General features: G+C 67.0%; 58 protein-coding genes (2 of these 58 cut by a window edge). 51 read left to right on the top strand and 7 right to left on the bottom strand.

Features of this window, described 5'->3' with window-relative positions; genetic code table 11:
- The 7 genes in view from ACSLGO_RS09690 to ACSLGO_RS09660 are tightly spaced (at most 50 nt apart) and all read left to right on the top strand, a layout consistent with a single transcriptional unit that may run on beyond the window.
- On the top strand, positions 1–852 hold the 3' portion of the coding sequence (locus ACSLGO_RS09690; protein ID WP_436401000.1) for an ABC transporter substrate-binding protein. Its footprint begins 639 nt before the window's first position; the window shows 852 of its 1,491 coding nt (coding positions 640–1,491); the start codon falls outside the window, past its left edge; it ends in the stop codon at positions 850–852.
- Between the two features lie 50 nt (positions 853–902).
- On the top strand, positions 903–1,985 hold the full coding sequence (locus ACSLGO_RS09685; protein WP_436400999.1) for a class I SAM-dependent methyltransferase: 1,083 nt from the start codon (positions 903–905) through the stop codon (positions 1,983–1,985).
- Complete coding sequence (locus ACSLGO_RS09680) at positions 1,982–3,031, top strand: ABC transporter ATP-binding protein (protein WP_386917352.1); 1,050 nt, start codon at positions 1,982–1,984, stop codon at positions 3,029–3,031. The genes ACSLGO_RS09685 and ACSLGO_RS09680 overlap by 4 nt, the downstream gene beginning before the upstream one ends.
- Positions 3,028–4,104 carry an oligopeptide/dipeptide ABC transporter ATP-binding protein gene (locus ACSLGO_RS09675; RefSeq protein ID WP_419243393.1) on the top strand — a complete coding sequence of 359 codons (1,077 nt, stop codon included), beginning with the start codon at positions 3,028–3,030 and terminating at the stop codon, positions 4,102–4,104. Before ACSLGO_RS09680 ends, ACSLGO_RS09675 begins: the two co-directional genes overlap by 4 nt.
- Positions 4,104–4,385: a hypothetical protein gene (locus ACSLGO_RS09670; RefSeq protein WP_325786565.1), complete on the top strand. Its 282-nt coding sequence runs from the start codon at positions 4,104–4,106 to the stop codon at positions 4,383–4,385. The genes ACSLGO_RS09675 and ACSLGO_RS09670 overlap by 1 nt, the downstream gene beginning before the upstream one ends.
- Complete coding sequence (locus tag ACSLGO_RS09665) at positions 4,382–5,377, top strand: ABC transporter permease (RefSeq protein WP_436400998.1); 996 nt, start codon at positions 4,382–4,384, stop codon at positions 5,375–5,377. Before ACSLGO_RS09670 ends, ACSLGO_RS09665 begins: the two co-directional genes overlap by 4 nt.
- Positions 5,374–6,327: an ABC transporter permease gene (locus tag ACSLGO_RS09660; RefSeq protein WP_436400997.1), complete on the top strand. Its 954-nt coding sequence runs from the start codon at positions 5,374–5,376 to the stop codon at positions 6,325–6,327. Before ACSLGO_RS09665 ends, ACSLGO_RS09660 begins: the two co-directional genes overlap by 4 nt.
- 77 nt (positions 6,328–6,404) lie before the next feature.
- On the opposite strand, the gene ACSLGO_RS09655 is transcribed toward ACSLGO_RS09660, so the two are convergent.
- On the bottom strand, positions 6,405–7,181 hold the full coding sequence (locus ACSLGO_RS09655; RefSeq protein ID WP_436400996.1) for an IclR family transcriptional regulator: 777 nt from the start codon (positions 7,179–7,181) through the stop codon (positions 6,405–6,407).
- Between the two features lie 229 nt (positions 7,182–7,410).
- On the opposite strand from ACSLGO_RS09655, the gene ACSLGO_RS09650 reads away from it, so the two are divergent.
- From ACSLGO_RS09650 to ACSLGO_RS09550, 21 genes are all read left to right on the top strand, one after another.
- Positions 7,411–9,111: a nitrilase-related carbon-nitrogen hydrolase gene (locus ACSLGO_RS09650; protein WP_387005010.1), complete on the top strand. Its 1,701-nt coding sequence runs from the start codon at positions 7,411–7,413 to the stop codon at positions 9,109–9,111.
- Positions 9,108–11,210, top strand: coding sequence for an FAD-dependent monooxygenase (locus ACSLGO_RS09645; RefSeq protein WP_436400995.1), 2,103 nt, complete (start codon positions 9,108–9,110; stop codon positions 11,208–11,210). Before ACSLGO_RS09650 ends, ACSLGO_RS09645 begins: the two co-directional genes overlap by 4 nt.
- Before the next feature lie 8 nt (positions 11,211–11,218).
- Positions 11,219–11,965, top strand: coding sequence for a maleate cis-trans isomerase family protein (locus tag ACSLGO_RS09640; protein ID WP_386917345.1), 747 nt, complete (start codon positions 11,219–11,221; stop codon positions 11,963–11,965).
- A 12-nt stretch (positions 11,966–11,977) separates the two neighbouring features.
- Positions 11,978–12,274: a Dabb family protein gene (locus ACSLGO_RS09635; RefSeq protein WP_386917344.1), complete on the top strand. Its 297-nt coding sequence runs from the start codon at positions 11,978–11,980 to the stop codon at positions 12,272–12,274.
- The gene (locus ACSLGO_RS09630; RefSeq protein ID WP_436400994.1) at positions 12,271–12,942 is read left to right on the top strand and encodes an isochorismatase family protein; all 672 of its coding nucleotides are present in this window, start codon (positions 12,271–12,273) and stop codon (positions 12,940–12,942) included. The genes ACSLGO_RS09635 and ACSLGO_RS09630 overlap by 4 nt, the downstream gene beginning before the upstream one ends.
- Before the next feature lie 22 nt (positions 12,943–12,964).
- Positions 12,965–13,645, top strand: a complete 681-nt coding sequence (locus ACSLGO_RS09625; RefSeq protein WP_436400993.1) for an isochorismatase family protein — start codon at positions 12,965–12,967, stop codon at positions 13,643–13,645.
- Entirely contained in the window at positions 13,642–14,598 is a 957-nt protein-coding gene (locus ACSLGO_RS09620) for a polysaccharide deacetylase family protein (RefSeq protein WP_325786555.1), read from the top strand. The genes ACSLGO_RS09625 and ACSLGO_RS09620 overlap by 4 nt, the downstream gene beginning before the upstream one ends.
- A gap of 4 nt (positions 14,599–14,602) precedes the next feature.
- On the top strand, positions 14,603–15,535 hold the full coding sequence (locus ACSLGO_RS09615) for a hypothetical protein (protein WP_325786554.1): 933 nt from the start codon (positions 14,603–14,605) through the stop codon (positions 15,533–15,535).
- The gene (locus tag ACSLGO_RS09610; protein WP_419243388.1) at positions 15,532–16,914 is read left to right on the top strand and encodes an MFS transporter; all 1,383 of its coding nucleotides are present in this window, start codon (positions 15,532–15,534) and stop codon (positions 16,912–16,914) included. The genes ACSLGO_RS09615 and ACSLGO_RS09610 overlap by 4 nt, the downstream gene beginning before the upstream one ends.
- A gap of 98 nt (positions 16,915–17,012) precedes the next feature.
- Positions 17,013–17,831 (top strand): HpcH/HpaI aldolase/citrate lyase family protein, encoded by an 819-nt coding sequence (locus ACSLGO_RS09605; protein WP_325786552.1) that lies wholly within the window; start codon positions 17,013–17,015, stop codon positions 17,829–17,831.
- An 81-nt stretch (positions 17,832–17,912) separates the two neighbouring features.
- Positions 17,913–18,590 (top strand): NAD(P)-binding oxidoreductase, encoded by a 678-nt coding sequence (locus tag ACSLGO_RS09600; RefSeq protein ID WP_386886244.1) that lies wholly within the window; start codon positions 17,913–17,915, stop codon positions 18,588–18,590.
- A 108-nt stretch (positions 18,591–18,698) separates the two neighbouring features.
- Complete coding sequence (gene dxr, locus ACSLGO_RS09595; protein WP_091606255.1) at positions 18,699–19,931, top strand: 1-deoxy-D-xylulose-5-phosphate reductoisomerase; 1,233 nt, start codon at positions 18,699–18,701, stop codon at positions 19,929–19,931.
- Between the two features lie 10 nt (positions 19,932–19,941).
- Entirely contained in the window at positions 19,942–21,282 is a 1,341-nt protein-coding gene (locus tag ACSLGO_RS09590; protein ID WP_436400992.1) for a M50 family metallopeptidase, read from the top strand.
- A 64-nt stretch (positions 21,283–21,346) separates the two neighbouring features.
- Complete coding sequence (locus tag ACSLGO_RS09585) at positions 21,347–21,979, top strand: MarR family transcriptional regulator (RefSeq protein ID WP_091606250.1); 633 nt, start codon at positions 21,347–21,349, stop codon at positions 21,977–21,979.
- Positions 21,980–22,045: 66 nt separating this feature from the next.
- Complete coding sequence (locus tag ACSLGO_RS09580) at positions 22,046–22,498, top strand: hypothetical protein (protein WP_091606247.1); 453 nt, start codon at positions 22,046–22,048, stop codon at positions 22,496–22,498.
- Positions 22,499–22,518: 20 nt separating this feature from the next.
- Entirely contained in the window at positions 22,519–22,812 is a 294-nt protein-coding gene (locus ACSLGO_RS09575; protein WP_091606243.1) for a YciI family protein, read from the top strand.
- A gap of 124 nt (positions 22,813–22,936) precedes the next feature.
- The gene (gene ispG / locus ACSLGO_RS09570) at positions 22,937–24,103 is read left to right on the top strand and encodes a flavodoxin-dependent (E)-4-hydroxy-3-methylbut-2-enyl-diphosphate synthase (RefSeq protein WP_055240429.1); all 1,167 of its coding nucleotides are present in this window, start codon (positions 22,937–22,939) and stop codon (positions 24,101–24,103) included.
- 10 nt (positions 24,104–24,113) lie between these two features.
- A complete protein-coding gene (locus ACSLGO_RS09565; protein ID WP_277664464.1) occupies positions 24,114–24,965 on the top strand; it encodes a GNAT family N-acetyltransferase in 852 nt (283 codons plus the stop codon).
- A 77-nt stretch (positions 24,966–25,042) separates the two neighbouring features.
- The gene (locus ACSLGO_RS09560; RefSeq protein ID WP_436400991.1) at positions 25,043–25,921 is read left to right on the top strand and encodes a hypothetical protein; all 879 of its coding nucleotides are present in this window, start codon (positions 25,043–25,045) and stop codon (positions 25,919–25,921) included.
- A gap of 120 nt (positions 25,922–26,041) precedes the next feature.
- Positions 26,042–27,841: a proline--tRNA ligase gene (locus tag ACSLGO_RS09555; protein ID WP_263128703.1), complete on the top strand. Its 1,800-nt coding sequence runs from the start codon at positions 26,042–26,044 to the stop codon at positions 27,839–27,841.
- A gap of 7 nt (positions 27,842–27,848) precedes the next feature.
- On the top strand, positions 27,849–28,646 hold the full coding sequence (locus tag ACSLGO_RS09550) for a sulfite exporter TauE/SafE family protein (protein ID WP_091606221.1): 798 nt from the start codon (positions 27,849–27,851) through the stop codon (positions 28,644–28,646).
- Between the two features lie 10 nt (positions 28,647–28,656).
- Here ACSLGO_RS09550 and ACSLGO_RS09545 read toward each other — a convergent pair whose 3' ends face one another.
- Together ACSLGO_RS09545 and ACSLGO_RS09540 are read right to left on the bottom strand one after the other, a co-directional pair.
- Positions 28,657–29,637 carry an aminoglycoside phosphotransferase family protein gene (locus ACSLGO_RS09545; RefSeq protein WP_436400990.1) on the bottom strand — a complete coding sequence of 327 codons (981 nt, stop codon included), beginning with the start codon at positions 29,635–29,637 and terminating at the stop codon, positions 28,657–28,659.
- A gap of 116 nt (positions 29,638–29,753) precedes the next feature.
- Complete coding sequence (locus ACSLGO_RS09540) at positions 29,754–30,797, bottom strand: DUF4439 domain-containing protein (protein WP_436400989.1); 1,044 nt, start codon at positions 30,795–30,797, stop codon at positions 29,754–29,756.
- A gap of 106 nt (positions 30,798–30,903) precedes the next feature.
- On the opposite strand from ACSLGO_RS09540, the gene rimP reads away from it, so the two are divergent.
- The 5 genes from rimP to rbfA all read left to right on the top strand — a co-directional run bounded on the left by rimP (position 30,904) and on the right by rbfA (position 36,588).
- A complete protein-coding gene (rimP, locus tag ACSLGO_RS09535) occupies positions 30,904–31,530 on the top strand; it encodes a ribosome maturation factor RimP (protein ID WP_400504019.1) in 627 nt (208 codons plus the stop codon).
- Positions 31,531–32,502, top strand: a complete 972-nt coding sequence (nusA, locus tag ACSLGO_RS09530) for a transcription termination factor NusA (protein WP_091606202.1) — start codon at positions 31,531–31,533, stop codon at positions 32,500–32,502.
- Between the two features lie 22 nt (positions 32,503–32,524).
- Positions 32,525–32,950 (top strand): YlxR family protein, encoded by a 426-nt coding sequence (locus ACSLGO_RS09525; RefSeq protein ID WP_325786543.1) that lies wholly within the window; start codon positions 32,525–32,527, stop codon positions 32,948–32,950.
- A gap of 132 nt (positions 32,951–33,082) precedes the next feature.
- Positions 33,083–35,941, top strand: a complete 2,859-nt coding sequence (gene infB, locus ACSLGO_RS09520; protein WP_152275229.1) for a translation initiation factor IF-2 — start codon at positions 33,083–33,085, stop codon at positions 35,939–35,941.
- Between the two features lie 170 nt (positions 35,942–36,111).
- On the top strand, positions 36,112–36,588 hold the full coding sequence (gene rbfA, locus ACSLGO_RS09515) for a 30S ribosome-binding factor RbfA (RefSeq protein WP_436400988.1): 477 nt from the start codon (positions 36,112–36,114) through the stop codon (positions 36,586–36,588).
- Between the two features lie 72 nt (positions 36,589–36,660).
- Here the strand turns inward: rbfA and ACSLGO_RS09510 are convergent, their stop codons facing one another.
- On the bottom strand, positions 36,661–37,812 hold the full coding sequence (locus ACSLGO_RS09510) for a pyridoxal phosphate-dependent aminotransferase (RefSeq protein WP_263128706.1): 1,152 nt from the start codon (positions 37,810–37,812) through the stop codon (positions 36,661–36,663).
- Between the two features lie 110 nt (positions 37,813–37,922).
- On the opposite strand from ACSLGO_RS09510, the gene truB reads away from it, so the two are divergent.
- From truB to ACSLGO_RS09470, 8 genes are all read left to right on the top strand, one after another.
- Positions 37,923–38,837: a tRNA pseudouridine(55) synthase TruB gene (truB, locus tag ACSLGO_RS09505; protein ID WP_263128707.1), complete on the top strand. Its 915-nt coding sequence runs from the start codon at positions 37,923–37,925 to the stop codon at positions 38,835–38,837.
- The gene (locus ACSLGO_RS09500; protein ID WP_091606187.1) at positions 38,838–39,212 is read left to right on the top strand and encodes a hypothetical protein; all 375 of its coding nucleotides are present in this window, start codon (positions 38,838–38,840) and stop codon (positions 39,210–39,212) included. It begins immediately after the preceding gene.
- Positions 39,209–39,652, top strand: a complete 444-nt coding sequence (locus tag ACSLGO_RS09495; protein WP_277664461.1) for a hypothetical protein — start codon at positions 39,209–39,211, stop codon at positions 39,650–39,652. Before ACSLGO_RS09500 ends, ACSLGO_RS09495 begins: the two co-directional genes overlap by 4 nt.
- A gap of 94 nt (positions 39,653–39,746) precedes the next feature.
- Complete coding sequence (locus ACSLGO_RS09490) at positions 39,747–40,418, top strand: DUF4345 domain-containing protein (RefSeq protein ID WP_436400987.1); 672 nt, start codon at positions 39,747–39,749, stop codon at positions 40,416–40,418.
- Between the two features lie 97 nt (positions 40,419–40,515).
- Positions 40,516–41,505, top strand: a complete 990-nt coding sequence (locus ACSLGO_RS09485; protein WP_263128710.1) for a bifunctional riboflavin kinase/FAD synthetase — start codon at positions 40,516–40,518, stop codon at positions 41,503–41,505.
- A 133-nt stretch (positions 41,506–41,638) separates the two neighbouring features.
- Positions 41,639–41,908, top strand: a complete 270-nt coding sequence (gene rpsO / locus ACSLGO_RS09480) for a 30S ribosomal protein S15 (protein WP_055240444.1) — start codon at positions 41,639–41,641, stop codon at positions 41,906–41,908.
- 316 nt (positions 41,909–42,224) lie between these two features.
- Entirely contained in the window at positions 42,225–44,447 is a 2,223-nt protein-coding gene (locus tag ACSLGO_RS09475) for a polyribonucleotide nucleotidyltransferase (protein WP_091606175.1), read from the top strand.
- Positions 44,448–45,842 carry a M16 family metallopeptidase gene (locus ACSLGO_RS09470; protein ID WP_263128711.1) on the top strand — a complete coding sequence of 465 codons (1,395 nt, stop codon included), beginning with the start codon at positions 44,448–44,450 and terminating at the stop codon, positions 45,840–45,842.
- Between the two features lie 92 nt (positions 45,843–45,934).
- Here ACSLGO_RS09470 and ACSLGO_RS09465 read toward each other — a convergent pair whose 3' ends face one another.
- Together ACSLGO_RS09465 and moaA are read right to left on the bottom strand one after the other, a co-directional pair.
- Positions 45,935–46,195 carry a MoaD/ThiS family protein gene (locus ACSLGO_RS09465; RefSeq protein ID WP_091606170.1) on the bottom strand — a complete coding sequence of 87 codons (261 nt, stop codon included), beginning with the start codon at positions 46,193–46,195 and terminating at the stop codon, positions 45,935–45,937.
- Positions 46,196–47,296 (bottom strand): GTP 3',8-cyclase MoaA, encoded by a 1,101-nt coding sequence (moaA, locus tag ACSLGO_RS09460; RefSeq protein ID WP_436400986.1) that lies wholly within the window; start codon positions 47,294–47,296, stop codon positions 46,196–46,198.
- Between the two features lie 143 nt (positions 47,297–47,439).
- On the opposite strand from moaA, the gene ACSLGO_RS09455 reads away from it, so the two are divergent.
- From ACSLGO_RS09455 to ACSLGO_RS09420, 8 genes are read left to right on the top strand one after another with little or no spacing between them, the layout of a single operon-like run.
- Positions 47,440–48,960 carry a molybdopterin-dependent oxidoreductase gene (locus tag ACSLGO_RS09455; RefSeq protein ID WP_436400985.1) on the top strand — a complete coding sequence of 507 codons (1,521 nt, stop codon included), beginning with the start codon at positions 47,440–47,442 and terminating at the stop codon, positions 48,958–48,960.
- A gap of 27 nt (positions 48,961–48,987) precedes the next feature.
- The gene (locus ACSLGO_RS09450; protein ID WP_325786536.1) at positions 48,988–49,800 is read left to right on the top strand and encodes a tyrosine-protein phosphatase; all 813 of its coding nucleotides are present in this window, start codon (positions 48,988–48,990) and stop codon (positions 49,798–49,800) included.
- A 39-nt stretch (positions 49,801–49,839) separates the two neighbouring features.
- Positions 49,840–51,081, top strand: a complete 1,242-nt coding sequence (locus tag ACSLGO_RS09445) for a molybdopterin molybdotransferase MoeA (protein WP_419243379.1) — start codon at positions 49,840–49,842, stop codon at positions 51,079–51,081.
- A gap of 42 nt (positions 51,082–51,123) precedes the next feature.
- Positions 51,124–51,618: a cyclic pyranopterin monophosphate synthase MoaC gene (gene moaC / locus ACSLGO_RS09440; protein WP_091606159.1), complete on the top strand. Its 495-nt coding sequence runs from the start codon at positions 51,124–51,126 to the stop codon at positions 51,616–51,618.
- Entirely contained in the window at positions 51,615–52,115 is a 501-nt protein-coding gene (locus ACSLGO_RS09435; RefSeq protein ID WP_152275237.1) for a MogA/MoaB family molybdenum cofactor biosynthesis protein, read from the top strand. Before moaC ends, ACSLGO_RS09435 begins: the two co-directional genes overlap by 4 nt.
- Positions 52,105–52,545 (top strand): molybdenum cofactor biosynthesis protein MoaE, encoded by a 441-nt coding sequence (locus ACSLGO_RS09430; protein ID WP_436400984.1) that lies wholly within the window; start codon positions 52,105–52,107, stop codon positions 52,543–52,545. The genes ACSLGO_RS09435 and ACSLGO_RS09430 overlap by 11 nt, the downstream gene beginning before the upstream one ends.
- A 16-nt stretch (positions 52,546–52,561) precedes the next feature.
- Positions 52,562–53,320 (top strand): 4-hydroxy-tetrahydrodipicolinate reductase, encoded by a 759-nt coding sequence (dapB, locus tag ACSLGO_RS09425; RefSeq protein WP_263128717.1) that lies wholly within the window; start codon positions 52,562–52,564, stop codon positions 53,318–53,320.
- Positions 53,321–53,331: 11 nt separating this feature from the next.
- On the top strand, positions 53,332–53,814 hold the full coding sequence (locus ACSLGO_RS09420) for a hypothetical protein (protein WP_091606148.1): 483 nt from the start codon (positions 53,332–53,334) through the stop codon (positions 53,812–53,814).
- A gap of 103 nt (positions 53,815–53,917) precedes the next feature.
- Here the strand turns inward: ACSLGO_RS09420 and ACSLGO_RS09415 are convergent, their stop codons facing one another.
- Positions 53,918–55,090: a heparan-alpha-glucosaminide N-acetyltransferase domain-containing protein gene (locus tag ACSLGO_RS09415; RefSeq protein ID WP_436400983.1), complete on the bottom strand. Its 1,173-nt coding sequence runs from the start codon at positions 55,088–55,090 to the stop codon at positions 53,918–53,920.
- An 89-nt stretch (positions 55,091–55,179) separates the two neighbouring features.
- On the opposite strand from ACSLGO_RS09415, the gene dapA reads away from it, so the two are divergent.
- Together dapA and ACSLGO_RS09405 are read left to right on the top strand one after the other, a co-directional pair.
- Positions 55,180–56,100 (top strand): 4-hydroxy-tetrahydrodipicolinate synthase, encoded by a 921-nt coding sequence (dapA, locus tag ACSLGO_RS09410; RefSeq protein WP_091606145.1) that lies wholly within the window; start codon positions 55,180–55,182, stop codon positions 56,098–56,100.
- Between the two features lie 6 nt (positions 56,101–56,106).
- On the top strand, positions 56,107–56,411 hold the beginning of the coding sequence (locus ACSLGO_RS09405) for a ribonuclease J (RefSeq protein ID WP_152275242.1). The gene runs 1,387 nt beyond the window's last position; 305 of the gene's 1,692 nt are visible here — the first part of the coding sequence; it begins with the start codon at positions 56,107–56,109; the stop codon falls past the right edge of the window.

Genomic DNA, 56,411 nt, shown 5'->3' with positions numbered 1-56,411 from the left:
CCGGCAACGCCGAACGTCACGCTGCGCACCTTCTCCGATCAGACATCACTGCAGTCCGCGTTCGAAGCCGGAGAGGTGGACATTGCCCACCAGCTGGGCACCAACGCCATCCAGGTCCTGGGCGGGAACTACGACGTCTCCACCGAATGGGGCGGCAGCCTGAATTTCTTCCAGTTCAACGCGGACAAGGGTGCCTTTGCGAACCCTGAACTGCGCCGGGCAGCGAACCTGGCCATCGACGCCGAGGCCCTCACCGCGTCCATGACCGCCGGCGCCGGGGAACCAGAGGACGGACAACTGGCCCTCGAAGGCGTCACGGGTTACTCACCGGACATCACCCGTCCGGAGTTCGATCCTGAAGAAGCAAAGAAGATCGTCGAGGCTGAAGGTGCGACCGGCACTGAAATCACCATCACCGGACAATCCAGCCAGAACAAGAATCTGTACGAGGCGATGGGCCAGATGCTGGAGGCAGCCGGGTTCAAGGTCAACCTGAACCTGGTGGAAATCGCCGACTGGGTCGTCCAGGCCCGCGGCACCACCGACGCAGACATCCTCTACCGGGGCCTCTCCTTCAACGGCATCTATGACATTGACCGCGGCTTCACCACCATCTCCCGCATGAATTCATCCGAGGAATGGGCAGCCCTCTACGGGGCAACCCGCAATGAAATGGACAGCCAGAAGCGCGAAGAGCTGCTGATCAAGGCCAGCGAATATGTCAACGAGCAGAACCTGGCGCTGTGGACCTTCGCTGCTCCGGCCGTTGGCGCCGTGCAGGACGGCGTGGAGGGCGTGGACTTCTCCACCGGCCTGTCGCTGTACCTGACGGACATCACCAAGACCAGCTAGCGCGCGCCCGCCCCACACCGCAGAACCCCGTACGGAAGGACACCCCCCCCATGGCAGCTCCCTCAGCCACACTGACCGCCCAGGCCCAGGCCCAGATTCGGATTGACCAGCGCGGCCGGTCCGAGCTGGCCTTCCTCAGGCAGATGCGCGGGGCCCTGCTGCCGCTGCGCCAGGACGTCCGTGCCGCGCTTGAAACGGCCGGCGTCCTGGCAGGGGAGTCCGGGGCGGACATCACCGCGCTGCGGAACGCTGCAGCGCCCGTCCTGGCAGATCTTCCGGAACAGCGCGTTGTTGGGTCGGTGCTTCGCTGGTGCCGGGACCAGACCACCCCACGCGCCGTCGCAGCCTTTGAACGCTCCCGCGCAGACCTTGAAGCGCTGGCCTCGGTTCCGGCAGGGCTGGTCGAAGACCTGCTCGGCGATGAGGTGCCGCGCTACTGGGACTACGAGTTCCACGGCACGGCAGGAGGCTGGGACGGCCACGAACACATGGGGTTCATCCACTTTGAGCTGGTCTACAAGTACCTGTTGATGGCCGCCTACGGAAACAACATCTTCGCCCTGCGCAAACAGGTGGCAGAAGCCGCCCCGCGCAGCGGCTACCGGCGCATCCTGGACCTGGGCGCCGGCACCGGCCAGTACACGATGATGCTCGCCGAGGCCTACCCCGAGGCAGAGATCACGGCCCTGGATCCCTCCCGCACCTCACTGAACTACGCCAAGCGCCGCTCCCTGGACGCCGGACTGAACTGGCGCTGTGTACGCTCACTGGCGGAAAAGACCGGCCTGCCGGATGCCTCCTTTGACCTGGTCACCTCCTTCATCCTGCTCCACGAAGTCCCGCCGCACATCACCCGTGCCATCCTGGCCGAATCCTTGCGGCTGCTGGAACCCGGGGGTGAAATCCACTTCTCCGACGTAACTCCCTACCGCGCCTGCGAACCGTACAAGGCGTGGAATGACGACTGGGACGCCGAGCACGGCAACGAGCCGTGGTGGCGTACCGCAGCCACGGCACAGCTTGGCGAATGGGCGGAAGCGGCCGGTTTCGTGGACATCACTGAGGGAGCACTGACACCGGACGGCGTCTACCCCTGGATCCTCACCGCACGCAAGCCGCTGGAGAACGCATGAGCACCGCCGCTCCGGCCCTGCCTGAGGCGCAGGCGCCCCTGCCGGCAGCCGGGGACGGAAACGGCATCTCCCTGAAGGGCGTCAGCGTCCACCTGCCCACCGCTACCGGGGAACTGCAGATCCTGCGCAGCGTGGACATTGACGTCCCCGCCGGGAAGATCGTTGCCCTCGCCGGGGAATCCGGTTCCGGAAAATCGACGGCGATGCTCGCCATGGTCCGGCTGCTTCCCTGGGGTGCGCGCGTCGGCGGGGAACTGCTGGTAGGTCCCCACGAGATCACCCGCATGAGCCCGGCCCACATGCGTTCCTTCCGGGCCAGCTACGCCCGCGTCATCTTCCAGGACCCGTGGAGCGCCCTGCACGCCATGCACTCGATCGGCGGGCAGCTCGTTGAATCCGCATGTGCGGCAGATCCGGGCCTGTCCAAGGCCGCCGCCTGGGACCTGTCCGTGGCCATGCTCGCCCGCGTCGGCATCCCCGACCCGGAGGCGAGGATGCGCACTTACCCGCACCAGGTGTCCGGCGGGCAGCTGCAGCGCATTGTGATTGCCATGGCGCTCGTGGCCCGGCCCAGGGTGCTGCTCTGCGACGAACCAACCACCGCCCTTGACGTCACCACCCAGGAACAGATCCTCGAGCTCCTCCGCGAACTCAACCGCGAGATGGGGCTGACTATCGTGATCGCCACCCACGACCTGGACGTCATCGACGGTCTGGCCGACCACCTGGTGGTGATGTACGGCGGAACGGTGATGGAGCAGGGACCCATGAAGGAAGTCATGGGCAACCCCCAGCACCCCTACACCTGGTCACTGCTGCAGGCGCAGCCCAAACGCCAGGGCGGGGACCGGCTGCTCACCATCCCCGGACGCCCGCCGGCACTCGATGACCTTCCTCCCGGCTGTGCCTTCGCGCCGCGCTGCGCCTCCGCCGCTCCGGAATGCTCCGCGGCAGTGCCCGGACTGCTGGCCCTCACCGTTCCGGACCACCGCACCGCCTGCGTCCGCGTCCAGCAGGCGGTCTCCGCCCAGAAAGGCACCGAATGAACTCCGAAACGGCGCACGGCCCCGAAGCGGTCCTGCAGATCATGTCCCTGGAACAGCACTTCAAGGGCGCCAAAGGCAGCAAGGTGGTTGCCGTGGACGATGTCTCGCTGTCGGTGCTCCCGGGGCAGACGGTCGGCGTCGTGGGCGAATCCGGGTCCGGAAAAACCACCCTGGGCCGGGCCGCGCTGCGGCTCTACGAACCCACCGCCGGACGGATCTACTTTGAAGGTGAGGACGTGACCCGGCTCCGCGGCCGGCGCCTGACCCGGCACCTGCGCCGCCGCTCGGCGATGATCTTCCAGAACGCCGGCACAGCCCTGAACCCCTCACTGCGGCTGGGCGAATCCCTGGCTGAGCCCCTGGAGGTGCACCGGGTCGGCAACGCACGGACCCGCACCGCCAAGGTGGAAGAGGCACTTGAAAGCGTGGGGATCGATCCGGCCTGGTCCCTGCGCTATCCGCGCCAGCTCTCCGGCGGGCAGCGCCAGCGGGTAGGGGTGCTGCGGGCACTGATGCTGGAACCCAGCCTGATCGTGGCCGACGAACCCACCGCTGCGCTGGACGTTTCGGTCCAGGCACAGGTGGTGAACCTGCTCCGCGACATCCAGGCCGAGCGGGGGATCTCCTACCTCTTCATCAGCCACGACCTGGAGCTGGTGCGCTACATCAGCACCAAGGTGCTGGTGCTCTATCTGGGCAGGATCGTCGAGTACGGCACGGCGGAGCAGATCTTCGCGAATCCGCGCCACCCGTACACCGTCTCCCTTGTCTCCATGGGGCGGGCGCCCGAGCACCGCCTGGTGCCCAAGGGAGACATCCCCTCGCCGTCGCAGGTCCCGTCCGGCTGTGCCTTCAGCACCCGGTGTCCGCTGGCCACCGATCTGTGCCGCATCTCCCGGCCGGTGCTCACCAACGACGGCTCCGGACGCATGGTCGCCTGCCACCGGGCCGGTGAACTCACCGTCCCCGGCCAGGAAACCGCGGTCCCGGCCATTCCCCACCCGCTGGCCCACATCCCAGATTTCTCCCTGAACCGCCCCGCCGCGGTTCCGGTCCCCTCAGGAGGTAAGTAATGCCCGGTTTCGCCGTCGAAAATGCCAAGTACCTGGATCCCGCCCAGGACATGGATGCCCTGATGGGCATGATCCTGGAACTGGCCTCGGAGGTCTCCGTGCTGCGGGACCGCCAGGCAGTCACCGAAACCCTGCTCGCCGGGCACACCGGACTCCGCCGCGAGGACATTGATGCAGCCCTTCCAGGCCCGGAGCTGCAGGCCGAACTGGAAGAGGCGGGCAAAGCGTTTACGTCACGGCTGATTGCCGCGGCCCGCGGCGCGGGAGCGACGCTGCCGTGAGCGCCGCGACCCTGCCCCGCGCGGGCACCACTGTTTCCAGGGAAAGAACCGAAAAGGTTCGCGGCGTTGCGCTGTACCTGCTGAAGCGGGCCGGACTGCTCGCCTTTGTCCTCTGGGGCGTTGTGTCCTTCCTGTTCGTCCTGGCCCGCATGTCCGGAGACCCCGCCGTCCTGTTCTCTGAACCCGACGCCACCGAGGAACAGATCCAGCTCACCCGCGAGCGGTTCGGCCTGGACAAGCCGCTGCTCGAGCAGTATTTCTCCGCCCTTGCCGGTGCGCTCCGGCTGGACTTAGGCACTTCCTACACCTTTGGCCTGGACGCCGCAGCCCTGGTGGCCGAACGCATGGCGCTGACCCTGCAGGTGCTGCTGCCTGGCCTGGTGATCGGCGTCGCCGCGGCCTTCATCATCGGGATCTATGCGGCACTTAAGCGTTCCAAGGCGCGCTCGCGGGCGCTGATGTCCGCCGCTTTCCTGCTGGACGGCATCCCCTACTTCTTCCTCGCCCTGCTCCTGGTGCTCGTCTTCTCCCTGACCTGGCGGCTGCTTCCGGCCACCGGCAGCGGAACACCGGCGCACACGGTGCTACCCATTGCTGTACTGGCCCTGAGCTCCGTGGCTACCCTCTCCAGACTGGTCCGCGGCCAGTTCCTGGATGTCCTGGGGGAGGGGCACATACTGATGGCCCGGTCCAAGGGCATTTCCCCGGTCCGGGTCCTGTTCCGCCACGCCATGCCCACCGCGCTGCCGCCGCTGATTTCCTTCGTGGGGCTGCTCTTCTCGATCTCCTTCGGTTCGCTGTTGGTGCTCGAACCGATCTTTAACTACGGCGGGCTTGGAGCGCTGCTGGTCCGCAGCGTCACCAACCGTGACTTCCCCGTGGTGCAGGCCGGCGTGTTTGCGATTGCCGCGCTCATCACCGTCATCAACCTGGCCATCGACGCGATCGTGACGCTGATGGATCCCCGACTTCGAACGAAGGTCGCGAAATGACAGTACTGACACCGCCGCCGGCGATTGCGGCAACACCGGATTCACCCGGAGTCCGGCCCAGGTCCAAGGCGCCCTCCCGATTCCGTGAAGTCACCACTGCCGTGTTCTCCGGCTGGGCTGCGCGCCTCTCCGGTGCGGCCCTGCTGCTGCTGGCCTGCTGCGCGCTTTTTTCGGAGTTTCTGGCTCCGTTCGATCCCCGGGAACAGGACCTGCTGCGCATCAACCTGGCCCCGGCCTGGCTCGGAGGTCCCTCCGAGCATTTTTTGGGCACCGATGCCCTGGGCCGGGATATTGCTTCCCGCCTGCTCTATGGACTGCGTCTGTCCCTGGTCATCGGCCTGTCCGCCGCGACCATCGCCGCCTGCCTCGGCCTGCTGCTGGGTGTGCTCGCCGGCTACTACGAGAAGATGCTTGGCACGGTGCTGCTTCGGCTGGCCGACGTGCAGCTGGCCCTGCCGTTCGCGGCAGTGGGAATCGCGCTCTCCGCCGTCGTGGGATCCGGTGCGGTCATGTTGATTGTCTTCCTGGGCTACTGGGGGTGGACCACCTTCTCCCGGGTGATCGTCTCCACCGTCTCCCAGGTACGGAGGGTGGACTACGTCACCGCGGCCCGGACCTACGGGGCTTCGGCGCCGCGGATCATGTTCCGCCATGTACTGCCCTCGGTGATCAGTCCCGTAGTGGTGCTGTGGACCAACATGGCGGGCATCCTGACCCTGGCAGAATCCGGACTCTCGCTGCTGGGACTGGGCGTGCAGCCGCCGGAGTTCACCCTGGGCTCCATGTTGGCGGACGGACAGACCGACCTGCGCCTGGCCCCCTGGGCGGCCATCGCACCCGGGGCTGTGCTCATGGTCATCCTTCTGACATTCAACACATTCGGCGACTCGCTGCGCGATGCCCTGACCCCTGGCAGCCCCAAGTCCAAACACGATCCCGAGCTCAGCTGAGCAACCGGTCCTGCTGTAAAAAAAGGACACCTGCCCGCTCCATGGAGCGGGCAGGTGCCTTTTGCAGCGCGCCGGAACTAGCCTGCGACGGCGAGCGCGTCGGTAATCTGCCGTGCGGCGTCGGCGATGCGTTCCTGGATGCGGGCCCGGTCAGCGTCCTGGAGGCGGTAGACGGGCCCCGCAGTGCCCAAAGCCAGCACTTCTCCGCCGGGAGCGTGTACAGCTGCCGCGCAGCCCCAGATCTGCGGATCGATCTCTTCGAAACTCTCAGTGCGCCCCGTCCGCGCCAGTTCGTCCAGGGCCTCCGGCGTGAGGAGGGCACGGTGCGTGTCGGACGCTACCTGCGCATCGACGGAGGCCACGTAGCGCTCCCGTTCACCGCGGGGCATGTAGGCCAGCAGCGTGCGGGGGATCGAGCCGGAGTGCAGGGACATGGCCTGGCCCCGGCGGAACTGCAGCCGCACGGCCTGCTGGGACTCCACCCGCTCCACGCAGTATGCGTAGTCCCCGGCCCGGCGGGCAATCAGCACGGTCTCACCGACCTCGTCCCGCAGCCGCGTCATGACCGGAACGGCGATGTCCACAATGTCCGTACGGCTTGCGGTGTGCGCGGCGGCAAGGTCCAGGACGCGGGCAGTGACCCGGTAGGCGCTGTCGGTTGCGGATTCGAGGAAACCCTCCTCGCGCAGCAATCCCACATAGCGGTAGGCGGTCGACGTCGTCAGGCCCAGTTCCTGCGCCAGCTCGGCGACCGTCCAGGTGGGGCGGGAGCCGGTGAAGAGGCTAAGCACGCTGAGGGTCTTCCGGCCGGTCTCGGCTCCGCTGGTTCCTTTGGTGCGGGCAGTTGGGGTCATCCCTGGTCCTTGTGGGTTGGTTTGGTCTGAATGGGCAGTGCGTTTTGCGGCCACTGGTGAGCCATCCTATGGGAATTTCAGTCCCAGCAATTGTTAAATGCTTGTTTCGCCTGCCGTTCCGCGTTGACGGGGTCCCGCCCACCTGACTAGCGTTATTCCCAGTTAATAGGAATCTATTCCCATAATATGGCAATTGCTGGTTTGGGTGTAGCTGAGGAAAGGAAGCTCCATGGCGAAGGTCCGCTTTGGCACCGCCCAGTTCTTCTCGGGTCCGGATAGCGCGGCCAACCTGCAGGCCTGCATTGGCTGGATGCGCCGAGCCGCCGAGGCCGGTGTGCAGCTGCTGGTGCTGCCGGAAAACGCCAACCGGGTCCGGGACTTCACCACCCGCGAAGGCGCCTGGGAACATTCGGAGGACCTGGACGGTGAGTTCGTCACCGGGCTGCGCGCAGCCTGCGCCGAACTGGGCATCTGGATCGCCGCAGGGGTGGACCTGCGCGGGGTGAACGCCCCTGACGTTTACATCGGCCAGATCCTGATCGATGCTGACGGGGCAATTGCCAAGGTGCACCGCAAGCACATTTTCTGGGACTACGAATACACGCTCTTTGTTCCGGGCACCGAGCCGGTCACCGCCGTCGACACTGAACTGGGCCGCCTCGGCCTGCTGATGTGCGCTGACGGGATTGTGCCCGAAGTTCCGCGGCTGCTGGCCCTGGACGGTGCGCAGGTGCTGCTGAACTCCCTGAACAGCCGCGGCCCGGACGAGCACCGCCTGCACGTACCGCAGCGCGCGATGGAAAACCGGGTCTGGCACGTTTCCTCCAACACGGTCGGCGGGCCTGCAGACGCCTACCCGTGGATGGGCGGATCACAGATCGTCTCGCCTGACGGAACCGTGCTGGCCTCCGCCGGGGAAGCCGCCGAAGAGCTCGTCTGGGCGGACCTTGACCCGGCTACTGCGGATGACAAGACAGACCCGGCTCGCGGGGACATCTTCGCCGCGCGCCGTCCCGACCTGTACGAAGACCTGGTCCTTCCGGTGGAGGACGTCCACGCTGCAGCGATGTACGGCCCGGCCGGAGACATGCCCTCCAAACTGATCACCGTTGCCCCGCTGCAGGTCTCGTGGTTCCACAACCGGGACTGGACCCTCACCCGCGCCCTGGGCCAGATCGCCTATGCCGGCACCCGTGCCGTAACCCTGGGCGTACTGCCGGAAATGTTCTGCTTCCGGCCCGGCGAGGTGGCGGCCGATCCGCACGCCGCCGCACAGTTCAGCGCCGGGGCCCTGGAGCAGCTCCGCTCTGCGGCGGAGCAGGCCCGCCTCTACGTCGCGGTGAATCTGGTGGAAGAAGAAGACGGTGCGTTCTTCAACACCACCTGGCTGATTGATTCCTCCGGCAGCGTGTGCGCACGCTACCGAAAGACCCATCTGGAGTCCTCGGAAGGCTGGGCCACACCGGGCGATGACCTCACCGTGGCACACACCGGAATAGGCCGGATCGGCTTTATGACCGGCGGGGAGGTCTGGTATCCGGAAGCCGCCCGTGTCCTCACCCTCCGCGGTGCGGAACTGATCGTCCACCCCACCGGCTGGGACCGGCCTGAGGCGGCGAAGGTGGCTGCGGTCCAGCGCACCGAGGAAAACCGCGTTCACCTCGTGTCCGCGGCCCGGCTCGATTCAGCCAGCGAACTGGGCAGCCAGGTGGTCGAGTCCGACGAGTTCGTTCCCGGCCAGCCGATCGCCCTGATGCGCTTTCCGACCGCCTGGACCTGCCGCGGCGGGTTCGAAGAGCAGATGAAGGTTGAGCTTGACCTGCGCGGCTCGCACTCCAAGGTCCAGGGGTTCCACCTGGACCCGGTAGCCACCCGGCAGCCCTTTATCTACCAACCTTTCACCCGGACCACGGAGGTGGCAGCTCGATGACAAGCACATTCAGCCCGGACAGCCAGGCGGGCACCCACGTGCAGGTCCTGGTGGCCGGCATGGGACCCACCGGTATGGTGGCCGCCCTGGCCCTGGCGCAGCGCGGCATACCAGTCACAGTCCTGGAAGCCGGCACCGACCTTGCCGAGGAATCCCGGGCGTCCACGTTCCATCCGCCCAGCCTCGAGATGCTGGATGACCTGGGCATCCTGGCCGAGGTTGAGGCACTCGGCCTGCCGGCTCCCCGGTTCCAGTACCGGGACAAGTCAGGTGCCATCCTGGCGGACCTGCTGCTCGAAGCACTCTCCGATGACACCCGGTTCCCCTACCGGCTCCAGTGCGAGCAGAACCGGCTCACCGAAGTCATCCTCGCCAAGCTGGCCGACTATCCGCACGCAACCCTGCGCTTCAGCGCGCCGGTCCAGCGTGTTGAACTGGGCACCGGCAACGCGCGCGTCTTCCTGGAGGGGGACGGACGCCAGCCCAGCTACACCGCTGACTGGCTGATAGCCGCCGACGGCGCGCGCTCGAAGATCCGCAAGTCATTGGGTATCGCATTCGAAGGGCTCACGCTTCCCGAGCGTTTCCTGGTCGCTTCCACGACGCATGAACTGGCGCAGGAATTCGATGACCTGGCTCTGGTGGCCTACCTCTCCGACCCCGCGGACTGGGGTGTGCTGCTGCGCACTCCCCGGCACTGGCGTGTCCTGATGCCCATCGGTGAAGGCACTTCCGACGCCGAGGCGCTGGACCCCGCGACGATCGAACGCCGCATCCAGAACGTGGCGCCGAAGGACGGCAGCTATCCGCTGGACCACGCGAATATCTACGTAGTGCAGCAGCGAGTTGCTTCGACCATGGCAGCGGGGAGGGTACTCCTGGCCGGAGACAGTGCGCACGTCAACAACCCGCTGGGCGGCATGGGCATGAACAGCGGCATTCACGACGCCGTTGCTGCCGCCAGGACGGTGGCCGCAGCCCTGGCAGGCGCCGACGCCGAACTGGCGGCCAAGGCCTACGACGACGCCCGGCGCAGCACCGCGGTGAACTTCCTGCAGAAGAACACCATCCAGAACTACAAGGACCTGCAGGAAACGGACACCGCAGCTCGGCACGAGCGAACGGTCAAGCTGGGGCGCATCGCCGCCGACCGCGAGCTGTCCCGCAGCTACCTGCTCAATTCCTCCATGCTCTCCGCGGTCGCCCGTTCCAACGACCTGCTTGAGGGCGGACTGCGGGCGGCCCGAAGCGCTGCGGCGCCCGCCGGCCGCCGGCTGTGGGCGGCCCTGTCCGCGGGCACAGTGGTGGCGCCCGGGGCCTACGACGCCGTCAGCGCGGCCCTGGTGCGCAACGCCGGGTTCGGTGCCTGCTTCGTCTCCGGTGCGGCAGCGGCAGCCGTGAGCCTGGGCTGCCAGGACCAGGGCTATGTTGGCCGGACGGACATGCTTGCCCAGCTCGGCCCGGTGGCTGCGGCTTCCGGACTGCCGGTGATTGCAGACGGCGACGGCGGGTACGGCGACGCGCGGCAGGCGGCACACACCACCGCGGCGTACGAACGCGCCGGCGCTGCCGCCATCACCATCGAGGACCAGTTCCAGCCCAAGGCACCGTCCGGCGTGCCGGTAGTGCTGCCTGCGGAGCAAGCCGCCGCCAAGATCGAGGCCGCTGTAGCAGCACGGCGGGAACTGCTGGTCATTGCCCGCACCGATGCATACGCTGCCGAAGGGTTCCCCGGCGTCCTGCAGCGCGCCCGGGCCTACGCCGCGGCCGGAGCGGACCTCATCTTCCCCGAAGGACCGCTTTCCCTCGCGGAACTCACGGCACTGCACCGGGCCACCGGCAAACGGCTCGTACTGAACCGGTCCGAGGCCAGGAACCCTGCCCCCGTCGCCCTGGAAGAGCTGTCCGCTGCCGGCGTGGCGCTCGTCCTCTACCCGGTGACCGGCCTGCTGGCTGCCGGAAGTGCCCTGAGCGGAGCCTACGAGTCACTGGCCGCCCAGGCATGGCCCGTTGCAACCGAACAGCTCGGCTGGACCTCCCTGAACGCCCTGCTTGCCTCCGGTGCTGCCGCCGGAGCCCTTTCGTCCCAGACCACCTAAGGAAAACAATGCCCTCCTATCTCTCCGAACGCGCCGTCCTGGGCGTGATAGTGCCGTCCACCAACACCGTGGTGGAAGCCGAATACAACCTCATGCGCCCGCCGGGGGTCAGCTTCGCGGCCAGCCGGATCTTCATCAGCCAGCCGGAACTCAGCGACGACGCCTCGTTCGTCGAATTCCTTGAGGACCTGCGCACCCAGACCGGGTACGCGGTCAGGGACGTGCTCACTGCTGAGCCGGACCGCATAGTCATGGGCATGTCTGCTGAGACCTTCTGGGGCGGCGCCAAAGGCGCCGCAGCCTTCGAAGCCGGTATCCGCGAGCGGGCCGGGGGACTGGAACTTTCCACCGGCGCGGCTGCCTGTGATGCGGCCCTGAAGAAATTCGGCGCCCGCCGGATCAGCTTCATCACCCCCTACCAGCCGGTTGGCGATGAGCAGGTCCGCGCCTACTTCACCGACATGGGCTACGAAGTCCATCAAGTGCACGGTTTCGCCTGCACCTCGGCCACCAACATCTCCGAAGTAACCCGGGAACAGATCCGCGAAGCGTTCCTCGCCGTTGACGGCCCGGAGGTGGACGCCCTGGTGCAGGCCGGAACCAACCTGTGCGCCGTTGAAGTGGCCGCCGAACTTGAAAAAGAACTTGGCAAACCCGTGATCGCCATCAACGCCGCCACCATCTGGCACGCCCTGCGTGCCCAGGGAATCGAAGACAAACTCACCGGCTTCGGGCGTCTGCTCGAAGAATTCTAGAAGGAGCCCCGCATGGCATTCCGACACATTGGCCTGCTGACCCTGCGCCCGGACGCAGACCCTGCCGCAGCCGGCGACATCCTCTCCGGCCTAGCGGCCCTGCGGGACCTGGTGCCCGGCGTCGAATCCGTCCAGGCAGCACAGGACGCCGGGCTGAAGGACGGCAACGCGGATATCCACTTTGAAGTGGCATTCGCGGATGAAGCCGCCTGGCGGGCTTATCAGATCCACCCAGCCCACGTGGCACTGGTCCAGGAGCGCATTGCCCCGGCAATCGCGGCCAAGGCCTTCGTCCAGGTTCGCGAATGAGTCCGGTGCCGGTGCCGGTCCCGCGCAGCGCAGCGGATTTCACGTCCGACTTCAGTGCCGCCGGACTGGACGGCAGCCTGGGCCCGGGAGCACGCCCGGCTCTGCTCCTCGTGGATCCGGCGACTGCCTACACGGATCAGGCTTCACCGCTGTACGCCGGCGTGGAAACCGCCGTTGCCGGCATGCAGCGCCTGCTGGCCGCTGCCCGCAGCCACGAAATCCCCGTGTACGTTACCCGGGTTCGGTTCTCCGGCCCCGGCGACGGCGGACTGTTTGCCCGCAAGGTGCCGGCTACCCGGGTCTGGCACGAAGCGAGCCGCTGGGCACAGTTCATTCCCGGACTCGGCCCCGAAGCCGGCGAAACCCTCATCACCAAGCAGTACCCCAGCGCGTTCTTCGGCACCCCGCTGGCCTCCCTCCTGTCAGCGGCGCGGATCGACACGGTCCTGGTAGCAGGCCTCACCACCGGCGGATGCATCCGGGCCACTGCCCTGGACGCGCTTCAGAACGGGTTCATCCCGATTGTGGCTAAAGACGCGGTGGGGGACCGGCACCCGCAAATCCACGCCTCGAACCTCGTGGACATCCAGGCAAAGATCGCGGACGTCGAGACGGTGTCCTGGATCGAAGACTACCTGGCAAGCCTCCCCGAATCTCCGGCGCCCTAAACCCCACAGAACAGGACATCCCATGAGCATCCAAAGCCCCGACTGGAACCGGGAAATGGCGAAGATCCGGCAGTTGCGTGCCGAGCGTCCCCGTGTTGGACCGGGTCAGCGTCCGGCCGTCGTCGTCGTCGACTTCCAAAGGGCCTTCGTGGAACACGAGGGCTGCGGCCCTTCGGCCGCCGCCGCCCTTGAGGCAACAGCGGAACTATTGGCTGCAGCGCGTGCCGCCGGCGTGCCCGTCATCTACATCAAGATGGTCCTGGATGACCTCCAGGACCGCATGCTGGCCCAGCGGGTGCGCTCCTCGCTCACCGAACGCTGCCTGCGCGGCAACCCCTGGACCGAAATCTCTACCGTCGTTGCACCGGAACCGGGCGATCACATCGTCGAAAAGACCGTTGCTACCGCGTTTTACAAGACCCGCCTGGATGACCTGCTGGGGCAGCTGGGCACCGACGAACTGATCGTTGCCGGAACCTCCACCAGCGGCTGCGTCCGCGCCACCGTGATGGACGCCGCCTACCGCTCCTACCGGGTATCGGTCGTCGAAGAGTGCGTGGACGACTTCCGCACCCTCTCCGGAGAAGTCAGCCTCTGGGACATGCAGGACCGTTTTGGGGACGTAGTGGGGCTGGCAGAAACCCTGGACCGGTTCGCTTCCCTCGCAGCCGCACTGCCCGGACACGGAGCGCTTCCGGCATGAACGGAGCCGCCATTCGCCATGACGAACGCCTCGTCTACGCGCCCCTGCCGGACCGGCCCCGCGTGACCTGGCCCGGGGGAAAGACCGTCGCTGTGTGGCACGCGCCCAACGTGGAGCACTATGACTACGTGCCTCCGGGCGGGGGAGGAGTGCAGGGACGGGTCTCCACACCGGACCTCCAGCACTACACCCACCGGGACTACGGCAACCGGGTGGGATTCTGGCGGCTGCTGCGTGCAGTGGATGAGTTTCAGATCCCCGCCACGGTTTCCCTGAGCCTGCAGGTCCTGGAGGAACTCCCCGAGGTACGCGACGCCATGCTGGAGCGGAATTGGGAAGTGATGAGCCACGGCATCAACAACCTGCGACCGCTCTACGGCATGTCTGCTGAGCAGGAAACCGAGTTCTACGAACTGAACCAGGCCCTGGCCCTCTCCTACACCGGGAAGCCGATCAAGGGAATGCTCGGGCCCAAGGTCTCCGGCACGGAGAACACCTGCGAGCTGATGGCCGCCCACGGCATGACCTACCACGCGGACTGGATCCATGATGAACAGCCCCGGCCGCTGCGCACGGCAAGCGGCGCGCGGCTGGTCTCCATCCCGTACTCGTTTATGCTCAACGACGTTCCACTGCTGCACGCCAAGCATTTCTCCGGCGGTTCCTTCGCACGACTGGCCAAAGCGCAGGTTAGCCGTCTGCTGCGCGACGCGGCCGCGGACGGCCAGGGACGGGTGGCCTGCGTGGCCACCCACCCCTTTGTGGCAGGACAGCCCCATCTCTCCCGGCACATCCGGGACATCTTTGGGTTCCTGCGCAGCCAGGACAACGTCTGGCTGGCCACCGCCGGTGAAATCACCGACTACTACCTCGAACACCACTACGATGCCCAGCTCGCGTACGCCCAGGAACTGGCTGCTGCGGCCGGGCAGCCCGCCCTGGCTAGGAGCTGACACAGTGCCCATCATCCACCACCCGGCCCACGCCGTTCCGTACGCACCGGACATTCCCCGCAGCTACGAACCCTTCCGGCCTGCCTGGCAGGGCGGGGCGCCGCTGACCGTCTCCCTGCTGCTGCACGCCCCGCGCTACGCCGATCCGGTGCCGCCGGGCTGTTACAAGCCACTGGCCATGCAGGGCGGGGTGGGGCGTGAAACCGGCGAGCCACGCCCCGGCCAGGTGGCCCGTCTGTCCCAATGGGATTTTGGCCTCACCACCGGAATCTTTCGCCTGCTGGACATCGCCGCCCGGCACGGAGTCCCGGCCGCCGTGGCACTGGACTCACATGCCGCCGCACTGCCCGGCCTGGGCCGGGCGCTGGGCGAGCGAGCCGGGGAAATCGTGGCCCGCGGAGCCGCAGCGAACATCGTGCTGGATCCCGCCATGGACACGGCCGCCGAACGCGCCTACATCGCCGCATCGCTCGAAACCGTGCAGACGGCCACCGGGCGGCAGGTGCGGGGCTGGTTCTCCCCGGAACGGACCTCAACCCCGCGCACCAGCTCCCTGCTGGCAGACCTGGGCATCAGCTGGTTCGGGGACTGGACCCTGGATGAGGCGCCGGTTGCCCTCGCCGGACCTGCCGCCGGCCTGACAGCGGTGCCCTTCAGCCTTGAGACGGAGGACATGTTTGCGCTGTACACGCGGGGACTGCCCTTCGACGACTACGAGCAGCTGCTCGATGACACCGTTGACCAGCTGGTTGAGGACGTCCGCAGCAGCGGGCACCGGTTCCTTGGCCTGAGCTGGTTCGGGTGGGTCCTGGGGCAGGCGTGTTTCGCCGACGTCGCCGACGCTTTCCTGGGCCGGCTCGTGTCCCGTCCGGACGTTGCCTTCGCGCTGCCATCCGCGCTGGTCCCGGATCCGGTACCAGGCGCCGGACGGCCGTGACCCGGGCACCAGCGGCCGAAGTCCGGCCTGAGCTCCCCGGCAGGCTCGGCTGGGCACTGGGATCGGGCACTATCCTGCAGGGGTTCAACTCCTCGATTATCGCCGTCGCGATGGTCTCCATTGGAGTGTTCTACGGCAACGAGTCAGCCCTTCCCTGGCTGGTATCCGGCATGTACATCGCCTGTGCTGTGGCTTCACCCACCGCAGGCCGCCTCGTTGACCTGTTCGGAGCAAGGCGCCTCTACCTTGCGGGGCTGGGCATCGTGCTGGCCGGATCAATGCTTGGTCCGTTCGCCCCGGGCATTGCCGAACTGATCGCCGTCCGGGTGCTGATGGGAATTGGTGCATCCATCCACTTCCCGGCCGCCATGGCGATCATCCGGCGCAGTGCAGAAGACCGGAACGCCTCCAACCGCCGCGCCATCGGAACGATAGCGCTCTGCGGGCAAACCATGGCCGCGATCGGCCCGTCCATAGGAGGGTTCCTGGTTATGGCAGGCGGCTGGCAGGCCATCTTCTGGGCCAACATCCCGCTGGTGGCTGTATCCGCCCTGCTGGTCTTCAGGACCGTGGCACCGGATCCCCGGCCGCAGCCGCGCAGCGCCCGGACCATCCTGAAACTCCTCGACGCTCCCGGCCTTCTCCTGTTTGTCCTGGCGCTGGTCGCTTTGATGGCGGGACTGCTGGAGTTGGACGGAACGCTCGTCACAGCCGCCGCACTGCTGGCGGCCGCAGCTGCGCTCGGTGCCCTGTTCGCCTGGCGCGAGCTGAACACGAAACAGCCCTTCGTGGATGTCCGGCTGCTGCTGCGCGAACGGGGCGTGCTGCGTACCTGCGGCCGTGCGGTCCTGACCTTTACAGCGTTCTACTGCGTTTTTTACGGCCTGCCGCTCTGGTTTGAGGGCACGCGCGGACTGACCCCTGCCGAATCCGGGGCACTGATGATCCCGGTTTTCGGCGTCGGGGTGCTCTCGACGCTGGCAGCGACGGCCGCCGGCAGGAAATTGCGGCCCCGGTGGCTGCTGCTGATCGGAGGAGCGGCATTCCTGGTGGCCGGCACGGTGCTTGCGCTGACCTGGACCGCCGGCGCGCCTGTGTGGCTGCTGGCCGCCGTCGGGGCCCTGCTGGGTATCCCGAACGGCTTCAACAACGTGGGAAACCAGTCCCTGCTCCAGGCCGTGGCACCTCCCGGGGAAATCGGCGTCGCCAGCGGACTTTACCGAACGGCCCAGTATGTAGGGGCCGCCCTGTCGGTAGTGGTGGTGGACGCCGTGCTGGCAGCGCCCGCCGGCGGCGCGCCGGCGCTGGGGACCACGATTGCTGCTGCCGGTGGGGTGCTGGCCGCGGTCAACGCCGTCGGCGCCGTACGGCGGACCTGATGCCCATATCCCGTCCGGGCCGTTCCTGCGCTACCGGGCGGGCGCAGCTCACCGGTAGGTTGAAAGAAACCCCGCACTACCGCCAAGGAGCCAAGCCAATGACTACTTTCCCCATGGGACCTGCACTGCTGTTCTGCCCGGCGGACCGTCCGGAGCGCTTCGAGAAGGCTGCCCAGCGGGCGGACGCCGTCATCCTGGACCTTGAAGACGCCGTCGCCTTTGAAGACAAGGAACAAGCACGCGAGAACCTCGCCGCGTCCGCGCTGGACCCGGACAGGACCATCGTGCGGGTGAACCCGGTGCACAGCACGTCCTTCCGTGCCGACATGGAGGCGCTCGCCGCCACCGGCTACCGTTACGTCATGGCCGCCAAGGCGGAGGATCCGGGCGAAATTGGACGCGCCCTGCGGCACGTGAGCGTCATCGCTCTCATCGAAACCGCACTCGGTGTGCTGCGTGCCCCGGACATTGCACGGGAGAAGAACGTGGACGCGCTGATGTGGGGAGCCGAGGACCTCCTGGCGTCCCTGGGGGGCGAATCCAGCCGCCGGTCCGACGGCACGTACCGGCCCGTGGCGGTCCAGGCCCGGTCCACCGTCCTCCTGGCGGCAGGCGCCTACGGCAAGGGTGCCATCGACTCCATCTACGGGAACATTGAGGACACCGCCGGGCTGGAGGAAGAAGCCCGCGACGGCGCGGCATCGGGTTTCGCGGCCAAGGCCTGCATCCATCCGGGGCAGGTGGCCGCAGTCCGGGCAGCTTACGCGCCTTCCGAGGAAGACAAAGCCTATGCCCGTGAGCTGCTTGAGGCTGCCAGGGGCAAGGGCGGAGTCTTCAGCTTCCGGGGCGAAATGATTGACGGTCCGCTGCTGCGCCAGGCCGAGCAGACCCTCCGCCGTGCCGGGATTGCAGGCTGACACGGAGGTAATTGCCCTCCTGCGGCGCGGAGTTTGTGCACCCGGCAGACGGGGCGGGCAGGCACCGCGGATACTGGGGCTATGCGCATTGTCATAGCTGGAGCCCACGGGCAGATTGCACGCGAAACCGGCAGGCTCCTGGTTGCCGCGGACCACGACGTCGCCGGCCTGATCCGCAACCCGGACCAGGCTGCCGACCTTGAAGCTGACCGGGTGGCGCCGGTGATCCTGGACCTGGAGAACAGCACACTGGAAGACCTCACCCAGGTGCTCACCGGTGCGGACCTGGCCGTGTTCGCGGCAGGGGCCGGACCAGGCAGCAGTGTTGAGCGGAAGGACAGCGTGGACAGGGCCGGTGCGGTGCTGCTCGCCGAAGCCGCGGAGCAGGCCGGAGTCAGCCGCCTGATCCAGGTGTCCTCAGCAGGTACCGAAGCCGTCATCGGCGGTGCACGGCCCGAAGGCCTCCAGGACACCATGTACGCCTACCTGCTGGCCAAGCGCGCCGCGGAGGAAGATCTGATGGCACGGACAGAGCTGGACTGGACCATCATCCGGCCGGGCACGCTGACCGACGGCGCTCCCGTAGGGCTGGTGGAGCTGGCGCCGGTAGTGCCGTCCAGCACCATTCCGCGCCAGGACGTTGCAGCGGTGCTGGCGGAGCTGGCCAAAACCGGCCGCGGCAGCGGACAGGTCCTGGGACTGGTGACCGGAACGGATCCGATCCCGGATGCCGTGGATGCCCTGCACTCCGCGTTGTAAGCGGGACAACGCCCCGGCATCCCTGGTACCCGCTCCCGCAGCTGACGCAGTGGGGGCACCCGGTGCGGGATACTGGTAGGCATGCAGCTACCTGAGCCCACCGAACCGATGACAGCAGCCTCTGACCGGCCGGCACCGTCCACCGGCCCGCGGATTCCCCGCCGCGTGGTCCTGCTCGGCTCCACCGGTTCCATCGGAACCCAGGCCATCGACGTCGCGGACGCTGCCCCGGACCGTTTCCGCATTGTGGCGCTGGCAGCCGGCGGTAACAACCTGGACCTGCTGGCGCGGCAGGCCGTCCACACCCGCGCCGCCGCCGTCGGCTGCGCAGCAGTGGACCTGGCGACGCTGAAGGATGCCCTGCGCCGTGCCTGCGACGAGGCCGCCGTGACCGGGTATGACCCCGAACTGTTCGTCGGCGCGGGTGCGGCCACTGCCGTCGCCGCCTGGCCCGAGGCCGAAGTTGTCCTCAACGGCATGACCGGGTCAATCGGCCTGGAACCGACCCTGGCAGCGCTGGCAGCCGGTTCAATGCTGGCCCTGGCCAACAAGGAATCACTGATCGTGGGGGGCGCCCTGGTCAAGCAGGCCGCCCGTCCCGGCCAGCTGGTCCCCGTGGATTCAGAGCACTCGGCCCTGGCCCAGGCGCTGCGCTCCGGCACGTTCGAGGAAGTTGACCGGCTGGTGGTCACGGCTTCCGGCGGACCCTTCCGCGGCCGCCGCCGGGACGAACTCGCAGACGTGACGCCCGAACAGGCACTGGCCCACCCCACCTGGAAAATGGGGCGGATGGTCACCACCAACTCCGCCACCATGGTCAACAAGGCATTGGAAGTCATTGAGGCCCACCTGCTGTTCGACGTGCCCCTGGAGAAGATCGACGTCGTGGTGCATCCGCAGTCGATAGTGCACTCAATGGTGCAGTTCACTGACGGTTCCACCATTGCCCAGGCCTCCCCGCCGGACATGAAGCTGCCCATCGCCCTGGGAATGGGCTGGCCGGAGCGCGTGCCCGGCGCCGCAGCGCCCTGCGACTGGACCAAAGCCACCGAATGGACCTTCGAGCCGCTGGATGAGGAAGCGTTCCCGGCGGTCCGCCTGGCCAAGGAAGCAGCTGCCTCCGGCGGAACCGGCATGGCGGTCTACAACGCGGCCAACGAGGAAGCCGTTGATGCCTTCCACGACGGTCTCATCGGATTCACAGACATAGTTGATACGATCGCCGCCGTGCTGGCCGAGCACACCGAGTCCGGTGAACTGACACTTGACTCCGTGCTGGCGGCGGAGAAGTGGGCCCGGGCCGCAGCCCGGGCACGAATCGGCGGAGGCCGCAAGAACTAAGGAAGTTCCGTTGAGCGTTCTACTTTTTATCCTCGGCGTGCTGTTCGTGGCCGCCGGCATCGCGGTATCGATCGCGCTGCATGAGGTTGGCCACCTGTTGCCGGCCAAGGCGTTCAAGGTCCGCGTGACGCAGTACATGATCGGCTTCGGCCCCACCATGTTCTCCCGCCGCCGCGGCGAAACCGAGTACGGCGTCAAGACCCTGCCCCTGGGGGGTTACGTGTCGATGATCGGCATGTTCCCGCCCAACAAGGAAACGCACGACGGCGATGTGCGCCGCTCCAGCACCGGCATGTTCCAGCAGCTCGCCGTGGACGCCAGGCAGGCCGAAACGGACCGGCTGGAGCCCGGTGACGAGAACCGGGTCTTCTACAAACTTCCGGTCTGGAAGCGGATCATCATCATGCTGGGCGGGCCCTTCATGAACCTGCTCATCGGCGTCGTGCTCTTCGCCGTGCTGCTGATGGGCTTTGGCAACGCCCAGGCCACCACCACCCTCGCCTCGGTGAACGAATGCGTGATCAGCGGCAGCCAGGCGGCGGCCGGCCAGACCGAATGTGCGGACACGGACCCTGCGGCTCCCGCGCACGAGGCAGGACTGCTCCCCGGAGACACGATCACCCGCTTCGACGGGCAGCCGGTGCAGGAATGGGCGCAGCTCTCAGAGCTGATCCGCGAAGCCGCCGGGCGCTCGGTCACCGTGACCTATGAGCGGGACGGCGTCGAGGCCGAAGCCGCCATCACCCCGCTGCTGACCGAACGTCCCGTCACGGAAGAGGACGGCACACCGGTCCTCGATGATGCGGGCAACCCGGTGACCGAGGAAGTCGGCTTCATCGGCGTCGGCTCCCAGACCGCGCTGGTGCGCCAGCCCGCCACCGAAGTGCTGCCCATGGTGGGGGAGAACCTGCAGGGAATTGCCGGCGTCGTCATCAACCTTCCGCAGCGCCTCGCCGACGTTGCGCAGGCTGCCTTCTCCTCCGAGGAACGCGATCCCAACGGTCCCATGTCCGTAGTAGGCGTTGGCCGGATTGCCGGTGAAATTTCCTCCATGGAAGAGTCCCCGGTGCAGAACCGGGTGGCTGTACTGATCGGCCTTGTGGGCAGCGTGAACCTGGCACTGTTCGTGTTCAACCTGATTCCGCTGCTGCCGCTGGACGGCGGACACGTGGCGGGCGCCCTGTGGGAGTCGCTGCGCCGCGGTGTCGCCAGGCTGTTCCGCCGACCCGACCCCGGGCCGTTTGACATGGCTAAGCTGCTGCCGGTGACGTACGTGGTCGCGGTGCTGCTCATGGGAATGGGTGCCCTGCTGATCTACGCGGACATCGTGAAGCCCGTCAGTTTTTTCTAGTTTCAAATGAAACTGAAACCTATTTTGCTTGTAAATCTTTTTGCAATCGAATACGGTTTCAGGCATGTTCGTACTGACGATCGACCAAAAGGACAGCCGCAAGACTGCTGACCGGGTGCCGGAGCTGCTCAACCTGCTGGGTTCCGAAGAACTGGAGCTTCCGTTTGAGCGGACCGTGGGGGACGAGGTGCAGGGCGTGGCCTCGTCTGCGGATGCTGCAGTGAACGCGGCCCTGGCGGCGCTGCGCCAGGGCGGCTGGTCCGTAGGAATAGGCGTAGGCACGGTCGGACGGCCCCTGCCGGCCTCCTCACGGGAAGCCGGGGGAGAGGCGTTCATCGCCGCGCGCGCCGCCGTCGACCGCGCCAAGAAAACCGGTGACCGTCCGCCCCTCGCCGTCGCCGCCGCGCCGGAAGCCGGTGAAGAAGCCGCTGAAGCGGCCGCGCATGCCGAGGCCGTGCTGGTGCTGATCGCCGGGCTGGTCTGCGGCCGCAGCGAAGCGGAGTGGCGGATTTTGGAACACGTCGACCCGCACAAATGGGGAGCCCAAAGCGCCGCAGCACGTATGCTCGGGGTCAGTTCCCAGGCAGTGAGCAACGCCGTCCAGCGGGCCAAATGGCAGGAAGAGTGGGCCGCCCGTCCCGCAGCAGCGGTGCTCCTCGACCGGGCGGACCGCGCAGCCGGTTCTCCGCCGAGATAGCAGAAACTGCCCGTTACAGCGCCGAGACGTGCAGTTTCTGCCATCTCGAGGAAGACAAGGAGTTCCATGGACCTGCTCTGGATCGTGCTGGGCCTGGCGGCGGCCGCCGTCGGCGGATGGCCGGTCACCAGCGGAGTGCTGAAACTGGCGCGTGCGGTGGAAGCCGCCCGCCCCGGACCTGACCCCGCCCGCGACCCGGCCGCGGACCAGGTCCATGACCTGGCCGGGGAGCCCGTGATTCCGCCGCTGCCCAGCCGCCCGCCTCGGCCGGCCGGGCCCGTGGTCCTGCGCGGCGGACTGGTGATTGGGTTCCTGGAACGGCTCGCCGTGGCAGCTGCCGTGCTCGCTGATGAGCCGGTTGCCATAGCGTACGTAGTCGCCATCAAGGGACTTGGCCGGTACGCCGAACTCAAGGAGACACCGGCCGCCGCCGAGCGGTTCATCATCGGAACCCTGGCCTCCATGCTCTGGGCCGTGGGCATTGCCGCCGCCGTCCGGGTGGCGCTGCTGCACGGCTGACATCCCTTAGGGTGGGAATCATGAGTATTTTTGCAGTTGAGTACGTGTACGACGCCGAATCGGCAGCAGTGCGGGACGAGCACCGTCCGGCCCACCGCGAATGGCTTGCCGCGCTGGTTGAAGAGGGCAAGGTCCTGGCCAGCGGTCCGTTCACTGACGGCGCCGGCGCGCTGCTCATCTTCACTGCCGCAGACGAAGACGAGCTGAACAACCTGCTGAAGCAGGATCCGCTCGCCGTTGGCGGCGGCATCTCCGGACTCAAGACCACCGAGTGGAAGCCGGTCACGGGTGCCTTTGCGCACCTGGCGGGCTAAGCCCTGAGTGATATTCCACCCGCCTGCGGCACAGCGTGCAGCAGGCGGGTGGATAATAGGACAGGCGCGCTTATCCCCGCCGCCGGAGACTAATGAACTGCCCGCAGGGCACATGGAGGATGTTTTGACCTCGGTCAACCTAGGAATGCCAGCAGCACCGCCGCCCGTCCTTGCCCCGAGGCGCAAAACCCGCCAGATCAAGGTGGGCTCCGTAGGGGTCGGGTCAGACTTCCCGATCAGTGTGCAGTCGATGACCACCACGCCCACCACGGACATCAACGCCACCCTCCAGCAGATCGCCGAGCTCACGGCGTCGGGCTGCGACATTGTGCGCGTAGCCTGCCCCAGCGCCGATGACGCAGCGGCGCTGCCTATCATCGCCAAGAAGTCGCAGATCCCGGTGATTGCGGACATCCACTTCCAGCCGAAGTACGTGTACGCGGCCATCGAAGCCGGCTGCGCTGCGGTCCGCGTGAACCCGGGCAACATCCGCAAGTTCGATGACCAGGTCAAGCAGATCGCCAAGGAAGCCAAGGACGCCGGCGTGTCCATCCGGATCGGCGTCAACGCCGGGTCGCTGGACCCCCGCCTGCTGGCCAAGTACGGCAAGGCCACTCCCGAAGCGCTGGTCGAGTCCGCCGTCTGGGAAGCCAGCCTCTTCGAGGAACACGACTTCCACGACTTCAAGATCTCCGTAAAGCACAATGACCCGGTGGTAATGGTCCGCGCGTACGAGCTGCTCGCAGAGCGCGGCGACTGGCCCCTGCACCTGGGCGTCACAGAGGCAGGCCCGGCCTTCCAGGGAACCATCAAGTCCGCCACCGCTTTCGGTGCACTGCTCTCCAAGGGCATCGGCGACACCATCCGTGTCTCCCTCTCGGCACCGCCCGTGGAGGAAATCAAGGTTGGCAACCAGATCCTTCAGTCGCTGAACCTGCGGCCGCGGAAGCTGGAAATTGTCTCCTGCCCCTCCTGCGGCCGCGCCCAGGTGGACGTCTACACCCTCGCCGAGCAGGTCACCGCCGGACTCGAAGGCATGGAAGTTCCGCTCCGCGTCGCTGTCATGGGCTGCGTAGTAAACGGACCGGGTGAGGCGCGTGAGGCCGATCTGGGTGTAGCCTCCGGTAACGGAAAGGGCCAGATCTTCGTCAAGGGCGAAGTCATCAAGACCGTTCCGGAAGACCAGATTGTTGAAACCCTGATCGAAGAAGCGATGAGGATCGCCGAGGACATGGGGGAGGCCGATGGCGAGGATGCTGGCACGGGTGGCCCCATGGTTACCGTCGGCTAGGACGGAGAAGATGCGCAGCGGAAACATGACGGGAACGCTGCGCATCCTCGGTGCGGCTGACACCCCGGCACTCACCGAACTTGCCGCCGCAGACCCGGTGGCTAACACGTTCCTGCTTTCGCACCTTGAAACCACCCGTACCGCTGCTCCCACGGCGGCGGGCGGCCAGGTGCTGGGAGTGTTCGACGACGGAAGGCTCACCGCTGCGTGCTGGGCGGGGGTCAACGTTGTGCCCACCGGCGTCACTGCCGAAAACGGCCCGGAGATCGGTGCCTACCTGGCCCGTACCGGCCGTCGCTTTTCCTCGGTGTTCGGCCCGGCGGAGGCCGTGCTGTCCCTGTGGTCCGAGCTGCAGCACAACTCGCCGCGTCCCTTCGATGTGCGCAGCGACCAGCCGCTTCTGGAAATCGCCGGGCCGTCGCCGGTGACGCCGGCTCCCGGCCTGCGCCGGGCCCGCCCGGCTGACCTGGACCGGCTACTGCCCGCCTGCACGGCCATGTTCGAAGAAGAAGTCGGCTACTCGCCCGTTGCCGGCGGCAGCAGGCATTACCGCCAGCGGGTTCTCTCCCTGATCCAGAACGGCCACTCGCTGGTGGAGTTCGACGGCGCCGGACAGGTGATCTTCAAGGCTGAGCTGGGAACCGTCTCCAGCCGTGCTGTCCAGGTCCAGGGGGTCTGGATGAATCCGGCCTACCGCGGACGGGGCCTGAGCGCCGCGTACATGTCCGCCGTCGTCCGGTTCGCGCAGGAACTTGCGCCCGTCACCAGCCTGTACGTGAACTCCTACAACACCCCTGCGCGGGCGACCTACGAATCCGTGGGGTTCCGCCAGGTGGGTACCTTCGCGACCATCCTGTTCTAGCTGCCAGCGCCCAAAACCGCGGGTGCAGCGGCCTCAGCCTTACCTTCCGTCCCGGCGCGCCCTAGGCTGGGACGACCATGACCCGGGTCCGGTTCCTCTCCTGCCTGCTGGCCGCAGCCCTGCTGCTCCCAGCTTGCGCGGGCGTGCCCGGGGAAAGCTCCGGAGCGCCCTCGGTCACGGTGCCGGCGGATCCCGGAGCGGGTGCACCGGCGGCACCTGCGCCGTCCCCGGCGCCGTCAACGGGGCAGGAAACGGGGCCCGGCAGCACGCCCGGCACGGACGCTGCCCGGGGCGCGGCGCCGCCCGGGTTCGCATCGCCGGGCGGAAGTTCCGGCAGCCCAGCGGGCGCTGGGGATCCCGAATTCAGTTCGGCACGGCTCGAAGCCGCCGTTGCCGCAGCCAACCGCTCCCTGGCACTGGACGGCCAAGTCCTCAGCGAGGCAGCACTGCGTGCAGTGCTGCCGGATACTGAGGCCGCTGCAGGAACCGAGGTGACCTTCGAACCTGCTGCCTGCGCGGAAATCGCCGCCACCGCCTCGGTGTCCGCGGTGCAGGATGCCTCGCTGGCCGGTCTCGCCTACGGCACGGACGCAGGGGCCGCGAGCGTCCTCAACGTAGCGGCCTACGCCGACGAATCCATCCTCGACACCCTCGACTACATTGACGAGGCAGTCCTTTCCGACTGTGCGGAAGTCCGCATGGCCGGTGACGGCGCTACCGTGACGGTGACGAACACCCGCCTGGAGGTCACTACTGCAGCGGAGCACATCCTGGCGCTGGACACCGCAGCGAGTTCCGCTGCGGGAAACACGCGCCTCGTGGTGGTCAGCGCCAGGACCGGGAACGTGCGCCTCGTTGCGTCGCGGCCGGCGCCCCGGGACGCGCAGCGGTCCGCTGAAGAAGCGGGCCTGCTCATCGACGCGGTCCTGGCGGAACTGGGCCTGGCCTCCCGCTAGCCGGTGCCGCTAACGGCACCGGCCCTGCCGTGTCCGGCTCACCCGGCACCAGGGGCTAGATTAGTAGGGAGAAACTTCCCACTTTGGTGCAGCCTGAGGCTGCGGAAACGGATTCGACGCGTGGTCCTTCGACTTTCCACCCTTTTCCTGCGCACCCTGCGCGAAGACCCGGCAGACGCCGACGTCGCCAGCCACCGCCTGCTGGTACGTGCCGGCTACATTCGCCGCGCCGCTCCCGGCATCTATTCGTGGCTGCCCCTGGGCCTGCGCGTCCTGGGCAAGGTGGAGACCATTATCCGCGAGGAAATGGCTGAGATCGGCGCCCAGGAAGTCCACTTCCCGGCGCTGCTGCCGCGCGAACCCTACGAAGCATCCAACCGCTGGACGGAGTACGGGGACAACCTCTTCCGCCTCCAGGACCGCAAGGGCGCGGATTACCTGCTGGCTCCCACCCATGAGGAAATGTTCACCCTCCTGGTGAAGGACCTCTACAGCTCCTACAAGGACCTGCCGGTCTCCCTCTTCCAGATCCAGAACAAGTACCGCGACGAAGCCCGCCCGCGGGCCGGCCTGCTCCGCGGCCGCGAGTTCATCATGAAGGACTCCTATTCCTTCGATATCGACGACGAAGGCCTGGAAGCGAGCTACCAGGCGCACCGCGGCGCCTACCTGCGCATCTTCGAACGCCTGGGGCTCGACGTCGTTGTGGTCTCCGCGGTGTCCGGCGCCATGGGCGGGTCCAAGAGCGAGGAATTCCTGCACCCGACCCCGGTTGGCGAGGACACCTACGTCCGGTCGGCCGGCGGCTACGCGGCCAACGTTGAGGCAGTGACCACCGTTGCCCCCGAGGCCGTCGACTACGCCAACGCGCCCGCCGCGCAGGTGGTGGACACCCCGGACACACCCACCATCGACACCCTGGTGGCCGACGTCAACGCACGCTTCGCCAAGGACTCCGGTGAATGGACCGCCGCAGACACGCTCAAGAACGTTGTCCTGGCCGTGACGCTGCCCACCGGTGAGCGGCAGATCGTCGTCGTCGGTGTTCCCGGGGACCGCGCCGTGGACCTCAAGCGCATTGAAGCGAACATCGGCTCCCACCTTGAAATGTCCGGCGAGCTCGGCGTAGAAGCCGCCACGGATGAGGACCTCAAGAAGCACCCCGGGCTGGTCAAGGGCTACATCGGCCCGGGGCTGAACCGGGATGATGCTGTCCTGGGGACGGAGTCCTCCACCGGTCTGCTGTACCTGGTAGACCCCCGCGTGGTTGCCGGCACCGCCTGGATCACCGGAGCGAATGAGCCCGGCAAGCACGTTCTTGGCCTGGTTGCGGAGCGCGACTTCGGTTGGGACGGCGTCATCGAAGCCGTTGAAGTCCGCGAGGGTGACGAGGCTCCGGATGGATCCGGCCCGCTCGAAGCAGCCCGCGGAATCGAAATGGGCCACATCTTCCAGCTCGGCCGCAAGTACGCCGAAGCGCTGGGCCTGAAGGTCCTGGACAAGAACGGCAAGCTGGCCACCGTGACCATGGGCTCCTACGGTGTGGGCGTCACCCGCGCCGTCGCGGCCCTGGCCGAGTCCAACCGGGATGAGAAGGGCATCATCTGGCCACGCGCCGTCGCGCCCGCGGACGTCCACGTTGTTGCCACCGGCCGCGGTGACGAGATTTTCGAAGCCGCTGCCAAGCTCTCCGGGGACCTCGAAGCAGCAGGCCTCGAAGTTATTTATGACGACCGCCCCAAGGTTTCCCCCGGCGTGAAGTTCGGCGATGCCGAACTGATCGGCGTTCCCACCATCCTGGTGGTGGGCCGCGGTCTGGCGGACGGCGTCGTCGAAATCAAGGACCGCGCTACCGGCGAAGCCGAGAACGTGCCGGTTGCAGAGGCCGTGGAGTACGTACTCCGCGCCGCCCGCGGCTGAGCCGCAGGTGGTCTCGGGGCTTGAGGACATAACGCTCGCCACCATCGCCCTCGTGGTGGTGGCGGGCCTCGCCGCAGGCTGGATCGACGCCGTGGTGGGCGGAGGCGGCCTGCTCCAGCTGCCGGCGCTGCTCCTCGTGCCCGGAATCTCTCCCGTGCAGGCGCTGGCGACCAACAAGATGGGGTCTGTCTTCGGGACCACCACCAGTGCGCTCACCTACTATCGCCGCGCCCACCCGGACCTGAAAACGGCCCTGCCCATGGCCGGAGTGGCACTTGCAGGCAGCTTTGGCGGAGCGGTGCTGGCGGCTTCACTGCCGTCCTCGGTGTTCAAGCCGATCATCGTGGTGGCGCTGGTCGTCGTCGCCGTCTTCACTGCCACGAAACCCACCGTGGGGGAACTGACCAAGCTCCGGCACTCCGGGAACCGGCACTATGCCACAGCCGGTGCGATCGGTGCCGTCATCGGGTTCTATGACGGCCTGATTGGCCCGGGCACGGGCTCCTTCCTCATCATCGCCATGGTGACCCTGCTGGGCTATAACTTCCTGGCCGCCAGCGCCAAGGCGAAGATCGTGAACATGGCAACCAACATCGGCGCGCTGGCTTTCTTCCTTCCGCACGGCTCGCTGCTGTGGGGCCTGGGGCTGGTCCTCGGCCTGGCCAACATGACCGGCGGCTACATCGGGGCACGCATGGCGGTCACAAAGGGAAGCAGGTTCATTCGCATCGTGTTCCTGGTGGTGGTTGGCGCGCTGATCATCAAACTCGGCACCGACGTCTGGATGGAAAACTTCCAGGGCTAACCGCGCGCCCCTAGGCGGCCGGCAGCTCATGTACCGGCGGAAGCCCGGGATGGGTCTTTCCTGCCACTGCCGCGGCGACCCACACCGAACGCTGCGCATCGGCGGGCATTCCGTCGCGGAGGTACTCCAGCGCGTTGGCTACTTCCCGCAGGATGCTCCACTCCGCTGCGGCTTCGGCGTCCAGACCGCCAGCCTCGCAGAGACCGTGCAGCCGCTGCACCAGGGAACGCTCCGGAGCACCCGGAGCGAGGTCTCCGAGCCGGTTCCACAGCATGGGGGCCACCGCGTACTCGGCCTCCCCGCACACAGCCTGCGGATCTATGGCGGCCCAGCCGCCACCGGGCCGGGCCAGCACGTTGTCGAAATGCAGGTCCGCGTGCACCAGGACGTCACGGCTGCTCCGCCGGCCCACCACGCCGCGGGTCTGGCAGACAGCCAGTGCCTCCTCCAGCAGCCAGCGCTCAAAGGGCCGGCCCAGCGCTTCCCATTCGGCAGGAAGCTCATCGGAGAGCTGCTCCGCCCGTTCGGCGGCTGAGGGTATGGCGGCCCATTCCGGTTCTCCGGATTCGGGGATGCCCAGCTCACGGACCAGACCTCCCCAAGCCTGAACCGCCTCGGCGACGGGAACCTGCATCAGGCTCCTCTCCGGGTCCAGCCGTTCAAGCAGCAGGGCGGAGCCTGCAGGGTTCCGGTCCAGCAGGCGGACGGCGCCGCGGCCGGACCAGAGCTGCAGCGCCGGCGTTTCGGATTCAGCCTCCGGATGGGGGAACGGCAGTTTCAGCACTGCCGGGGAGCCGCCGGCGGTGCGGACCGGCAGCACCAGTGCTCCGTGGCCGTGCCAGGTTTCCACGACGGATTCATCCGGTCTCAGCCCGAAGGCATCCATTGCCTCGTCCGCGAGGCGCGGAAGGCTGTCGACCCAGCTTCGGCCTTCACGCGAGCGCAGGTAGCGCCTGCGCAGGGCTTCGGGAACTACGACGGCGGATGCCATAGGGGGGTGCCTCCTGCTGGCTTGGGGCCGTGGCGGGCTGATGCTGCGGGCGTGGCGGCCTGCTCCTGCCACCCACCAAGCCTAGGGGCCGGATCCCGGCCATGCCAGTGAAGTGCCTAGGCGGCAGCCCAGGGCAGGTGCGCCGGTTCGGCATCCAGGCCAGGAGCGGGCGGGACTTCTCCGGTGGAGTACACCAGGCGGGATGCTTCCACCAGGCGGTCGATGGCCCAGGAACGCACGGCGCCGTCGCTGCTTCCGGCCAGGTCCGCGTAGACGCCGGGGATGGTTGCTTCCAGTTCCTGGAGGCTGGTGACGGGATCGGCGAGGAACGCCGGATCCAGTGACCAGGCGGGCAGGGGAGTGACTTCCGGCAGGCACAGGTCCGGCAGCAGCCGGACTCCTTCCTCGCCTGCTTCCAGATGGGCGCTCCGGCGCTGGGCCGGCGGCTGCCCCAGGACCGTGAACCCGCTCCCGGCCTGGGCCTGGGCCACTTCGTAGCCGTACGCGGCTCCGTATTCGGCGTCTATGGCTGCTTGCAGGGATTCCGCGGCGCCGGGCCTGTCCTGCAGGACGGTCCGGTCCCCGCCGGAGCATCTCGGCTGGTCCTCGAGCACGGGAGTCCAGCCGGAATCCGGCAGCTGGCCCAGGGGATCCCCCAGCGCCTGTGCCGTCCGTTCGGCCAGCAGGAGCTGCCCGGTTCCGGCGGCGGCCAGCAGGCGCGCGGTTCCGTAGTCAGCCCGGCCGGCCGCGGCCAGGTTCTTCCTGGCGGATTCAAGCAGCGCCCGGGGATAGGGCTGGACCTGTGCTGCGGCCGGCCGGGCTGCAGCTGCGCCGCCGGGGCTAGTCAGCAGCAGCGACTGCTGGTTCAGGGTCTCGGCAGCGGCCCGCAGCTCGGCTGCAGGTTCGGCATCCAGGGAGCCGGCAAGGGACTCGGCCTGGACAGCCAGCACTCGGGACGTGGCGAACGCCTCATTCAGCGCCTGTTCGGAAAAGGACCGGGGCCGTTCCGGTTCGGCCCCGGCTCCAGCCGTCAGGCCCAGCGAGGCGACCACGCAGGCCAGAAGCCCCAAAGCGAGAGTGCGGCGGAAGAAGCCGGCGGCCGCGGCGGCCCTGGAAGGGCGTGCGGCGGGCCGCTGCAGGACGTTCGGGGGCTTCTCCACAACACTCGATCATGCCACGAACGGGCCCCCACCTGCAGCGGTGACCCGGAGGCCTGGGAAAAGTCGGTAGTCTAGGAGCTACAACAACATCTAGTGGGAGGCAGTAATGGCGGGTCGCCCCAGCCCTAAAAAAGACACGTCGTCTAACTACCGCAAGGACGCCCAGCGTGCCGAGGTAGCTGCGGAGACGCAGCGGCTCAAGGACTACCTGGCTCCCACAGTTGCCGGTGAGAACCTCTTCCTTGAAGACATCGAGATCAAGATTGCCGGTGCCCACCGGACCGTCCACGTAGTCGTGGATCTTCCGGAGACCGAAAGCGGCGGCGTGAGCCTGGACCGGATCGCGGATGTTTCCCGCGTCCTTTCGGACGCCATGGACGCAGATCCCCAGGATGACGGCCGCCCCTACAGCCTCGAAGTATCCTCCCCGGGCGTCTCCCGGCCGTTGACCGAACGGCGGCATTGGCGGCGCAACACCGGCCGGATGGTATCGGTGACCCCGGTGCGCGGCGACGCCCTGACCGGCCGGCTCCTGGAGGTGGACGATTCGGGCATCACGCTGATCCCCGAGATCGCGGTCAAGAAGGGGATGAAGCCCAAGCAGGGCGAGAAGATGCACCTTGCTTTCGACCAGATAGCCAAGGGACGGGTCGAGGTTGAATTCGCCCACCTTGAGGACGAACCGGCTGGCGAGGACGCCGACGGAATTAACAGCACAGCCGAGGAGGCCTAAATGGATATTGATATGAGTGCGCTGAGGCTGCTGGAAGCGGAACGCGAGATTCCGCTGGACAAGCTGATCCCCACGATTGAGCAGGCGCTGCTTGTCGCCTACCACAAGACCACGGGCTCGCAGGAAAAGGCCCGCGCAGAGCTGGACCGCAAGAGCGGACACGTGACCATCTGGGCGACGGAGCTCGACGACGACGGCGAGGCTGTTGGCGAGTTCGACGACACCCCGGCAGGATTTGGCCGCATCGCAGCCAGCACTGCCCGGCAGATCATCCTGCAGCGCCTGCGCGACGTAGAGGATGACAACATCCTGGGCGAGTTCAAGGGCCGTGAAGGCGAACTCGTGTCCGGGCAGATCCAGCAGGGCAACAACCCGAACATGATCCAGGTGAACCTGGGCTCGATCGAGGCGCTGCTGCCTCCCACCGAGCAGGTGCCGGGGGAGAAGTACCTGCACGGCACCCGGGTCCGGGCCTTCGTCGTCGACGTCCGCCGCGGCTTCAAGGGCCCGTCCATCACCCTGTCCCGCTCCCACCCCGGACTGGTTCGCAAGCTCTTCGAACTGGAAGTACCGGAGATCGCAGACGGCTCCGTGGAGATTGTTGCCCTGGCGCGTGAGGCCGGCCACCGGACCAAGATTGCCGTAAAGGCGAACGTCCCGGGCATCAACGCCAAGGGCGCCTGCATTGGCGAAATGGGATCACGGGTGCGTGCGGTGATGACTGAACTGCATGACGAGAAGATCGACATTGTGGACTTCAGCGAAGACCCGGCAACCTTCATCGCCAACGCGCTCTCTCCGTCTCGGGTAAACTCGGTCACCATCACCGACGCGGATACGCGCTCGGCACGCGTGGTGGTCCCGGATTACCAGCTCTCACTGGCTATCGGCAAGGAAGGGCAGAACGCCCGCCTCGCAGCGAAGCTCACGGGCTGGCGGATCGACATCGTTTCCGACGCGAAGTCCGCCTAGCATCCCCGCCCGGCGGGCAGGGATGAAGGCAAGAGAAGAGAAACGCGGTAGAATGTATATGGCCGGGTCACCGTCCGCCTTCCAGCAACCGCAGGAGCCCGTAGAATCGGTGCGGCCTGCGGCAGGATCGGCGCATGTTCCACAGCGGACATGCATTGGCTGCAGGAAGAAGGATGACCAGGCCGTGCTGATGCGGCTGGCGCTGGAATCAGATAACGGCAGCAATGCCGTCCTGGTAGATGAGAGCCGCCGCATGTCTGGCCGGGGCGCCTGGTTGCACCCCGACACAGCATGCCTCGCAACAGCTGTGAAACGCCGTGCTTTCGGCCGTGCCTTCCGGGCACAGGCCGATCCCGCGGCAGTTCAGCAGTGGTTCGAAGCTCAAGAGGCGGGTCCCACCCGGAACCCCCTCGAAACCGTCCAACCTGAAAGCGGGTCAGAAATCTGATGGAAACCCGATGAGTACCCAGCGATGAGTACTTTGTTGTGCTCTGTGATGGGCCCTGCTGCACCCGCAGCGGAAGCCCGCAGCAAATAGACGGTTCGTGCCTGGCTCGGTGCGGACCGAGACAGGAGAAATGTGGCCAAGGTCCGCGTACACGAGCTCGCCAAAGAGCTCGGCATTACCTCGAAGGACGCAGTCGCAAAACTGCAGGAACTGGGCGAATTCGTCCGGTCGGCGTCTTCAACCATTGAAGCGCCCGTAGTCAAGAAGCTCCGCGGGGCATTCCCTGACGCAGCGTCCAAGCCGGCGGCAAAGCCGGAAACTTCCGCTCCCCGCCCGGCTGCCCCGGCACCGGCAGCTCCCGCTGCGAAGCCTGCAGCAGAAGCTCCGGCCCCGGCTGCAGAGAAGCCCGCTGCTCCCGCACCGGCTGCCCCGTCCGCCCCCGCGGCGCCTGCTCCGGCGCCGAAGGCTGAGAGCAAGCCCGCGGCCCCGGCACCCGCCCCGGCTCCCAAGACCGAGGAAAAGCCCGCGGCCCCGGCCGCACCGGCTGAGTCCTCGTCAGCACCGCGTCCGGGTGCTCCCCGGCCCGGAGCTTCCGGACCGCGCCCCGGCAACAACCCGTTTGCAACGTCCCAGGGCATGCCGCGTCCCCGCGGCCGCGGCGAAGGCAGCGGCCAGGGCGGTCCCCGTCCGGGCAACAACCCGTTTGCAACGTCCCAGGGCATGCCCCGTCCGGGCCAGCGCCGTGACGAGTCCGAGCGCACCGGAACTCCCGGCGCAGCAGGTCCCCGTCCGGCAGCCGGCGCAGGCGGCCCCCGCCCCGGCGCACCCCGCCCGGGTGCACCGCGTCCCGGCGCTCCCCGTCCGGGTGCACCGCGTCCCGGCGGCGCCGGCGGAAACCGTCCCACCCCGGGCATGATGCCCAACCGCACTGAGCGGCCCGCAGCCCCGGCACGTCCGGGCGCAGGCGGACCCCGCCGCGGTCCCGGCGGTGCGCCGGGAACCGGTGGCGGTCCCGTTGGCGGCGGCTTCGGCAAGGGCGGCCGCGGACGCGGCGGCACTGCCGGTGCTTTCGGCAAGGGCGGCGCAGGACGCGGCAAGCAGCGCAAGTCGAAGCGGGCAAAGCGGCAGGAACTGGAGCAGATGTCAGCTCCGTCGCTCGGCGGTGTTTCGGTACCCCGCGGCGACGGCAACACTGTTGTCCGGCTCCGCCGCGGCGCGTCCATCACGGACTTCGCTGACAAGATTGAGGCAAACCCGGCAGCTCTGGTTACCGTGCTGTTCCACCTCGGTGAAATGGCAACGGCCACCCAGTCACTGGACGAAGAGACGTTCGGCGTACTTGGTGAAGAACTGGGCTACAAGATCCAGGTTGTCTCGCCCGAAGACGAAGAGCGCGAGCTGCTTTCCAGCTTCGACATCGACTTTGAGGCCGAGCTGGAAGCCGAAGGCGACGACGAACTCGAGGCACGTCCTCCGGTAGTCACCGTCATGGGCCACGTTGACCACGGTAAGACCCGCCTGCTGGACGCCATCCGCAACACGAAGGTTGTTGAAGGCGAAGCCGGCGGCATTACCCAGCACATCGGTGCCTACCAGATTGCCTTCGAACACGAAGGCACCGAGCGGGCCATCACCTTCATCGATACCCCGGGCCACGAGGCGTTCACCGCCATGCGTGCCCGTGGTGCGAAGGTCACCGACATTGCTGTCCTGGTTGTCGCAGCGGACGACGGCGTTATGCCGCAGACCGTTGAAGCGCTCAACCACGCACAGGCAGCAAACGTGCCGATCGTGGTTGCCGTGAACAAGATCGACAAGGAAGGTGCCAACCCGGACAAGGTCCGCGGGCAGCTGACTGAGTACGGTCTGGTTCCGGAAGAATACGGTGGCGACACCATGTTCGTTGAGGTTTCGGCACGCCAGAACCTGAACATCGACGCGCTGCTGGAGGCCGTGCTGCTGACCGCAGACGCAGCCCTGGACATGCGTGCCAACCCGGACAAGGACGCTCGAGGCATCGCCATCGAAGCGAACCTGGATAAGGGCCGCGGCGCCGTCGCAACCGTCCTGGTCCAGTCCGGTACGCTGCGCGTCGGCGACACGATCGTTGCGGGCACTGCCCACGGCCGCGTTCGTGCCATGTTCGACGAGAACGGCGACGCCGTAACCGAAGCCGGACCGTCGCGTCCGGTCCAGGTCCTCGGCCTGTCCAACGTCCCGCGCGCCGGTGACACCTTCTTCGTGACCGATGACGAGCGCACCGCCCGCCAGATCGCCGAGAAGCGTGAAGCCGCAGACCGCAACGCCGCACTGGCGAAGCGCCGCAAGCGCATCAGCCTCGAGGACTTCGACCAGGCTGTCGCTGACGGCAAGGTCGATACCCTTAACCTCATCCTCAAGGGTGACGTTTCCGGTGCCGTGGAAGCCCTGGAAGACTCGCTGCTCAAGATCGACGTCGGAGACGGCGTGCAGCTGCGCGTTATCCACCGCGGCGTTGGTGCCATCACGCAGAACGACGTCAACCTGGCGACCGTGGACAACGCGATCATCATCGGCTTCAACGTCAAGCCTGCCGAGCGCGTGGCTGACCTGGCCGAGCGCGAAGGCGTGGACATGCGCTTCTACTCCGTCATCTACGCAGCAATCGATGACATTGAGCTGGCCCTCAAGGGCATGCTCAAGCCGGAGTACGAGGAAGTGCAGCTCGGTACCGCCGAGGTCCGCGAAGTCTTCCGCTCCTCCAAGTTCGGCAACATTGCCGGCTCGATCGTCCGCTCCGGAGTCATCCGGCGCAACGCCAAGGCGCGGGTCACCCGCGACGGCAAGATCATTGGCGAGAACCTCACCGTCGATTCGCTCAAGCGTTTCAAGGACGACGCCACCGAAGTCCGCACGGACTTCGAGTGTGGTATCGGTCTGGGGTCGTTCAACGACGTCAAGGAAGGCGACATCATCGAGACCTTCGAGATGCGCGAGAAGCCGCGGGTCTAGCACCCCGGCCAGGGGCCGCCGTCCGCGGCGGCCCCTGCCTGCGGGCCTGCCCGGCCCGCTCCGCCCCGGCCAGCGCGGCAGCAAGCGCTGGCCTGAGGCATTTCAGCGCTTGGCGGCGGCCCCTGGCGGCCGCCGACCGAGCGACCCAGATCTTTAGCTAAGGAGAGGTAATGGCAGATCCAGCACGCGCTGCGAAACTCGCTGACCGCATCAAGGTGGTAGTTGCTCAGGCGCTCGAGCGGCGGATCAAGGATCCCCGGCTGGGATTCGTGACCATCACCGATGCCCGCGTCACCAACGACCTGCAGCATGCCACTGTCTACTACACCGTTTTCGGTGACGAGGCACAGCAGGCAGACACGAAGGCCGCCCTGGATTCCGCCCGCGGGATGCTGCGTTCAGAAGTGGGCAAGAACATCACCGTCCGGCTGACTCCAACCCTGGAATTCGTTGCCGACGAGATTCCGGTGAATGCCAGCCACCTGGAAGAACTGATCCGGGAAGCCAAGAAGCGTGACGAGGAACTCGCTGCGCTGAAGCAGGGTGCCGCCTACGCCGGCGACGCCGATCCCTACCGCAGGGATGACGACGACGACGAAGAGGACCTGCAGGACACACCGGCGGAGGACTCGGACGCCCGCAGCTAAGGTTCCCCAGGCGCTCAACCACAAAAGGAGCGGCACCCCGTCTTGGGGTGCCGCTCTTTTTGCTTGCCGGTTTTAGCCCACGCCCGGCGCGGGGAGCCGCGACACCCCGGACACCAGCTCGGCGCGTCCGCCGCAGAGTGCTATCCGGATCCAGCCCTCACCGATGGACCCGAACGCGGTACCCGGCGCAACCGCCACGCCTTCCTCCGACAGGAAGCGACCGGCCCAGTTCCTGATATTGCCGCCGGAAGCGTGTGAAAGGTCCGCCCAGAGGTAGAACGCGCCCTGCGCAGCCAGATAGGGAATTCCCTTGGAATCCAGGATGGCCGACGCCGCATCCCGGTTCCCGCGGTAATGCGCTGCGGCCTCCTGTACGTAGTCCTGCGGGCCGGTCAGCGCAGCCAGCGCAGCGTACTGGGAGGGGGAAGCGACGCAGGAGACGATCGACTCCATGACCGTGCTCAGCTGTGCCTCCAGACCCGCGGGCGTTACGAGGGCGCCCACCCGCAGTCCGGTCAGCCCGTATGTCTTTGACAGGGTGTACGAGGCGATGACCCGTTCCCCGCCGCCGTCGAAAGCCAGCGGGGAAACGTGCGGAACGTCGTAGGTGAACGCTTCGTAGCACTCGTCGGAGAGGATCCAAAGGTTCCGGCGCCGGGCCAGGGCCACCAGGTCCCGGGTCAGCTCCGGGCTGAAGACGGCCCCGAGCGGATTGGACGGTGAATTCACCAGCAGCACCCGGGTACGGGGCGTGATCCTCGCCTCAATGTCTTCGATCCGCGGCTGGAACCCGTTCTCCGGATGCAGGGGATACTCGACCGGTTCCGCGTGCAGCAGCCGCGCCGTCATGGCGAAGGTAGGGTAACCGGGATTGGGGATGAGGATTTCGTCCCCGGCATCCAGCAGCATGCTCATGGCCAGGTGCAGTCCCTGCTGGGCGCCGGATGTCACGAACACACGGGACGGGTCAACCGGGGTGCCCGTCTGGGCCGCGACCCGCTCCGCGAACGCGGTGCGAAGCGGCGAGATGCCCGCGTTCGGGGTGTATCCGGTCTCGTCACGGGCCAGCGTGTCCTGTGCAGCCTGCAGCACATGCTCCGGCGTCGGGAACCCCGGTTCACCGATGCTGAGCACTACCGCATTGGGGGTGGCCCAGGCTGCCTGTGTTATTTCACGGATCTGGTTCGGGTCTACGGAACGCACATGGGCGGCGAGCTGGGACATAACCGCATGCTACAGCCGGGTTCACGCGCCGTCCCGGAGGCCGGGCCGGAGCAGGGAACGGAACCGGGCAGCGGAGTTTGGGCCCCGGCACCGCGCATATACTGAAAGGCGTGAATTCCGGGCAGGTCCGTTCAGGACTGATTATTGTGGACAAACCGCAGGGATGGACCAGCCACGATGTGGTGGGCCGCCTGCGCAGGCTCGCCGGGACCAGGAAGGTCGGCCATGCCGGAACCCTTGATCCCATGGCAACGGGTGTGCTGGTGGTGGGCATCAATAAGGCCACCCGCCTGCTGACCTACATTGTGGGCACATCCAAGACGTACGAAGCCACTATCCGGCTGGGCCAGTCCACGGTTACCGACGACGCCGAGGGCGAGATTACGGCCGAAACCATAGCCGCGGCGGTAACGGACGAAGACATCCGCAGCGCCGTGAAGGCCCTCACCGGGGACATCCAGCAGGTTCCCAGCAGCGTCAGCGCCATCAAGGTGGGCGGAGAACGCTCGTACGCCCGGGTGCGCGCCGGCGGAGAGGTGAACCTCCCAGCCCGGCCCGTGACGGTCTCCCGCTTCGAGGTCCACGACATCCGCCGCGAGCACGGAGGCAAGCTGCGCGACGTCGACGTGACGGTGGAATGCTCCTCCGGAACGTACATCCGTGCGCTGGCACGGGATCTTGGCGCCGCCCTCGGAGTTGGGGGCCACCTCACCGCCCTGCGCCGAACCTCCGTGGGGCCGTACTTCGAAGGCCAGGCTTCAACCCTGGACCAGCTCGCCGAAGACCTCCGGCTCCTGGACCTCAACGATGCGGCCCGCGCCCTCTTCCCGGTGCGTGAGCTGACCGAAGGCGAAGCCGCCGACCTCTCCCACGGCCGCCGCATCCCGGCCTCCGGGACGCCGGCAGGGGAGGATGCACCAGTTGCAGCCTTCGCCCCGGACGGAGAACTGATCGGCCTGCTCGCGGACAAGGGAGACACTGCAAAGGCACTTCTCGTCTTTGCTCCCGGAAACGAAAGGTCCTAAGTGGTCATCGACCCCCTGTTCATTGTCGGCACGATCGTCTGCCTGGTCTCCACCGTGCTGTGCATCGGTGCGGCAGTGCTGCGCCACGGTCCGAACGATCTCACGATCCTCTCCGTCGCCGCCGTCGAGCTGTTCCTGATTATTTACGCCGTCGCCGCCGTCATCCGGCAGACCGGAGGTGAAACCCTCAACGGTCCGGCCTGGGAGTTCTGGGGTTACCTCTTTACCGCCGCGGTGATTCCGATCGGCGCCGTCTGGTGGTCGCTCATGGACCGGTCCAGGTGGAGCAACCTGGTCCTGGGCGCCGTTGGCATCACCGTGTTCGTTATGTTGTTCCGAATGGAACAGATTTGGGATGGAGTGCCGCTGGCATGAAAAAACTGATCAAGCCGCGTCCTGAGGCGGCATCCGCCGGATCGACCTCCCGCAACGCGGGCCCGGGACGGCTCATCGTGGCCGTCTACGGTGTCTTCGCGCTGGCTGCCACGGCCCGCGCCGCCTTCCAGATTGCCACCAAGTTCGATGAAGCGCCGGTGGCGTACCTGCTCTCCGCGTTCGCCGCCGTCGTCTACATCGTGGCCACCATTTCGCTGGCCCGGGCCGGAGAGACCTCCTACAGGATCTCCGTGGTGGCCGTGAGCGTCGAAATGCTCGGCGTCCTTTTCGTCGGATTCTTTGGGCTGCTGGACCCGGCCGCGCTGCCTGATGACACCGTGTGGTCCGGCTTCGGCATGGGCTACGGGTTCGTGCCGCTGATCCTTCCGATCATCGGCCTCTGGTGGCTGTACCGGCACCGGGGCAGCAAACGCGCCTAGCCGCAGCGGGGTTTTTGTGCGCTGCCGGGCGTGAGACGATGTGGAAAACCGTGCAGTAACGGGCGCGGTGCCAAACCCAGCAGAGGGCAGGACCATGAGCATTCCAACATCCGGGCCGGAAGAGAACACCCGAGGCGCCGCAGGAACCCCGCGTCCGCCGGCCAGGCAGTCTTTCCCAGTCCAGGCCGCCGGTGCGGGCCCCGAAGCGGAGAACCATCCGGAGGACGGTTCCACCGGCCGGAAGGGCAGGCTCCGCGTCCGCGAGGGGAACGCCGAACCCAAGAAGGAGAAGCCCGGCGCTTCCTGGAAGAGCACCGATGACTGGGGCGTTTTCCGGGCCGTGGTAATCGCTGTTGGCGTGGTCATCGCGGCGATTGGCGGCTACTACCTGATCACCGGCACAGCGGGCGTGGCCGAGACCGGCGGGGGACAGGTCAATGCCTCACTGGAGAGCCAGTTCCGTTTCTTCTCCGCCATGATGGTGGGCGTCGGAGCAGCGTTCGTCGCCATCGCCATCAAGTTCCAATGGGCCAACATGCTGTGGCTGGTCTGCCTCATGGTGTTCCTGGGCGGGATCGGCCGGGTGCTGTCCTGGGCGTTCTCCGGCACTCCGCACTTCACCCTGATTATCCTGATGGTCGTTGAACTCGCGTTCCCGCCGGCGCTTCTGGTCTGGCACCGGTTCATCCTCAAGACCAGTGAGCTGCGGCGCGAAATCCACCATGGAGCCGGCACCGCCGGCACCGGCAGCGGAGCGGGTGCGTAACCGGCACCGCTTATCCGCCATAATGGATGAAGCCTTCCGGCGGCAAAGCTGCGGCCGGAAGGATTCATGGATGACTGTCCGCTGGTAAGGAGCACGGGTGTATTACTGGAATGACCTTGCGGAGGTGCCGTCCGACCTTGGTCCGACAGTAGTGACAATCGGGAACTTCGACGGCGTTCACCTTGGCCACCAGCACGTGCTGTCTAAGCTGGTCAAAACTGCGCGTGACCGCGGCGCATCCGCCGTCGCGCTCTCCTTCGATCCGCACCCCGCAGCCGTGCACCGGCCGGAAAGCGCGCCGGTCCTGATCATGGGCCCGGCAGACCGCACCGAGGCGCTGGCTGAAACCGGACTCGACGGCCTGCTGATGGTGCACTACGACCTGGACCTCGCTTCCCTCAGTGCCGAGGAGTTCGTCCGTACGTTCCTCGCCGAGGGACTGCACGCCGTGGCAGTTGTGCTGGGCCATGATGCCCGGTTCGGACGGGGAAACACCGGCGACCTGGACACCATGCGCGAGCTCGGAGCCGAAATGGGATTCGACGTCATCGCGGTGGATGACCTCGATGCCCTTCCCGACGGCCCGGGAGACACGCCCGGACGCCGCTGCTCCTCCACCTGGATCCGTGAAGCCCTGGCATCCGGTGACGTCCGCACGGCAGCCCGCCTGCTGGGCCGCACCCACCGCATGCGCGGCACCGTAGTGCATGGAGCTGCCCGCGGACGGGAACTCGGTTTCCCCACCGCCAACCTCGCTCCCGAGTCCACCGGACTCATCCCGGCGGACGGCATCTACGCCGGCTGGCTGGTCGACTCGGCCGGTACCCGCTGGCCCGCCGCCATTTCCGTCGGATCGAACCCCACCTTCGACGGCGTCAGCCGCCAGGTGGAAGCACACGTCATCGACCGCCCGAAGGAGGCCGTGGAGGACTTCGACCTCTACGGGCAGGTCGTCGGCGTCGAATTCGTGGACCGGCTTCGGGGGATGGTTGCCTACACCGGACCGGAAGCGCTTATCGAGCAGATGCGCCTCGACGTCGCGCGGACCCGGGAAGTCCTTTCGACAGAAGGCACTGCGGACAGGTAAACTGGACCAAAATTCGGCTGCGGTCCGTGGCGGCTGAATTTCTTTGTGTCCGCGGCGTTTGCGCCGGACGGGCACAGGGTTCCCGGCAGCGAAGTGCTGATTCGGGCCTCACGGCACAACTGTAGGAGTTACATTGGCACTCGATCCCGCCGTCAAGCAGGCGATCATCAAGGAATTCGCACTCACCGAAGGTGACACCGGATCCCCTGAGGTTCAGGTTGCTGTCCTGTCCCGTCGTATTTCCGACCTGACGGAGCACCTGAAGACCCACAAGCACGACCACCACACCCGCCGCGGCCTGATGGCCCTGGTTGGTCGCCGTCGCCGCATGCTGGGTTACCTGCGCGAGACCGACATCACGCGTTACCGTGCGCTCATCGAGCGTCTCGGCCTGCGCCGCTAGTTCTGCTTGAAGGGCGGTTCCTGCGCACCTGCGCAGGGCCGCCCTTTAGCGCAGGGTACACAGACGGCAGACATGGACACCGGCAAGCTCCGGAAGCGCACCTGTCCGCTGAGGTACCGCAGCAGTAAAGAAAAACACATACAGGAGTCAGCCAGCATCGCAGCATTCGCGGTCCTCGGTAGTGGTCTCCGGGAGAAAAGCCCGTGGACCTCGATCGAAGACCGGGTGTTGGGCACCTTTCCCGCCAGCCCGGCGGGAAGGACCCATGGGACGATGCTGGGTTGCCTCCGAATCAACAGAACGGAGGTGACTCTCTATGGAGGGTCCCGAAATCCAGTACTCAGAAGCAGTAATTGACAACGGCCGCTTCGGCAAGCGCGTTATCCGCTTTGAAACCGGACGCCTGGCCGCCCAGGCCGCAGGCTCCGCGATGGTCTACATCGACGAAGACACCGCCCTGCTCTCGGCCACGTCCGCCGGCAAGTCCCCGCGTGAAGGCTTCGACTTCTTCCCGCTGACCGTGGACGTCGAGGAGCGCATGTACGCTGCCGGCCGCATCCCGGGCTCGTTCTTCCGCCGCGAAGGCCGTCCGTCCACCGAAGCCATCCTGGCCTGCCGCCTGATGGACCGCCCGCTGCGCCCCGCATTCGTAAAGGGCCTGCGCAACGAGGTCCAGGTTGTGGTCACCGTTATGGCGATCAACCCGGACGTGCTCTACGACGTGGTTGCCATCAACGCATCCTCCATGTCTACGCAGCTTTCCGGACTGCCGTTCTCCGGCCCGATTGGCGGCGTCCGTGTTGCCCTGGTCGAAGGCCAGTGGGTTGCCTTCCCGAAGCACTCCGAGCTGGAGCGCGCTGTGTTCTCCATGGTGGTTGCCGGACGCATCGCCGGTGACGACGTCGCCATCATGATGGTCGAGGCCGAAGCCACGGACAACGCCTGGAACCTCATCAAGGAAGAGGGCGCCACCGCCCCGACCGAAGAGGTTGTCGCTGAAGGCCTCGAGGCTGCCAAGCCGTTCATCAAGGCACTCTGCGACGCGCAGTCGGACCTGGCTGCACGCGCCGCCAAGCCGACCGTCGAATTCCCGCTCTTCCTGGACTACCAGGACGACGTCTACGAAGCCGTTGAGGCCGCTGCAGCCGCCAAGCTGGCAGAGGTCTTCGCGATCGCTGACAAGCAGGAGCGCGACGCCGCTTCCGACGCCCTCAAGGACGAAGTCAAGGCCGAACTGGCCGAGCGCTTCGAAGGCCGCGAAAACGAGGTTTCCGCAGCTTTCCGTTCCGTCACCAAGCAGGTTGTGCGCCAGCGCATCCTCAAGGAGCAGGTCCGCATCGACGGCCGCGGCCTGACGGACATCCGCCAGCTGACCGCCGAGGTAGAGGTTCTGCCCCGCGTGCACGGTTCGGCGATCTTCGAGCGCGGCGAAACCCAGATCCTGGGCGTCACCACGCTGAACATGCTGAAGATGGAACAGCAGATCGACTCGCTGTCCCCGGTAACGCGCAAGCGCTACATGCACAACTACAACTTCCCGCCGTACTCCACCGGTGAGACCGGCCGTGTGGGTTCGCCCAAGCGGCGCGAAATCGGCCACGGTGCCCTGGCAGAGCGTGCGCTTATGCCGGTTCTGCCGTCGCGTGAAGAGTTCCCGTACGCCATCCGCCAGGTCTCCGAGGCACTGTCCTCCAACGGCTCCACCTCCATGGGCTCGGTCTGCGCTTCCACGCTGTCCATGCTCAACGCCGGTGTGCCGCTGAAGGCTCCGGTTGCCGGCATCGCCATGGGCCTGGTCTCCGACCAGGTTGACGGCGAGACCCGCTACGCCGCCCTGACCGACATCCTCGGCGCCGAAGATGCCTTCGGCGACATGGACTTCAAGGTGGCCGGTACTTCCGAGTTCGTCACTGCCATCCAGCTGGATACCAAGCTCGACGGCATTCCCGCCTCGGTCCTGGCCGCAGCCCTGAAGCAGGCCCGCGAAGCACGCCTGCACATCCTCGGTGTCATGGACGCCGCGATCGACACCCCGGACGAGCTCTCCGAGTTCGCGCCGCGGATCATCTCGGTGAAGATCCCCGTGGATAAGATCGGCGAGGTCATTGGCCCGAAGGGCAAGATGATCAACCAGATCCAGGAAGACACCGGCGCTGACATCTCCATCGAAGATGACGGCACGGTCCTGATCGGCGCCACGGACGGCACGTCCGCCGAGGCTGCCCGGGCCGCGATCAACGCGATCGCCAACCCGATGGTTCCTGAACTGGGCGAGCGTTACCTGGGCACCGTCGTGAAGACCACCACCTTTGGTGCCTTCATCTCCCTGACTCCGGGCAAGGACGGCCTGCTGCACATCTCCGAGCTGCGCAAGCTCTCGGGCGGCAAGCGCGTGGACAACGTTGATGACGTCGTTTCCGTGGGCCAGAAGATCCAGGTTGAAATCACCAAGATTGACGACCGCGGCAAGCTGTCGCTCTCGCCGGTTGTTGCTGATGACGACGCCGAGGGCGAAGCTGCTGCCGAGACAGCAGAGTAGATGCCTGAAAACACTGCAGACAGCCGTTCCGGCGCGGGATTCTCCCGCACCGGGACGGTTGTCCCATTTCCCCTGACATCCCGTGCGGGCGATCCGGTGCTTGAGATCGGTGACCCGGCCGGCGCCGTCGTGCGTCGTTCCGTCCTGCCCGGCGGCGTGCGCGTCCTGACCGAGTCGATGCCCGGCCAGCGAAGCGCCACGATCGGTTTCTGGGTGGGCGTTGGCAGCCGTGACGAGGCTGAGGGCCGCCACGGTTCGACGCATTTCCTGGAGCACCTGCTGTTCAAGGGCACGTCCCGGCGCAGCGCCATGGACATCGCCTCCGCATTCGACGAAGTGGGAGGGGAATCCAACGCCGCGACGGCTAAGGAGACCACCTGCTACTACGCACGTGTCCTGGACACTGACCTGCCGATGGCCATTGACGTCATCGCGGATATGGTGACGTCAGCCGTGCTGGACGCGGAGGAGCTGGAGCAGGAACGCGACGTCATCCTCGAGGAAATCGCGATGGATGCCGACGATCCGGCTGACCTGTGCCACGAGAAGTTCGCCGAGGCAGTCCTGGGCGACCACCCGCTGGGCCGTCCCATTGGCGGCACTCCGGAGGCGATCAAGGCCGTTCCCCGTGAAGCCGTGCTGGAGCATTACCACCGGCACTACCGCCCTGAGACCCTCGTGGTCACCGCAGCCGGCGGACTGGAACACGAGATTGTTGTTTCGCTGGTGCTTGATGCGCTCAAGCGTGCCGGCTGGGAACTGGACGAGGCCGCCGAACCGGCACCGCGCAGGGACACCACACCGGCGCAGATCACCGGCAGCGGCGGGGTGCACGTCATCAACCGTCCGGTGGAACAGGCCAACATCGTGGTGGGCTGCCCCTCACTGACCGCGAAGGACAGCCGCCGGTTCGCCATGAGCGTGCTGAACACCATCCTGGGCGGAGGCATGTCCTCCCGGCTGTTCCAGGAGATCCGGGAAAAGCGGGGACTGGTCTACTCGACCTACTCCTTCTCAGCGTCCTACACCGACGCCGGGTACTTCGGCATGTACGCGGGCTGCTCCCCGGCGAAGACCCGTCAGGTCATCGACCTGCTGCAGTCCGAGCTTGAGCGCCTGGCCGCGGACGGCGTCGCACCGGAGGAACTGGCCAGGGCCCTGGGGCAGATCTCCGGGGGACTGGTGCTGGGCATGGAGGATACCGGTTCCCGGATGTCCCGCCTGGGCAGCGCCGAGCTGGTCCGCGGCGAATACGTGGACATCGAAGAGTCGCTGGCCCGGATCCGTGCAGTTACTGCCGAACAGGTCCAGGAGCTGGCCGCGGAACTGGCAGCAGCCCCGCGCACCATCACCGTGGTGGGTCCCTTCAGCTCTCCGGCGGACCTCGGTTTCTAGCCTGCGTTTCTTTCATCGAGAGGCCAGTTACGGCTCGTTTCAGCCCTGAAACAAGCCGTAACTGGCCTCTCGTTTGTGATTGGGGGGAGGGGCTAGCCGCCGGCGAAGGGCGGAAGGATGTCTACGGTGTCTTCGGGGGCCAGCAGCCGGGAATGGTCCCGCGCAGCGACCTCGTTGACCAGGAACGTGCTCCGTCCAATCACGGTCTGCAGGACCGGGGTTCCCTCCGGGGCGTCCGGATGCAGCGCGGCCAGCTTTTCCAGCAGTTCCCCGAGCTGGAGGGGACCGGCGTCGAGGGTTTCTTCTTCAATGCCTGCCGCTGCCTTCGCAGCGCCGAAATAGCGGATCAGCACTTAGCCACCTATCGCACTCATGGTTCTGTCGGGCTGCACATAGTCGGGTGCGCCGAGTCCGGCATGGTCCATGCCGTGGGCTTTGGGTTTGCCCCACATCGCCTCCTGCCAGCGGCGGGCGACGGCGGCGTCGTCTCCGGTGCTGCGCAGCAGGTCCAGGAGGTCGGTCTCTTCGTGGGAGAACAGGCAGCTGCGCACCTTGCCCTCCGCGGTGATGCGGGTGCGGCGGCAGTCGGCGCAGAACGGCTCGGTGACGGAGGCAATAATGCCTACGACGCCGGCAACCTCCTCCGGCGCGGACCGGCGCCGCACCTGCCAGCGTTCGGCCGGAGCGCCGTCGCGGTTCCGGGGATCAGGGGTCAGGATGAAATCTTCTTCCAGCCGGGCGCGGATCTCAGCGGCGGTGATCATGCCGTCCCGGGTCCACCCATGGTCAGCGTCCAGGGGCATCTGCTCGATGAAACGCAGTTCGAATCCGTGCTCAACGGCCCAGGCCAGCAGCCCGGGTGCTTCGGCGTCGTTGATGCCGCGCATCAGCACTGCATTGATTTTGATCAGGCCGAGCCCTACCCGGGCTGCCTCTGCCACTCCGGCGAGAACCCGGTCAAGAAAGGGCCGGCGGGTGAGCTGCGCAAAGGTGCCCGGATGCAGCGAATCCAGGGAGACATTGATCCGGCTCAATCCCGCTGCCTTCAGTGCCGCGGCCTTCTTGTCCAGGCCCAGGCCGTTTGTGGTCAGCGACACCGGGAGGTCTGGATGGTTCGCGCGGATGCCGGCCACGATGTCCACCAGGTCAGCGCGGACCAGTGGCTCGCCGCCGGTCAGGCGCAGTTCGCGCACGCCGAGCGAGTCGACGCCGATTCCCACGAGCCGGATGATCTCCCCGGCGGTGAGGACCTTGTCCTTGGGCAGCCAGTCCAGGCCGGAGGCCGGCATGCAGTAGGTGCAGCGCAGGTTGCATTTGTCGGTGAGGGAAAGGCGCATGTCCGTGGCACGGCGGCCGAAGCGGTCCACCAGGCCGTCCAACCGCGCCGGGGCACCGGATGCCCCCACGGCAGACGGCGGCCGTGCGATCGAGGGCATGCCCAGCTCAATTCCCATCCCCCGAGTGTAGGCCGTTTCACACGCCGTCTCTAGGAAGGCCTGGCAGGGCAGGGCAGCAACCCCCGCCCGGTCCTGCCATAATCGAGGAAACGCCGGTGCCCGCCGGCGCGGCGAGCCGCCTGCGGCAAAGGAGCTTAGATATGCCAGGAACCCGCTGGTTCTCCGCTGCGGCGGGAGCAGTGGCGGCCGGAATCGCGGCCGCGGCAGGCGAACTTGCCGCAGCCGCGCTCAGCCCCTCCCTCTCACCGGTCACTGCCGTGGGATCGGTAGTGGTGGATGCCGTTCCAGCCCCGGTCAAGGACTGGGCCATCGCCGTCTTCGGCACCTCGGACAAGACCGCGCTGCTGGCTGGCATGCTGCTCCTCATCCTGGGTCTGGGAGCACTCTGCGGCCTGCTGGAGTCCCAGCGGCCGCCGTGGGGATCCGTGCTCCTGGCCGGCTTCGGGATCCTTGGTGCCGCCGCAGTTCTCACACGCGCCCAGTTCAGCCCGCTCGCGCTGCTTCCTCCGCTTGTCGCCGGCCTTGCCGGCGTCCTGGTACTCCGCGGACTCACGGCGCGGATCCGCCGCTACGGGCAGTCCACCGAGACGGGAGCCCGACGACGGGACGTCCTGATCGCGGTTGGCGGGGGAGCCGCCGTGGCTGCGGTGGGCGGCGGCCTGGCCGCGGCAGCGCGCAGCTCGCAGGTGGCTGTGGATGACCTGCGCGCGAACCTGCAGCTTCCGACACCCGTGCAGCCTGCGGCGGCCGTTCCTGCGGGTGCGGAATTGGGTGTTCCGGGCGCCGAACCGCTGATCACTCCCAACCGGGACTTCTACCGCATCGATACCGCGTTGAGGGTGCCCCTGATTAACCCGGACAGCTGGCGGCTGCGCGTTACCGGGATGGTGGACCGGGAAGTCGAGATCTCCTACGCGGACCTGCTGGCCAAACCGCTGCAGGAGAGCTGGGTGACCCTTGCCTGCGTCTCCAACGAGGTGGGCGGATCGCTGATCGGCAACGCCAGATGGCTTGGCTGGCCGGTGCGGATCCTCCTCGCGGAAGCGGGCGTGCAGCCTGGGGCGGACATGGTGCTGTCGCGAAGCGAGGACGGCTGGACAGCCACCACGCCGCTCGAAGCGCTTACGGATCCGCGTGACTCACTGCTCGCTGTGGCCATGAACGGGGAGCCGCTGCCTCCCGAACACGGTTTTCCAGTGCGCCTCGTGGTTCCCGGACTGTACGGCTACGTATCGGCAACCAAGTGGGTGACGGAATTGACGGTTTCCCGCTTCGCGGACGAAACCTCGTACTGGACCGACCGAGGCTGGTCCGAACGCGGGCCCGTCAAGCTCTCCTCACGCATTGATACGCCCGCCAGGGGAGCGAAGGTCGCCGCTGGGAAAACCACGGTGGCGGGGGTGGCCTGGGCACAGCACACGGGCATCAGCGGCGTGGAGATCCGGGTGGACGACGGCGCCTGGCAGGACACGCGGCTGGCTGCCGGAATCTCGGCGGACACCTGGCGTCAGTTCGCCGCCGACGTCGACCTCCCGGAGGGCGAGCACACCCTCACGGTGCGGGCGATCGATGCCAAGGGCAACGTGCAGGACGAAGCGCAGCGTCCGGTGGTCCCGGACGGCGCAACCGGGCTGCACTCCATCCGCGTCACCGCGGGCTGAGCCGTGCCGGTCCGCTAGGGTCGGAGCATGGCGATCCACAAGCTCGGGGGCACGTACAACTTCAGGGACACCGGTGGCCTGCCACTGGCCGACGGCGGCACCACAGCCTGCGGGGTCCTTTACCGGTCCGACGCCATCAGCTCGCTGACGCCGACGGGCCTGGCAGACCTGGCCGGCTCCGGAATCCGGGTCATTATCGACTACCGCACACCAGCGGAGCAGAAGATGGCCCCGGACCGCCTCCCGGCAGCCAGGGAGGTGGAAAAGGTGGACCTCCCGCTGCTCGAAGGAGCATTCACCGGGATGGCCGGGGAGGCCATGCAGCGTGCGGCGGCGTCGGGTGATCCGGCAGCCGCAGGGAAGGCAATGGAGGCAGCGCTTGAACGGCTGCCCACCCTCGGCCAGCTCTACATCGGGATGCTGGAGCACGGCGCCGCCAACTTCGCACGCACCGCTGGAGAGGTTGCGGCGGGGGAGGGCGCAGTGCTGATCCACTGCACCGCAGGCAAGGACCGCACCGGAGTCGCCGCGGCCCTGCTCCTGGACGCCGCCGGCGCCGACAGGGACGCCGTCGTGGCTGATTACGAACGCAGCGGGCAGGACCTGGCGGGAGAGTGGTCGGACCGGATGCTGGGAATGGTTGGGAGCATGGGCGTCCCGCTGACGGAACAGATAGTCACCCTGATTACGCGCGCGCCTGCGGAAGCCATCCAGTCCGCACTGGGCTGGGTTGAGGAGACCTATGGCTCCGCCGCCGCGTACCTCAGGGCCGGCGGGCTGACAGATACTGAGCTCACCCGGCTGCGTGCCCGCCTGCGGCAGCCGCGCGCCCAGGCATAGACTCATGCGCAAAAGAAAGACTGGATACGGGTGGGAAACGTGAGTGCAGGCAGCCGGGTGCATCCCGTGGCAGAACACCAGGACACCGTCCGTGCGCTGCTGGCAGACAGCCTGCAGCAGCGCGTCCAGCAGCGCAGCCTCGTCGAAGCAGCCGGACGCATCCTGGCCGGTGACGTCACCGCGCCGCGCAGCCTGCCGCCGTTCGCCAACTCGCAGATGGACGGTTACGCGGTAAGGTCCGCCGAGCTGGCCGGACCGGACGGGAGCACCGTCGAGCTGCAGGCAGCAGCGCCCATCCCCGCAGGTGCTGCGGCCCCCGCGCTGCGCCCGGGAACCGCGGCCCCCATCATGACCGGCGCCATGCTTCCGGCCGGAGCGGACGCCGTCGTCCCGATTGAACGTGCGCAGCCGGATTCCTTCTTCGATCCCGCAGACCTCGCCGGGGCCCGTGTGCTCCTGCCGCGCGGAGTCCCGGCAGGACAGTTTGTCCGGACAGCCGGCAGCGATATTCCCTCCGGAACCCGGGCACTTGCCGGGGGCACGCTGCTGGGACCGGCCCAGCTGGGCCTGCTGGCAGCCCTGGGCATTGCAGCCGTGCCGGTGCTGGCACCGGTGCGCGTGATGTTGCTGAGTACCGGGGACGAAGTAGTTGAACCGGGCCAGGACCTCGCTCCGGGACAGATCCACGACGCCAACACCACCCTCCTGGCAGCCAGCCTCCGCGACGCCGGAGCGGAAGTGGTCCGCTCCCGGATTCTCGCGGATTCCCCGGCGGACTTCAGGAGCGCCCTGCGCGATGAACTCTCATCCGGCAGGGCAGACCTTGTGGTGACCACCGGCGGCATCAGCAAGGGTGCCTATGAAGTAGTGCGGCTTGCGCTGGAAGCGGAGGGCGTCGAGTTCTTCTCAGTGGCGATGCAGCCGGGCGGCCCGCAGGGTGCCGGCCGGGTTGACGGCGTCCCGTTCCTCGCGTTTCCCGGCAACCCGGTCAGCGCGCTGGTCTCCTTCGAGGTCTTTCTGCGCCCTGCGCTGACGGCGCTGACCGGACTTCCCCGGCCCCGTCCCGCCCTCAGCGCGGTCCTGGACGAGACGGCGGACAGCCCCGAGGGAAAATTGCAGGTGCGGCGGGGGCTCTTCCGCAACGGACGAGTGGGGATGGTCGGCGGGCCCGGCTCCCACCTGGTCCATGCCCTGGCCGAGTCCAACGCGCTCGTCCTCGTCCCGGAAGGCACCGGACGGGTAGAAGCCGGCTCGGAAGTGACAGTATGGCTCTTGGAGTAAGCCAACGCACAGGCTTAGAAGCACCATCGAAAGGACCCGAACATGTCCGGGGAAGAACGCTCCGGGGACGCACCGGCCCTCACCCACGTCCGCGCGGACGGCACCGCCCACATGGTTGACGTCTCCGCCAAGGCCGAAACCTCCCGCGAAGCCACCGCCCAGGCAGTCCTGAAGACCACCGAAGACGTGGTCCGGCTGCTCAGCGACGGAAACCTGCCCAAAGGCGATGCCTTTGCCGTATCCCGCGTCGCCGGGATCATGGCCGCCAAGCAGACCTCGAACCTGATCCCGCTGTGCCACCCGCTGCCCATCACCAAGGTGACCGTGGACTTCGAGCCGCAGGAGAGCACCATCCTCATGAAGGCCACCGTGAAGACCAAGGCCCTCACCGGCGTCGAAATGGAGGCCCTGACCGCGGTTTCGGTCACAGCGCTGACGCTCTATGACATGGTCAAGGCCGTGGACAAGCATGCCGTGGTCTCAGACATCATGGTGCTGGCAAAGTCCGGCGGCAAGAGCGGAGACTGGAGCCTGTGAGCCGCCGCACCGACCCTGCGCCGCGCCGGACGGCCGCCATCCTGGTTGCCTCCACACGGGCAGCTGCCGGGATCTACCAGGATGAGGCCGGACCGCTGCTGCAGGACTGGCTGTACAGCCGCGGCTATGACGTTGTGCTCGCCGAAGTGGTTCCCGACGGCGAGCAGGTTGGCGCTGCGCTGCACCGCATGCTCGCCCTGGAGCCTTCGGTGCTGATCACCAGCGGCGGGACCGGCATCAGTTCCACGGACGCCACGCCGGAACAGACCCTGCCTCTGCTGGACCGCCAGGTTCCCGGGATCATGGAGGCGCTGCGTGCGCATGGGCTGACCAAAACCCCCATGGCTGCGCTGACGCGCGGATACGCCGGGACAGCCGGGAGGACGTTCGTGCTGAACCTGCCCGGCTCGCCGTCCGGCGTCACGGATTCACTGGAGGTCCTGGAGCCGGTTCTTGGACATATCTGCGGCCAGCTGGAGGGCATCAATGAGCACTAGCGAAGTAGTTGCGGCAACTGTCAGTGACTCTGCCCTGGACACCGAAACCGCCTACACCGGGGTTTGGACGCCGGAGTCAGGCGCGGTTGTCACCTTCAGCGGAATCGTGCGGAACCATGACGGCGGCAAGGACGTGCGTTCGCTCGGTTACAGTGCGCATCCAACCGCCACGGCGGTGATCTCCGACGTTGCGGCCCGGATCGCCGCGAAGTATGACGGAGTGCGAATCTGGGCCGCCCACCGAACCGGTCCGCTGGAAATCGGCGATGCCGCACTGGTGGCAGCCGTGGCCTCTGCCCACCGGGGAACCGCCTTCGCGGCGTGCTCGGAACTGGTTGACACCGTGAAGGCGGAGGTGCCCATCTGGAAGGAACAGGTCTTCGCTGACGGCACCGTGGAGTGGGTAGGCGTCAGTAACGCCCCGGCATGACCGGTAATCTGGATCCATGAGCAATAAACTGCCCGTCGCGGTGCTGGGAGCCACCGGTCGCATGGGATCCGAAGCAGTTCAGGCCGTGGAAGCGGCACCGGACATGGAACTGGTAGCTGCGCTTGGCCGGAAGGACCCGCTGCAGACCCTGGTATCCGCCGGCGCGCAGTACGTGGTGGACCTGACCGTTCCGGACAGCACCGAGGCCAATGTCCGCTTCGCCGTCGAACACGGCATGCACGCGGTGGTGGGGACCACCGGCTGGGACGCCGGGCGCCTCGAGCGGCTGGACGCCCTGCTCGCCGGGCACCCCGAGACCGGCGTGCTGATCGCCCCGAACTTCGCCCTCGGCTCCGTGCTCGCCTCCGCGTTCGCGGCCAAGGCGGCACGGTACTTCGAATCGGTCGAAATCGTTGAGCTGCACCACCCCAACAAGGTGGATGCGCCGTCGGGCACCGCCGTCCGCACCGCGGAGCTTATGGCTGCCGTTCGGGCGGAGGCCGGTATCCCGGCGTCTCCGGACGCAACCACCAAGGAGCTCCCGGGCGCCCGCGGTGCCGACGTCGACGGCATCCGAGTGCACTCGGTGCGCCTTCGCGGGCTGGTTGCGCACCAGGAAGTCCTGCTGGGCGGCGAGGGCGAGCAGCTCACCATCCGCCACGATTCGTACGACCGGGCCTCCTTCATGCCCGGTGTCCTCCTGGGCCTGCGCGAAGTAGCAGCGCATCCGGGCCTGACCGTCGGACTCGACGGCTACCTCAACCTGAACGCCTAAGGAAACCTGCGTTGTCCACTTTCTTCTCCGGACTGTTCCAAAATAAGGCCAAGATCGGCGTCCTGCTGGTCACGGTGCTCCTGGTGTTCTACATCCTGGTGGTCGCCCAGCGCGGCTGGCTGCTGCTGACTTCCGACGGGCTCGTGACGAAAGCGATGGGTGCGGCGTACTTCGTCCTGCCCGCGGTCGGTGTCTGGGCGCTGGTCCGTGAGCTGCTCTTCGGCGTGAAGACCGAGAAGATGGCCCGGATCCTCGCGGACGAGGGTGGCCTGCCGGTTGACAACCTGCCGCGCACCCCGGGCGGCCGGATTGTCCGCGAAGCCGCAGACGCCGAGTTCCCCAAATACCAGGCCGAGGTGGAGGCGGACCCGGAACAGTGGCGTGCCTGGTTCCGCCTCTCCTGCGCCTACGACGCCGCCGGGGACCGCAAGCGTGCCCGTTCGTCGATGCGCGAGGCCGGCAAGCTTTTCAGCGCCTCAGTTCCGGCCAGCTGACCAGTTCCGGCCAGCTGACCAGTTCCGGCCAGCTGACCAGTTCCGGCCAGCTGACTCTTTCAGCCGGCTGGCTGGTTCCGCCGTCTTACCGCCGTGTGGCTGCCTAACGCCGCTCCCCGGTGAGTTTCCCATTCCGAGCCAGCCGTGAGGCACCCGAAGCCACGGTCTCCAGCGGTCCGCGGGAACCGAGCTTGAAGAAGGCGATTCCGAGCAGCACTGCGGCAGCTGCCTGCGGCCAGAACACCCAGGACGGGTCCAGCGGAGGATCCTGCGCGTCAACTATCGCCATTACCCAGATGTGCATGCTGTAGAGCGTGAGGGTCATGGCGCCTGCGGCGGAGAGCGGCAGCAGCAGGTTCGGGCGTGACCGGGTCAGCAGCAGGCAGGCGCCAACGACGACGGCCGACGTGCCGCAGGTGTGCAGCAGGTCCAGCGTGGTTCCCGAGTGCGGTGCACTCACCGCAAGCCACCACCAGGAGCCGGATTGCTCGACGCCGGTGAGGTTGACCTCCAGCATCCGGCCGATCGGCCAGCGCCGGCCGGATTCCGTTGCCAGCAGTTCCGCGAAGCCGCCGGCATCGATGAGCAGGTAGGCACTGATGTACTTAGCGACAACGGCAGAGAAGATTCCGCCGATCACCAGTCCCGCCTGCACCGGCAGGGACCGCAGGTCCAGGCGTCCGATGACCATTCCCACCAGCAGGTAGCTCAGCCACTGCACGGTGGGATAGAAGCCGGTGAAGAACACGTCGGCAGCAAGGGTGGCCGGCTCGGCAAAGTGTTCCCAGGTGATGTTCCCGCCCACGTCCGGCGGGTTGAGGTTCTCCTGCAGCCAGGGCCGCACCAGGTACGCCAGGACGGGGGAGAGGCAAATCCACCCGCCTGCCCACGCTGCAAGCCTGCCTAGGGACATGGAGGTGAAGGGCAGCACCATCAGGAACAGCACGGCGTAATGGAACAGGATGATGGCAATTGACGTGTCCAGCCCGCCCAGCAGCAGGCCCACCAGGGCGATCACCGCGGCACGGGCCGCAATGCCGCGCCGGCTGGCACCGGGCGAGCGGCCGGTTCCCGGGTTCGTCCCGCCGGTGAGCAGGGCAAGACCAATGCCGGCTACGACGGCGAACAGGGCAGAGGCCCGGCCGGAGAAAGCCAGTGCCACGAACGTGGGTTCACCCGTCGCGGGATCATACAACGGGAAAATGTGGGTGGACATCATGCCCAGCAGCGCCACCCCGCGGGCCGCATCGATGCCCGTCAGACGCGTTCTGCTCATTCCAGAATCGTCTCACAGGGCCCGGACTGCCAGGGCTGCAAGGGTGTCCGTTTGTCCCAATCGCAGCTCCAACAGGTAACGTTTTACCCATGGCAGACTCTGATATTCGTTCCCGTCCGTTTGGAACCCTGGTGACCGCCATGGTCACCCCTTTCACAGCAGACGGAGAAGTTGACTTCGACGCCACTGCGTTCCTGGCCAACAAGCTGGTTGAGGATGGCTGCGACGGCCTGGTTGTTTCGGGAACCACCGGCGAAACCTCCACGCTTGAGGACAGCGAAAAGGAAGACCTTTTCCGTGTCGTGGCGCAGACCGTCGGCGGCCGGGCGAAAGTCATTGCCGGTACCGGAACTAACCACACCTCCCACTCCGTCGAGATGGCCCGCCGCGCCGAGCGCGCCGGCGCCGACGGCCAGCTGGTAGTAACCCCGTACTACAACAAGCCGACGCAGGCGGGCGTCATCGCCCACTTTGACGCGGTATCGGCGGCAAGCGACCTGCCCATCATGATCTATGACATTCCGGGCCGCGCCGGAATTCCCATCGCCACGGAGACGATGTTCCGCCTCGCGGAGAACCCCAAGGTCCTGGCGCTCAAGGACGCCAAGGCCGATTTCGCGGCCGTAACCCGCGTCCTGGCAAACACCACGCTCGACGTCTACGCCGGTGACGACGGACTGACGCTGCCGTGGATGGTGGCCGGAGCGGCCGGCGTCGTCAGCGTCAGTGCCCACGTTGCCACCGGTGCCTTCCGTGCCCTCGTTGACGCGGCCGCCGCAGGAGATTTTGACAAGGCCCGCAGGATCCACTTCGAACTGGATCCGGTAGTGCGAGCCGTAATGACACACATACCAGGTGCCATTTCCGCCAAGCAGATCCTGAAGATGCAGGGAGTGATCCCCAACGCGGCCGTACGGCTGCCGCTGGTTGCTCCCGATGCCATCGAAATGGAAGCTGTCCTGGCGGACCTGGCCGAAGCAGGATGGGACTTTTCCCAGGACAAGGCGTAATAAAACATGATTGAAGCTGCGGGCAACGCTCTGCAAACCCCTCCCCGCCTCAAAGACGGAACGCTGCGAATCGTTCCGCTGGGAGGACTCGGAGAAATCGGCCGCAACATGGCCGTCTTCGAGATCGACGGCAAACTCCTCATCGTCGACTGCGGCGTGCTCTTCCCTGAAGAGACCCAGCCCGGCGTCGACCTGATCCTGCCGGACTTCTCCTACATTGAGGACCGGCTGGACGACGTCGTGGGCGTTGTGCTCACCCACGGCCACGAGGACCACATCGGTGCGGTTCCCTACCTGCTGCGGCTGAAGAA

It is taken from the genome of Arthrobacter sp. IK3 (assembly GCF_051337705.1).
Classification (GTDB): Bacteria; Actinomycetota; Actinomycetes; order Actinomycetales; family Micrococcaceae; genus Arthrobacter_B; species Arthrobacter_B koreensis.
This window is presented reverse-complemented; position numbering and strand designations above follow the sequence as displayed.

Coding starts and splice junctions, on each gene's coding strand:
- ACSLGO_RS09620 (WP_325786555.1), top strand. CDS start 13,642: ATGAACGGAGCCGCCATTCGCCATGACGAACGCCTCGTCTACGCGCCC.
- moaA (WP_436400986.1), bottom strand. CDS start 47,296: ATGGGAATTGAGCTGGGCATGCCCTCGATCGCACGGCCGCCGTCTGCC.
- ACSLGO_RS09655 (WP_436400996.1), bottom strand. CDS start 7,181: ATGACCCCAACTGCCCGCACCAAAGGAACCAGCGGAGCCGAGACCGGC.
- ACSLGO_RS09630 (WP_436400994.1), top strand. CDS start 12,271: ATGAGTCCGGTGCCGGTGCCGGTCCCGCGCAGCGCAGCGGATTTCACG.
- ACSLGO_RS09580 (WP_091606247.1), top strand. CDS start 22,046: ATGGACCTGCTCTGGATCGTGCTGGGCCTGGCGGCGGCCGCCGTCGGC.
- ACSLGO_RS09430 (WP_436400984.1), top strand. CDS start 52,105: ATGAGCACTAGCGAAGTAGTTGCGGCAACTGTCAGTGACTCTGCCCTG.
- ACSLGO_RS09575 (WP_091606243.1), top strand. CDS start 22,519: ATGAGTATTTTTGCAGTTGAGTACGTGTACGACGCCGAATCGGCAGCA.
- ACSLGO_RS09490 (WP_436400987.1), top strand. CDS start 39,747: ATGAGCATTCCAACATCCGGGCCGGAAGAGAACACCCGAGGCGCCGCA.
- ACSLGO_RS09545 (WP_436400990.1), bottom strand. CDS start 29,637: ATGGCATCCGCCGTCGTAGTTCCCGAAGCCCTGCGCAGGCGCTACCTG.
- ACSLGO_RS09525 (WP_325786543.1), top strand. CDS start 32,525: ATGAAGGCAAGAGAAGAGAAACGCGGTAGAATGTATATGGCCGGGTCA.
- moaC (WP_091606159.1), top strand. CDS start 51,124: ATGTCCGGGGAAGAACGCTCCGGGGACGCACCGGCCCTCACCCACGTC.
- ACSLGO_RS09650 (WP_387005010.1), top strand. CDS start 7,411: ATGGCGAAGGTCCGCTTTGGCACCGCCCAGTTCTTCTCGGGTCCGGAT.
- ACSLGO_RS09685 (WP_436400999.1), top strand. CDS start 903: ATGGCAGCTCCCTCAGCCACACTGACCGCCCAGGCCCAGGCCCAGATT.
- ACSLGO_RS09625 (WP_436400993.1), top strand. CDS start 12,965: ATGAGCATCCAAAGCCCCGACTGGAACCGGGAAATGGCGAAGATCCGG.
- ACSLGO_RS09635 (WP_386917344.1), top strand. CDS start 11,978: ATGGCATTCCGACACATTGGCCTGCTGACCCTGCGCCCGGACGCAGAC.
- ACSLGO_RS09675 (WP_419243393.1), top strand. CDS start 3,028: ATGAACTCCGAAACGGCGCACGGCCCCGAAGCGGTCCTGCAGATCATG.
- ACSLGO_RS09450 (WP_325786536.1), top strand. CDS start 48,988: ATGGCGATCCACAAGCTCGGGGGCACGTACAACTTCAGGGACACCGGT.
- rbfA (WP_436400988.1), top strand. CDS start 36,112: ATGGCAGATCCAGCACGCGCTGCGAAACTCGCTGACCGCATCAAGGTG.
- ACSLGO_RS09600 (WP_386886244.1), top strand. CDS start 17,913: ATGCGCATTGTCATAGCTGGAGCCCACGGGCAGATTGCACGCGAAACC.
- ACSLGO_RS09510 (WP_263128706.1), bottom strand. CDS start 37,812: ATGTCCCAGCTCGCCGCCCATGTGCGTTCCGTAGACCCGAACCAGATC.
- dxr (WP_091606255.1), top strand. CDS start 18,699: ATGACAGCAGCCTCTGACCGGCCGGCACCGTCCACCGGCCCGCGGATT.
- rimP (WP_400504019.1), top strand. CDS start 30,904: ATGGCGGGTCGCCCCAGCCCTAAAAAAGACACGTCGTCTAACTACCGC.
- ACSLGO_RS09455 (WP_436400985.1), top strand. CDS start 47,440: ATGCCAGGAACCCGCTGGTTCTCCGCTGCGGCGGGAGCAGTGGCGGCC.
- ACSLGO_RS09495 (WP_277664461.1), top strand. CDS start 39,209: ATGAAAAAACTGATCAAGCCGCGTCCTGAGGCGGCATCCGCCGGATCG.
- nusA (WP_091606202.1), top strand. CDS start 31,531: ATGGATATTGATATGAGTGCGCTGAGGCTGCTGGAAGCGGAACGCGAG.
- ACSLGO_RS09670 (WP_325786565.1), top strand. CDS start 4,104: ATGCCCGGTTTCGCCGTCGAAAATGCCAAGTACCTGGATCCCGCCCAG.
- ACSLGO_RS09660 (WP_436400997.1), top strand. CDS start 5,374: ATGACAGTACTGACACCGCCGCCGGCGATTGCGGCAACACCGGATTCA.
- ACSLGO_RS09560 (WP_436400991.1), top strand. CDS start 25,043: ATGACCCGGGTCCGGTTCCTCTCCTGCCTGCTGGCCGCAGCCCTGCTG.
- ACSLGO_RS09475 (WP_091606175.1), top strand. CDS start 42,225: ATGGAGGGTCCCGAAATCCAGTACTCAGAAGCAGTAATTGACAACGGC.
- ACSLGO_RS09565 (WP_277664464.1), top strand. CDS start 24,114: ATGCGCAGCGGAAACATGACGGGAACGCTGCGCATCCTCGGTGCGGCT.
- ACSLGO_RS09680 (WP_386917352.1), top strand. CDS start 1,982: ATGAGCACCGCCGCTCCGGCCCTGCCTGAGGCGCAGGCGCCCCTGCCG.
- ACSLGO_RS09640 (WP_386917345.1), top strand. CDS start 11,219: ATGCCCTCCTATCTCTCCGAACGCGCCGTCCTGGGCGTGATAGTGCCG.
- ACSLGO_RS09645 (WP_436400995.1), top strand. CDS start 9,108: ATGACAAGCACATTCAGCCCGGACAGCCAGGCGGGCACCCACGTGCAG.
- ACSLGO_RS09415 (WP_436400983.1), bottom strand. CDS start 55,090: ATGAGCAGAACGCGTCTGACGGGCATCGATGCGGCCCGCGGGGTGGCG.
- dapB (WP_263128717.1), top strand. CDS start 52,562: ATGAGCAATAAACTGCCCGTCGCGGTGCTGGGAGCCACCGGTCGCATG.
- ACSLGO_RS09605 (WP_325786552.1), top strand. CDS start 17,013: ATGACTACTTTCCCCATGGGACCTGCACTGCTGTTCTGCCCGGCGGAC.
- ACSLGO_RS09470 (WP_263128711.1), top strand. CDS start 44,448: ATGCCTGAAAACACTGCAGACAGCCGTTCCGGCGCGGGATTCTCCCGC.
- ACSLGO_RS09585 (WP_091606250.1), top strand. CDS start 21,347: ATGTTCGTACTGACGATCGACCAAAAGGACAGCCGCAAGACTGCTGAC.
- dapA (WP_091606145.1), top strand. CDS start 55,180: ATGGCAGACTCTGATATTCGTTCCCGTCCGTTTGGAACCCTGGTGACC.